This is a genomic window from Coprococcus sp. HCN-4056, assembly GCF_037892645.1.
Taxonomy (GTDB): domain Bacteria; phylum Bacillota; class Clostridia; order Lachnospirales; family Lachnospiraceae; genus Coprococcus; species Coprococcus ammoniilyticus.
Genome location: NZ_JBBKBL010000005.1, coordinates 57672 through 115342 on the forward strand (window position 1 = coordinate 57672; position 57671 = coordinate 115342).

The 57671-nt window shown below is 41.4% G+C and carries 51 protein-coding genes and 1 tRNA gene (2 of these 52 cut by a window edge); 5 read left to right on the forward strand and 47 right to left on the reverse strand.

The features are described 5' to 3' along the window. Window positions 1-284: the 3' end of an N-acetylmuramoyl-L-alanine amidase family protein gene (locus WKT03_RS08675; protein ID WP_340391592.1), read on the forward strand. The gene continues 451 nt to the left of window position 1, outside the view; only the last 284 of its 735 coding nucleotides appear in the window; its start codon lies off the left edge, out of view; the stop codon is at window positions 282-284. 226 nt (window positions 285-510) lie between these two features. Here WKT03_RS08675 and WKT03_RS08680 read toward each other — a convergent pair whose 3' ends face one another. The 3 genes from WKT03_RS08680 to WKT03_RS12645 form a co-directional block, all read right to left on the reverse strand. Continuing rightward, window positions 511-2781: a beta-glucosidase family protein gene (locus tag WKT03_RS08680; protein ID WP_340391593.1), complete on the reverse strand. Its 2271-nt coding sequence runs from the start codon at window positions 2779-2781 to the stop codon at window positions 511-513. Between the two features lie 187 nt (window positions 2782-2968). Continuing rightward, entirely contained in the window at window positions 2969-3910 is a 942-nt protein-coding gene (locus WKT03_RS08685) for an acyl-CoA thioester hydrolase/BAAT C-terminal domain-containing protein (protein ID WP_173783669.1), read from the reverse strand. Window positions 3911-4453: 543 nt separating this feature from the next. Further along, window positions 4454-4552 (reverse strand): zinc-ribbon domain-containing protein, encoded by a 99-nt coding sequence (locus WKT03_RS12645; protein ID WP_173783668.1) that lies wholly within the window; start codon window positions 4550-4552, stop codon window positions 4454-4456. Between the two features lie 167 nt (window positions 4553-4719). Between WKT03_RS12645 and WKT03_RS08690 the strand changes: the two genes are divergently transcribed. Beyond that, entirely contained in the window at window positions 4720-4911 is a 192-nt protein-coding gene (locus tag WKT03_RS08690) for a helix-turn-helix domain-containing protein (RefSeq protein WP_226801040.1), read from the forward strand. 67 nt (window positions 4912-4978) lie between these two features. Here the strand turns inward: WKT03_RS08690 and WKT03_RS08695 are convergent, their stop codons facing one another. The 21 genes from WKT03_RS08695 to WKT03_RS08795 all read right to left on the reverse strand — a co-directional run bounded on the left by WKT03_RS08695 (window position 4979) and on the right by WKT03_RS08795 (window position 25120). Beyond that, window positions 4979-5539, reverse strand: coding sequence for an NUDIX hydrolase (locus WKT03_RS08695; protein WP_117808696.1), 561 nt, complete (start codon window positions 5537-5539; stop codon window positions 4979-4981). A 94-nt stretch (window positions 5540-5633) separates the two neighbouring features. Then, on the reverse strand, window positions 5634-6368 hold the full coding sequence (locus WKT03_RS08700; protein ID WP_340391595.1) for a GntR family transcriptional regulator: 735 nt from the start codon (window positions 6366-6368) through the stop codon (window positions 5634-5636). Then, window positions 6358-7119, reverse strand: coding sequence for a GntR family transcriptional regulator (locus tag WKT03_RS08705; protein WP_117808698.1), 762 nt, complete (start codon window positions 7117-7119; stop codon window positions 6358-6360). Before WKT03_RS08705 ends, WKT03_RS08700 begins: the two co-directional genes overlap by 11 nt. Before the next feature lie 123 nt (window positions 7120-7242). Then, entirely contained in the window at window positions 7243-8862 is a 1620-nt protein-coding gene (gene ptsP, locus WKT03_RS08710) for a phosphoenolpyruvate--protein phosphotransferase (protein ID WP_340391597.1), read from the reverse strand. A 28-nt stretch (window positions 8863-8890) separates the two neighbouring features. Beyond that, window positions 8891-9148 (reverse strand): HPr family phosphocarrier protein, encoded by a 258-nt coding sequence (locus WKT03_RS08715; RefSeq protein ID WP_117785315.1) that lies wholly within the window; start codon window positions 9146-9148, stop codon window positions 8891-8893. 18 nt (window positions 9149-9166) lie between these two features. Beyond that, a complete protein-coding gene (locus WKT03_RS08720; protein ID WP_340391599.1) occupies window positions 9167-10180 on the reverse strand; it encodes an SIS domain-containing protein in 1014 nt (337 codons plus the stop codon). Window positions 10181-10202: 22 nt separating this feature from the next. Next, complete coding sequence (locus WKT03_RS08725) at window positions 10203-10631, reverse strand: secondary thiamine-phosphate synthase enzyme YjbQ (protein ID WP_181983906.1); 429 nt, start codon at window positions 10629-10631, stop codon at window positions 10203-10205. Continuing rightward, window positions 10631-11491 carry an amidohydrolase family protein gene (locus WKT03_RS08730; RefSeq protein ID WP_340391601.1) on the reverse strand — a complete coding sequence of 287 codons (861 nt, stop codon included), beginning with the start codon at window positions 11489-11491 and terminating at the stop codon, window positions 10631-10633. The genes WKT03_RS08725 and WKT03_RS08730 overlap by 1 nt, the downstream gene beginning before the upstream one ends. An 18-nt stretch (window positions 11492-11509) precedes the next feature. Further along, window positions 11510-12340 carry a PTS system mannose/fructose/sorbose family transporter subunit IID gene (locus tag WKT03_RS08735; protein ID WP_008401134.1) on the reverse strand — a complete coding sequence of 277 codons (831 nt, stop codon included), beginning with the start codon at window positions 12338-12340 and terminating at the stop codon, window positions 11510-11512. Then, on the reverse strand, window positions 12330-13124 hold the full coding sequence (locus WKT03_RS08740) for a PTS mannose/fructose/sorbose/N-acetylgalactosamine transporter subunit IIC (protein ID WP_021943611.1): 795 nt from the start codon (window positions 13122-13124) through the stop codon (window positions 12330-12332). Before WKT03_RS08740 ends, WKT03_RS08735 begins: the two co-directional genes overlap by 11 nt. A gap of 22 nt (window positions 13125-13146) precedes the next feature. Continuing rightward, window positions 13147-13614 carry a PTS sugar transporter subunit IIB gene (locus WKT03_RS08745; RefSeq protein ID WP_340391603.1) on the reverse strand — a complete coding sequence of 156 codons (468 nt, stop codon included), beginning with the start codon at window positions 13612-13614 and terminating at the stop codon, window positions 13147-13149. 36 nt (window positions 13615-13650) lie between these two features. Continuing rightward, window positions 13651-14061 carry a PTS sugar transporter subunit IIA gene (locus WKT03_RS08750; RefSeq protein WP_008401129.1) on the reverse strand — a complete coding sequence of 137 codons (411 nt, stop codon included), beginning with the start codon at window positions 14059-14061 and terminating at the stop codon, window positions 13651-13653. Continuing rightward, window positions 14058-15185, reverse strand: a complete 1128-nt coding sequence (locus WKT03_RS08755; RefSeq protein ID WP_340391605.1) for an SIS domain-containing protein — start codon at window positions 15183-15185, stop codon at window positions 14058-14060. Before WKT03_RS08755 ends, WKT03_RS08750 begins: the two co-directional genes overlap by 4 nt. Window positions 15186-15394: 209 nt before the next feature. Then, complete coding sequence (locus tag WKT03_RS08760; protein WP_340391606.1) at window positions 15395-16486, reverse strand: GGDEF domain-containing protein; 1092 nt, start codon at window positions 16484-16486, stop codon at window positions 15395-15397. Window positions 16487-16751: 265 nt separating this feature from the next. Then, the gene (locus tag WKT03_RS08765; RefSeq protein ID WP_008401121.1) at window positions 16752-17321 is read right to left on the reverse strand and encodes an indolepyruvate oxidoreductase subunit beta; all 570 of its coding nucleotides are present in this window, start codon (window positions 17319-17321) and stop codon (window positions 16752-16754) included. Continuing rightward, window positions 17321-19060 carry an indolepyruvate ferredoxin oxidoreductase subunit alpha gene (gene iorA, locus WKT03_RS08770; protein WP_340391608.1) on the reverse strand — a complete coding sequence of 580 codons (1740 nt, stop codon included), beginning with the start codon at window positions 19058-19060 and terminating at the stop codon, window positions 17321-17323. Before iorA ends, WKT03_RS08765 begins: the two co-directional genes overlap by 1 nt. Window positions 19061-19158: 98 nt before the next feature. After that, a complete protein-coding gene (locus tag WKT03_RS08775; protein WP_340391610.1) occupies window positions 19159-20640 on the reverse strand; it encodes a zinc ribbon domain-containing protein in 1482 nt (493 codons plus the stop codon). A gap of 158 nt (window positions 20641-20798) precedes the next feature. Continuing rightward, entirely contained in the window at window positions 20799-22634 is a 1836-nt protein-coding gene (locus tag WKT03_RS08780; RefSeq protein ID WP_340391612.1) for a vWA domain-containing protein, read from the reverse strand. A gap of 176 nt (window positions 22635-22810) precedes the next feature. Beyond that, window positions 22811-23626 carry a hypothetical protein gene (locus tag WKT03_RS08785; RefSeq protein ID WP_021943604.1) on the reverse strand — a complete coding sequence of 272 codons (816 nt, stop codon included), beginning with the start codon at window positions 23624-23626 and terminating at the stop codon, window positions 22811-22813. After that, window positions 23623-24141, reverse strand: a complete 519-nt coding sequence (locus WKT03_RS08790; protein WP_008401115.1) for an RNA polymerase sigma factor — start codon at window positions 24139-24141, stop codon at window positions 23623-23625. The genes WKT03_RS08785 and WKT03_RS08790 overlap by 4 nt, the downstream gene beginning before the upstream one ends. A 130-nt stretch (window positions 24142-24271) precedes the next feature. After that, window positions 24272-25120, reverse strand: a complete 849-nt coding sequence (locus WKT03_RS08795) for a hypothetical protein (RefSeq protein ID WP_021943602.1) — start codon at window positions 25118-25120, stop codon at window positions 24272-24274. 183 nt (window positions 25121-25303) lie between these two features. On the opposite strand from WKT03_RS08795, the gene WKT03_RS08800 reads away from it, so the two are divergent. Further along, complete coding sequence (locus WKT03_RS08800) at window positions 25304-26050, forward strand: GTP pyrophosphokinase (RefSeq protein WP_117785307.1); 747 nt, start codon at window positions 25304-25306, stop codon at window positions 26048-26050. A 69-nt stretch (window positions 26051-26119) separates the two neighbouring features. After that, a tRNA-Arg gene (locus WKT03_RS08805) sits at window positions 26120-26193 on the forward strand. A 196-nt stretch (window positions 26194-26389) separates the two neighbouring features. Here the strand turns inward: WKT03_RS08805 and WKT03_RS08810 are convergent. The 18 genes from WKT03_RS08810 to WKT03_RS08895 form a co-directional block, all read right to left on the reverse strand. Next, the gene (locus WKT03_RS08810) at window positions 26390-30202 is read right to left on the reverse strand and encodes an EAL domain-containing protein (RefSeq protein WP_340391615.1); all 3813 of its coding nucleotides are present in this window, start codon (window positions 30200-30202) and stop codon (window positions 26390-26392) included. Between the two features lie 292 nt (window positions 30203-30494). After that, the gene (locus WKT03_RS08815; RefSeq protein ID WP_117785305.1) at window positions 30495-32333 is read right to left on the reverse strand and encodes an ABC transporter ATP-binding protein; all 1839 of its coding nucleotides are present in this window, start codon (window positions 32331-32333) and stop codon (window positions 30495-30497) included. A gap of 26 nt (window positions 32334-32359) precedes the next feature. After that, a complete protein-coding gene (locus tag WKT03_RS08820) occupies window positions 32360-34531 on the reverse strand; it encodes an ABC transporter ATP-binding protein (protein ID WP_117785304.1) in 2172 nt (723 codons plus the stop codon). A gap of 158 nt (window positions 34532-34689) precedes the next feature. Beyond that, on the reverse strand, window positions 34690-39261 hold the full coding sequence (locus WKT03_RS08825) for a chitobiase/beta-hexosaminidase C-terminal domain-containing protein (RefSeq protein WP_340391616.1): 4572 nt from the start codon (window positions 39259-39261) through the stop codon (window positions 34690-34692). A gap of 436 nt (window positions 39262-39697) precedes the next feature. After that, window positions 39698-40729, reverse strand: a complete 1032-nt coding sequence (locus WKT03_RS08830; protein ID WP_021943596.1) for a branched-chain amino acid aminotransferase — start codon at window positions 40727-40729, stop codon at window positions 39698-39700. A gap of 100 nt (window positions 40730-40829) precedes the next feature. Beyond that, on the reverse strand, window positions 40830-42623 hold the full coding sequence (locus WKT03_RS08835; protein WP_340391618.1) for a glycerophosphodiester phosphodiesterase: 1794 nt from the start codon (window positions 42621-42623) through the stop codon (window positions 40830-40832). Between the two features lie 835 nt (window positions 42624-43458). Then, window positions 43459-44784 (reverse strand): phenylacetate--CoA ligase family protein, encoded by a 1326-nt coding sequence (locus WKT03_RS08840; RefSeq protein ID WP_021943594.1) that lies wholly within the window; start codon window positions 44782-44784, stop codon window positions 43459-43461. A 216-nt stretch (window positions 44785-45000) separates the two neighbouring features. Beyond that, window positions 45001-45693, reverse strand: coding sequence for a 50S ribosomal protein L1 (gene rplA, locus WKT03_RS08845; RefSeq protein WP_021943593.1), 693 nt, complete (start codon window positions 45691-45693; stop codon window positions 45001-45003). 60 nt (window positions 45694-45753) lie between these two features. After that, window positions 45754-46179, reverse strand: coding sequence for a 50S ribosomal protein L11 (gene rplK / locus WKT03_RS08850; RefSeq protein WP_008401096.1), 426 nt, complete (start codon window positions 46177-46179; stop codon window positions 45754-45756). A gap of 57 nt (window positions 46180-46236) precedes the next feature. Continuing rightward, window positions 46237-46761, reverse strand: coding sequence for a transcription termination/antitermination protein NusG (nusG, locus tag WKT03_RS08855; protein ID WP_008401095.1), 525 nt, complete (start codon window positions 46759-46761; stop codon window positions 46237-46239). A 22-nt stretch (window positions 46762-46783) separates the two neighbouring features. Next, window positions 46784-46987 (reverse strand): preprotein translocase subunit SecE, encoded by a 204-nt coding sequence (secE, locus tag WKT03_RS08860; protein ID WP_008401094.1) that lies wholly within the window; start codon window positions 46985-46987, stop codon window positions 46784-46786. A gap of 29 nt (window positions 46988-47016) precedes the next feature. Beyond that, a complete protein-coding gene (gene rpmG, locus WKT03_RS08865; protein ID WP_008401093.1) occupies window positions 47017-47166 on the reverse strand; it encodes a 50S ribosomal protein L33 in 150 nt (49 codons plus the stop codon). A 175-nt stretch (window positions 47167-47341) separates the two neighbouring features. Beyond that, window positions 47342-47572, reverse strand: coding sequence for a hypothetical protein (locus WKT03_RS08870; protein ID WP_021943590.1), 231 nt, complete (start codon window positions 47570-47572; stop codon window positions 47342-47344). Window positions 47573-47661: 89 nt separating this feature from the next. After that, window positions 47662-48138 (reverse strand): COG2426 family protein, encoded by a 477-nt coding sequence (locus tag WKT03_RS08875; protein ID WP_340391620.1) that lies wholly within the window; start codon window positions 48136-48138, stop codon window positions 47662-47664. Then, on the reverse strand, window positions 48131-48946 hold the full coding sequence (locus tag WKT03_RS08880) for an enhanced serine sensitivity protein SseB (protein ID WP_021943588.1): 816 nt from the start codon (window positions 48944-48946) through the stop codon (window positions 48131-48133). The genes WKT03_RS08875 and WKT03_RS08880 overlap by 8 nt, the downstream gene beginning before the upstream one ends. Before the next feature lie 2 nt (window positions 48947-48948). Continuing rightward, window positions 48949-49770 (reverse strand): zinc ribbon domain-containing protein, encoded by an 822-nt coding sequence (locus tag WKT03_RS08885; RefSeq protein WP_021943587.1) that lies wholly within the window; start codon window positions 49768-49770, stop codon window positions 48949-48951. Between the two features lie 95 nt (window positions 49771-49865). Continuing rightward, window positions 49866-51149, reverse strand: a complete 1284-nt coding sequence (locus WKT03_RS08890) for an O-acetylhomoserine aminocarboxypropyltransferase/cysteine synthase family protein (protein WP_021943586.1) — start codon at window positions 51147-51149, stop codon at window positions 49866-49868. A 201-nt stretch (window positions 51150-51350) separates the two neighbouring features. Further along, window positions 51351-51815 (reverse strand): HD domain-containing protein, encoded by a 465-nt coding sequence (locus WKT03_RS08895; RefSeq protein ID WP_117785384.1) that lies wholly within the window; start codon window positions 51813-51815, stop codon window positions 51351-51353. Window positions 51816-52207: 392 nt separating this feature from the next. Here WKT03_RS08895 and murI point away from each other — a divergent pair, with 392 nt between their 5' ends. Then, window positions 52208-52987: a glutamate racemase gene (gene murI / locus WKT03_RS08900; RefSeq protein WP_340391621.1), complete on the forward strand. Its 780-nt coding sequence runs from the start codon at window positions 52208-52210 to the stop codon at window positions 52985-52987. Between the two features lie 271 nt (window positions 52988-53258). On the opposite strand, the gene WKT03_RS08905 is transcribed toward murI, so the two are convergent. From WKT03_RS08905 to WKT03_RS08925, 5 genes are all read right to left on the reverse strand, one after another. After that, complete coding sequence (locus tag WKT03_RS08905; protein ID WP_340391622.1) at window positions 53259-54425, reverse strand: DUF3810 domain-containing protein; 1167 nt, start codon at window positions 54423-54425, stop codon at window positions 53259-53261. Window positions 54426-54674: 249 nt separating this feature from the next. After that, the gene (locus tag WKT03_RS08910; protein WP_008401081.1) at window positions 54675-54896 is read right to left on the reverse strand and encodes a phosphopantetheine-binding protein; all 222 of its coding nucleotides are present in this window, start codon (window positions 54894-54896) and stop codon (window positions 54675-54677) included. 4 nt (window positions 54897-54900) lie between these two features. Then, window positions 54901-56376, reverse strand: coding sequence for a class I adenylate-forming enzyme family protein (locus WKT03_RS08915; RefSeq protein ID WP_173783661.1), 1476 nt, complete (start codon window positions 56374-56376; stop codon window positions 54901-54903). A 10-nt stretch (window positions 56377-56386) separates the two neighbouring features. Next, a complete protein-coding gene (locus tag WKT03_RS08920; RefSeq protein WP_117785294.1) occupies window positions 56387-57493 on the reverse strand; it encodes a hypothetical protein in 1107 nt (368 codons plus the stop codon). Between the two features lie 17 nt (window positions 57494-57510). Beyond that, on the reverse strand, window positions 57511-57671 hold the final stretch of the coding sequence (locus WKT03_RS08925; RefSeq protein ID WP_340391626.1) for an MBOAT family O-acyltransferase. Its footprint extends 1429 nt past the window's final position; the window shows 161 of its 1590 coding nt (coding positions 1430-1590); its start codon lies off the right edge, out of view; it ends in the stop codon at window positions 57511-57513.

Consider the following 57671-nt stretch of genomic DNA (forward strand, 5'->3'; position numbering starts at 1 on the left):
GGATCTATAGTTCCGGTTCCGAAAAGAACCATGCGATCGCAGAAACCATCCTGTCCAATCTGGAAAAGGTCGGAATCTCCGATAACCGTGGTGTCCGTACCGGAACACAGTTTGACAGTGACAACGATTACATCGTTATCAAACAGACAAATATGACAAGTCTGATCATCGAGATGGGCTTTATCAGCAACGAAAAAGACGTAGAACTTTACGATAATAACATGGACGATTACGCCGCCGCGATCGCAAACGGCATAATAGAATGGCTCAACGAATATCAATAAAACAATATGTATATAAATGCCGGTATAAACGGTCTGTCTGCTGGTACTATGAAACATCCATAGAGAAGCCGACTGATTTTCATACAATTTTGTGCTATGTCGGAGCTGCAAACGACTTTATCGCAGCGGAGACATGTGCATATAAAATTGTATGAAAGAAGGTAGGCAAACGTGATGTTCATAGTACCGGCAGACAGACCGTTCATACCGGCATTTTATCTATTAATTATTTTATTGTTATGGTTGTTACCGACCGAATATCAGAAACAGAACTTCCGATATAGATCGTATAACTTCCTGCTATGACCTTCCACGCATCCGTCTTCTCATCAAAATGACGGAATGCATCGGCTGTCAATTCAAATTCCGCATACTTTGTTTCTCCCGGTGCAAGTGATAACTTGCAGAAGCCCTTCAACTCCTTCACAGGATTCTCCGGACTTACTTCCGTTTCTCCGACATACAGCTCTACCGTCTCTTTTCCGGCAAGCTTTCCGGTATTTGTTACCGGGATCTGTACCTTGAATGTCTGACCATCCGGCTCTTTTACCTGCATATCTCCATAGGAAAATGTCGTATAAGATAATCCATGGCCAAATGGGAACTGTACCGGGATCTGATATTTGTCATAATACCGATATCCGACAAATACACCTTCTCTGTATGTTTCCGTCAATTTTGCATTCATTCTTTCATGTTCTTCTTCCGTTAAGGTTCTTCCGGGGAAATCTCCAAAAACCATCGCCGATACCTGATCAAGAGATTTCGGCATGGTCATCACAAGTTTACCGGATGGATTTACTTCACCAAACAGGATTTCACCAAGTGCTCTGCCGCCTTCCATTCCTGCATAACTCATCCATACAATTGACTTTGCATCATCGATCCATGCACTCATATCAACCGGATTCCCTGCCATCATAACAATGACCATATTCGGATTCACTTTTAAAAGCTCCGTAATCAATTCATCTTGATGATATGGAAGTGTAAGATCCGGTCTGTCGTATCCTTCTTCATCTGTATCATGATTTAAACCGCCAACAAAGAGCACATCATCATATTCAGAAGCAAGTGCAACTGCTTCTTCACGAAGTGCCTTCTGGATCTTCTGTCCTTCCGGATCATTTCCTTCATAAGCACCCTGCTCCGATGCCAGTTCATCCAGACTTACCTCCTGCCAGTTCAGTACCTGCTGTCTGTTCTTATCCGGTACATAATAACCTTCTGCATAGGTCACTTCGCAGTTACCGCCAAGCTCCATCTTAATGCCAAGCAGTGGATTGATCTCATAAAGTGCCGCAATCTCCGCACTTCCGCCACCATTTGAATGAAGCTTTGCTGCATTATGTCCGATCACCAGAAGCCGATGTGTCTTCTCAGGTGCAAGCGGCAGTCTCTGTTCTTCATTCTTTAACAGTACAATTGATTCTCTGGCTGTCTCTAACACTGCATCCTGATGTGCTGAAGTATCATAACTTCCTTTCTTCCGGCTCCAGTCACGAACCGCATAGACGGCCGGCTTCTGTTCCGTGCAGCCAGCATATGTAGCCGTCTGTTCATTGTACCCACTTTGGGCTTCTACAATATCGATCATCTTGACACGGAGCATGAATCGAAGAATACTCTTTACCTTTTCATCAACTCTTTCCTCTTCGATCTCGCCATTCCTTACCGCATTTAACAATGGATCTGCCATGCAGTATTCATCGAAATTTGCATAGATCGACATCTCTACATCGATCGGGCTTTCTGCGGCAGCCTTTGTATCGTGGATGCCGCCCCAATCAGAAACAATCAGACCGTCATAATTCCATTCTTTCCGCAGTATCTCACCGAGCAGTTCATTATTTTCACAACAATGGACTCCACGGAACAGATTATAAGCACCCATAATAGATCTTACATTTGCTTTCTTTACTGCAGCTTCAAACGCAGGCAGATAGATCTCACGGAGCGTCCGTTCATCGATCTCGACATTTACCCAGTTCCGTTCTGTTTCCTGATTATTAACAGCAAAATGTTTTACACAGGCACCCACGTCAGAACTCTCGATCCCCTTGATCACCGGAACTGCCATCTCCGATATCAGAAATGGATCTTCACTGAAATACTCAAAATTTCTCCCGCAAAGCGGCGTCCGCATAACATTAACACCCGGCGCAAGTATGATATCCTTGCCACGTCCTCTGGCTTCTTCACCAAGTACCGTTCCTGATTTTTCTGCCAGCTCCCGGTTCCATGTTGCTGCAATCGCACTGTTGCTCGGACAGTATGTAACGCCATCATCATTATGTCCAGCTCTGCCCCAATTATCATTAAAAAATTCGAACCGCACCCCGGTCGGACCATCCGACATCACGATTGGGGGGATTCCAAGTCTTTCTACTGCCCCGGTGCGGAACAGACCCGCACCATGGATCATCTTTATTTTTTCTTCTAATGTCAGTTCATTTACTAACTGATTGATCTTTCTTTCATAATCTTTGTGAAACATCGTATTTTTCCTTTCTGTCCAGATATTTACAACCCTTATCTGCAAACGATACGGTTGCTGCAGGCTGTATGAACCGTTGTGTCGGCTTTCACTTCAAGTTCCGTCCCTCTGCCTGCTCAAATGCTTTATTTATAGCATCTATTCTATTCTGATTTTAATCCCTCCCCGATGCAATCGTCAATGCAAATCATTCCACACTGAAACTTTCTTTAAAAAATGATACCATCTTATTCCAGCTTTTCGCTCTTGCCTTCCGGCAACCCTCCGGATATTTGGCTTCCATTGTCATAAAGTGTGCCAACATCCGGTTCATCTTCTCTTCTCCACCAATTCCCGACAACGCTTTCTCCGGCATCGTCAGACAATGACCTGCTTCCGGATAAATCACACATTCGTATCTGTAAGGGAAATGAACCTCTTCTAACTTTCTCATGATTCTTGGAAATGCTTCATCCGACGGCCATGTATCATCATATTCCGGTGCAAGCAACAACACATCGCCCTGTATATTTTCCACCTTGATCCGGCTGGCATCCGTACGGTCTTTAAAACATTCATTATAGTAAAAACGGTTCATCGCTTTCGATCCGTAATTCGGATTCTTTTTCCATGCCCGTAAGGTCGAACCTAAATGAGACAATGCCTCTGCTTGCTCATATGGTATATCTTTCCCATGATAACTGAAATATGATTTATGCTGTCTGACTACCATATGTTTGCAGCCCTCAACTACAAAATCAAATCCCGATACCGATACCACACAGGAAATATCCGGGAGCATAGACGCACACAATAACGTATATGCCGCCCCAAGAGATAAGCCTGTCATTCCGATGCCGGTAATCTCGACCGGACAGTTATTCTTTAACCAATGAACCGCCCGCTCTGCATAATCAACCGGAATAAATACCGTATCCTTTGAAAGCGGCGGCCACAGATAGAATCCAACCGATAACACACTAAATCCTTCCTCTGCGAGAAGCTTCGCGCGTGCTTCTACAAAATCCCGTTTCTCTGCACTTCCACCGACAAATATAACTGCTTTATCTGCATACTTTGTTCCCGGAAAAAAGGTTCCAAGAAATCCTTCCTTTTCTAATGTACACTGTAAATTCTGCTGTGCTTCCATGTATGTATCTCTCCCTTTCCTGTTAGTTTAAACTAACAAAAGTATATCACATTAACACTAAAATACTATAGTTTTTTATAAATCTAATTAATGTTTACATAAATAAAAGGACATTCCTTGATGTCCTTTTAAAATCATCTTATATACTATTTCCAAGCAACTTCTTTCCTAAAATTTCATACTATATATGTCTATATATTTTAATATTCTTTATTCCTTTCATACTCGCAATTAGTTACATATTTATATGTAAATCCTGATACTTCATTTACACTTTTTTCATATGTAACCTTTATATTATTTGAACTAATAGTCATGGTTATATAATCATCTATCTTTATAGTACCTAGATCCTTAACTTGCTTATTAAATGAAAATTTATATTTATCTGTATGTAACATACTGGTAATTGTTGAATAATTCGTATATATGTATATTGTTCCCTCGCCCTGCAATTTTACAGTTCCATCATTCTGTGGTACACATCTTATCTGAATTGATCCATTACTATAATGAATATTACCGAAATGATGGCTATAACCATTATCGTTGCTTTTTTATTATATTTTTTCTGTTTTCACCACATTTCGGACAATATACAGCATTATCCATTACTTCTGCACCACATTTTTTACATATCACTTTTATTTCACCTCCGAATCAATCTGCTCTGTATCGTCTTCCAATGTTATATCTTCAATTTTAATCTCATAGTTTTCAGCTAACGCTTTTATTATCTTGTCCAACTGATCTGTTAAACCAGCATAGTCTATATTTAACTGTGTATAGTCTGAGCTAAATGTATATCGATTAATACTACTGTTAATAAATTAGCAACTAGAAGTGGCTTAACCCAAAGTACTGTTGAAAATATAATGTCTGGCAAAACAAAAAATCCTAAACTAAAAACTCTCCATAGACTAGCGATAGGTCTTGATATGACTGTTTCTGAATTATTAGATTTTCCTGAAATGAATAACACAGCGTTTGAAGATGAATAAATATAATAGCGAGGCAGTACATTTTATATATAAAAACATACTGCCTCGCTATTATATTTTTTATCCTCTATTCTCTGCTCCACACATAGCAGTATGCCTGTGTTCTCGCTGCAAATTTCGCTTTCTTAAGAAGTTCTCTGACTTCTGCCTTTGTATACCAGCCGGCTTCGATCTCTTCTAATGTAGAGGTACTCTTATGGAACTCTCCCCGTGCCTTTCCAACAACGCAGACATTTGTTTCATTTGAAAAACCGACCGCACTGTAGCTGGTTCCGATGAAATCATCGATCTCATATAATTCCAGCCCTGTCTCCTCACGAAGCTCACGTTTCGCACTCTCCTGCGGTGTCTCACCCGGATCGATCAGACCTGCCGGGAAGTTATATACCCATTCTCCCGGAGCAAGACGGAATTCCTTATCGATCAGTATCTTCTCGCCGGTCTCATCCGTAGCAATGATCACAACTGCATCTGCCATTTTGCCATGCAGTCCTTCAAAATCCGTAATGTCACCATTCCGGCTGATCATCTCATATACCTTCTCCTGATGATCCACTGTCTCATATGTTATATCATAGCGGGTAATAAATTTACCTTCGCATTTCTTTTCTACTTTTTTGAATTGCATTTTCAAATAACACCTTTCGAGTACTAATATTATAAACCGAAGCCGGCATAACAAGATCCATATGATCCGTAACAGAAACGCTTATGTCTTTCCTTTAAGAAACCTCAACATCAAATCGGAATTTTGTATAAGCAGGATTCAGATAACTCATGGTAAACTCTACAATATTATAATCTGCATCCGCACCCTGATAATTGATCTTATAAATCGCAGTTCCACGTTCCACCTGCAGCAGCTCTGCGAGCCGTTCATTTGCCTCACATATGACCAGCTTCTGTACAAAATGGCATGGCATATGTCCTTTTGCTTCCATATAATCATATAAAGACACTTTGGCGAAATCAAATTCATCCAAATCATCAAAATATTTTTTCGGTACATATGTATACTCCACTGCAAATGGTATATCACCCTCTGATCGTACCCGGTAAATTCCATATATCATCTCATCATCCGAAATTCCAAGCTTATATCCCAGATATTTACTTCCTGTGATCTCACCGGTCCCGAGAAGGCGGTTTTTTACCTCCATTCCACCCTTACGAAGCGTCGCTGTGATGCCGGTATTTCCTGCTTCATTTGAATTATCCAGATCGATCTTTTTCTTATCTCTTTGTGCAACATACGTTCCAGAACCCGGTTTACAAACCAGATATCCTTCTTCTACAAGCTTACTGATCGCACGTTTTACGGTCATACGGTTCACACCATAGGCTTCCGCCATTTTTCTCTCACTTGGTATTGCTTCACCCGGCAGATATTTTTTTTCATCTATTTTCTTGATAATAGAATCCTGTAATTGAATATATAATGGCATTCTATAATCCATGGAGCACCTCCTCCATCTTTTGCTTAATGACAGGATCTTCTTTTTCAAATGCGACCCATTCTTTATTGATCACCGATTGCAGATATTCCATAACCTCACCTTTCTCGTCATATGTGATTCCCTCTTTTTTTACAAGAGCAGTCAGCTTGTCAACATTCAAGGCTTTGGCTTCATTTTCATCAGCATATACAATTCCGACTGTTAATTCCTGTTTTTTGGGAATATGATGATATTCCTGAATCAAAATATCAAATAACGAATTATCTTCCAGATCAAACCGCATCAGCTTAGGAGCCTTGCTTTCCGGTATATATGAATATTCTATGGTGATCGGAACAGCCCTGTCTTCTTCTACGACCATACGGATACGGGTAATTTTGAATAACGGAGTTCCTAACGGAAGCTTAATACTTTTATTCAGTTCCTTATCTACTTCCACACGCTCAAACGCCAACAGTCTGCTTCTTGTTTGTGCCCCCATCTTTTCCAGCTTTTCACTGAATGATCGAATTCGGTCAAGATTGGATATCATTCTTCTGTGGGCTATGTAGTTGCCGCTCCGTTCCCTGCATTCTATGATCCCTTCATCCTCTAATAATTTATATGCAGATCTGACGGTAGCTCTCTGTACCCCAAACTGTTCAGCCAGATCCCGTTCAGATGGGAGTTTATCTCCTTCTTTCAGTTTATTTTTCATAAAGTAAAATTTTAATTCATACGCAATAAACTCATCTTTATTCATCAATTTCATGGCAAACTCCCTCCTGTACTCTATTAAGTATAGCAACTTTTCCAAACGCAAACAAGCAGGAAATGTCAGTTTATAAGACCAAAAACAGACCCGTACATGTGCGGATCTGTCTCTGTATACTTTTTATAACTCTCTTATTTTTTTCCTTAACGGAAGTATCATACCCGGTGCAACTGATAACTCATCAATGTTCATCTGTAAAAACCTTTCTGTCAGACTTAGATCGGCTGCAAGTTCACCGCATATTCCAATCCACTTTCCTTCTGCATGAGCATTCTCTGCTGCCATTTGGATCATAGATAACACCGCCGGATGGTGTGAATCATAGAAGGAATCCAGATTCCGGTTCTGGCGATCAATTGCCAGAGTGTACTGCGTCAGATCATTTGTTCCGACACTAAAGAAATCCACTTCCTTTGCCAACTCTCTGCTGATCATAACCGCAGCCGGAGTCTCAATCATTATACCGGTTTCAATCTGATCGGAAAATGCTATTCCATCTGCACGAAGTCCGGTCTTCACCTCGTCCATTATCTCTTTAATACGACGAACCTCTGATACCGAAATGATCATCGGAAACATGATCGCAATTTGGCCATACGCGGATGCTCTGAAAATAGCTCTAAGCTGGGTCTTAAATAATTCGGGTCTGGTCAGACATATCCTGATCGCACGGAACCCCATTGCCGGATTATCCTCTTTTTCCAGATTAAAATATCCAACCTGTTTATCTGCTCCGATATCCAACGTACGGATGATCACCCTTTTTCCGGCCATCATTTCCGCTACCTGTCTATAAGCTGCAAACTGCTGTTCCTCTGTTGGATAAGTTTCATTTTCCAGATATAAGAATTCGCTTCTGAATAACCCGATACCACCGGCATCATTTCGGAGTGCCGCTCCTACATCTGATACATTGGCAATATTGGCATAAAGGTTAATCTTCTGCCCGGATCTGGTTACATTTTCTTTGCCCTTCAATGTCTCCAGAAGCTCACGCTGTTCCTGTTCGACAGCTTGCTTTTTTCTCATAGCAACAAGGATTTCTTCATCCGGATCAATATAGATCTTTCCTTCCTGACCGTCTACGATTGCAAGTTTTCCGTCATATTTCGGTGTTAATGTATCACCGATTCCTATAACAGCCGGAATATTCATGGTTCTGGCAAGAATCGCTGTATGGGAATTTGCCGAGCCTTCCACTGTAATAAATGCCAGCACCTTATCTTTATCAAGCTGAACAGTCTCGCTTGGTGCCAGATCATCTGCCGCGATGATTACCTGCTCCGTCATTTCAAATGAAGCATTCTGTTTTTTTGCAAACTGGGAAAGGAGCCTGTTCGATACATCCTTTACATCTGCTGCCCTTCCCTGCATATAGGCATCATCCATCGCTTCAAAGATTGCTGCATAATTATCAGATGTGACACCTATTGCATATTCAGCATTTACCTTTTGTGTATTTATAATATTCTCTACAGAATCATTATAATCCGGATCCTCAAGCATTAACTGATGTGCTTCAAAGATCATGGCATTTGCTTCTCCCACATCAGTAAGTGCCTTGTCATATAACTGCTGCAATTCAGAAAGTGCTTTTTCCTTTGCAGTCCGGAAGCGGCGTATTTCCGCCTCCGGATCATCGACATGACGTCGTTTTATCTGGATTTCGTCCCTTTTAAAGAATTGTATCTTCCCGATAGCAACTCCGCCAAATACACTTTTACCCTGTAATATTACCATATTGTCACCTCTTTAAAATCCGATCCTTTTACAGATGTTCCTGAACGAACGCTTTCAGGTTTGCTGCATCTTCTGCCTCGTTTTCACCTTCTACTTTTATCAGGATCTCCTGACCTTTTTTTGCTCCCAGACTCATAACTGCCATAACTCCTTTTGCGTTTACGGTTCTGGATCCAAATGTTACGGATACTGTGCTCTTACATTTTGCAGCAGCCATAACAAACTGTGAAGCCGGTCTGGCATGAAGTCCCTGCTCATCTGTAATTACATATGTGAATTCAACCATAATAACCGCCTGACCTTTTTAATATTCAAACTGACGATAGTAACGTCTGAATTCCAGACTATGTCCTGTATTCTGCTCATAATGAATAGCAAGTCGTTCTGTTAATATCGCGGTAATAATCATCGGAGAGCAGATTACACGGAACTCATCATCGATACCATCCAGAATGTAATCCTTGGTATCAATAATAACAGCTTTCTTTGTATGTTCTTTTACAAATCGTTCTACTCTTTCATCTAATGGTCGATATTCGTCCTCACCTTTTATTACAAATACCGGAACTCTGTCATCAACTAACTCCAATGGCCCATGGAAGAAATCAGCAGATGAAACAGTCTTTGTACGAACCCACTGCATCTCCTCTAAGATACACATTGTAAAGAGATAGGTCTCACCCCAAAGGACACCGGAGCCTGTAAACATTGTATATGGTTCATGTGCATATGTCTTTGCAATCTCGATCGCTCTTGGCTCAAATTTTTCTCTTGCCGCAAGGAGATCCTTAAACAGATTTTCCATCTGATCTGCCCATCTGTCATAATGTGGAAATTCTCCTCTGTTCTTTAAGATACGGAGCATTACAAAATAGTATAATAAGTAAGAATGCTCACAGTCACCACATGCATTATAAATCGGGTCTGTCAACAGATTTGCTAAAGGAGTTGTCTCATCCTTTGTAAATCCATATACATTGATTCCCTGATCCTTACAATATTTTACTGCCTTCAAGATCTCCATAGTATTGCCTGATGCAGAAGAGGTAAATACAAGAGTCTTATCTGTAATATGTTTTTTATTTTTTACCAGAAATTCACCTGCATTTTCAAGATAGATCGGAAGATCTGTATATTTCTTGGCTACTTCTACAACCGGATACCATTCTGCCCATGTTCCACCGATACCAAGCATACATACGCTGTCATATTCCTTTGCCGTGATCCGGTCAACTAATGCCTCAACCTCTCCTCTTAATGAGTATGTCTTTGCTCCGTCCTTTAAATATTTTTCTGCGTCAAATTTTTTTAATGCCATAGTTCTTTCCTCCTATTATTTTTTATTCTCCTATGATTGTTATATAAATTGTTCTATATTGCGGTCCATCATATTCACACAGATATATGTCCTGTGCACTTCCGCTTTTCAGCTTTCCATCTATAACCGGGAATACACAATGATTTCCGGTCAGATGGGCCTTTAAATGTCCGGTCGGATTGCCTGCCATCGCACCGTAGGAATCTAATAACCTCCCATGTGCATATTCTCCATCCTCAGGAACAAGTCTTTCCATCAGATGCCCAATATCATATTCCAGGCACTCCAGTCCTTCATTAACTGCAATTCCTGTTGTCGTATGTGCTGTTATAACATATACAACACCATTTCTGATTTTGCTTTTTTCTACAACCTGCCTGATATCATCTGTAATTTTCACCAGACAGTTATATTCTTTTGTCAGCACCTCTATACTGCCATGTGTTACCATCATACCTCCAATCCCAGAAACTCAATCGCGTTCTGTCCAAATATCAGATCCTTGGTAGATTCTCTTATATCCATAGCTTCTATAGCCTTTTTCATTCTCCGCATCTCTAACCGCGGATCATCAGAGCCAAACATGATCTGATGTCTGAAGCTTCGATCGATCCAGTGCGGTCCCATATCCACTTCGAATACCTTGTGATAAAACTCCGGGGCTGTATCAAAATACAGGAATGCTGTATCCGCATAAACATTTCTGTATTTGAGCATCAGCATACAAGTTTCCTGCACCCATGGCCATCCGCAATGTGCAAGACAGATTCGAAGCTTTGGATGTCTGTATGCTGTTTCTTCAAACTCAACCGGCCTCGCATATTTAGATAAGGTATCCGGCTCTACCGACATTCCGCAATGAAACACGATCGGTTTATTATACTTCTCGCATATCTGATATATCGGCTCCATGTATTCATCTCCCGGATAGAACTTCTGCTTTGACGGATGAAGCTTCAGGCCTGCCAGATGATGCTCTGCAAATGCTGTTTCAAGTATCTCTGTCGCATCCGGCCTGTGAGGATCTACACTGGCAAATCCGATAAAACGATCCGGATATGTTGCTGTCAATTCCTTTACCTGGTCATTTGTTCCAAGTATGCCTCCATATTCCGTAGTCAGATCCAGTGGAAGCAAAACCGCTTTATCCACTCCGGAACAATCCATCAAGGTTAACAGTGCATCAACCGGGATCTGATCCGTCTTGTATAAGCCATACATCTTTTTTGCAAATTCATTCTGATATTCCGTTTTGCATACCGGCTCTAAAAATGCAGGATGTACATGCATATCAATTACTATTTTTTTCACCTTACTACTACCTCCTTTTTAACCAAGGAAGCCAAAGAATGCTCCTGCTATTCCAAGTACAAGCATGATCAACATAATAAGCAACGGATTAACTTTCTTCTTCAATAACCAGTAAGTAACTCCAAATAGCAACAGCACCGGAAGGCCCGGGACAATGCCATTTAACAGATCCTGAATTGTACTTGCTTCTTCGCCGCTTCCGATCTGCGTTACAAAATTAATCGACGTCATATCCATCGTCATGCCGCCAACTACCATAATACCCATGATAGAGGCTACTTCCATAACTACTTTCATCAAACCGGATTCAACAATCTTTGCCATGGATTCACGACCCATTTTATATCCAAGGAATACTCCAAACCATCTGCAGAGATATGCCGGAATGTTAAAGATCAAAAGGAAGAGAATAGGTCCGAGAATGTTCCCCTGCAAGGCAAGTGAACATCCGATTCCTGTTGCGATTACCTTGATCGTGCCCCAGAACAGAGAATCGCCGATTCCTGCTATAGGTCCCATTAATGCTGTTTTTACTGCGCCAATCGAATCTGTATCAAAATCTGCATCCTGTGCATTTTCCTCTTCCATTGCGGCTGTGATACCCATCTGAAATGTTGCAAGATAATGGCTGGTCTGATATAACGTCAGATGACGCTTCATAGCAGCTGCCAGATCCTTCTTATCCGGATACAGTTTCTTTAAAACCGGATACATGGAAAAACAAAATCCTACATTTCCCATTCGTTCATAATTCCATGTATGTTCATATGTGATCTCTCTTAAAAACACCTTTGTGAGATCTTTTTTCGTAACTACCTTATCGTAGTCTGCATGTATCTTAGAACTCATCAAAATCACCTCCGTTATCTGCGGTTTCAACTACCGGTGCTGCCCCCTGTTGCTTGTCTCCGAATATGCCGAATGTTACTCCGATTATCACAATAAGTACGGCAAAAATCGCAACTCCTGTTGTGGATATTCCAAGGTATGATACCAGGAAAAAGCCAAGGAAGAAAAATGGTGCAACCTTGCGATTCATCATCTGCTGTGCAAGCATTGCAAAACCAAGTGCAGGAAGCAGTGCTGCTGTTATATCCATACCGGACTGAACAAATTCAGGTATTTTACCAAGAAGTGCTGTTACTGCATCACTGCCAAAATAAAATGCAAGTGGGATGCAGACAATACCAAAAAGATTCTGAAGATATCCTGCGATCAGATAATCTCTGTTAAATGCCCGTATATTACCTTTTTCAGCATCACGGTCACATTTGTGGATCATAACAAGCATCAACGGCTGGCAGATACCGGTATTTGCCGCAAGCATTACGGTTGCGATCGGAATACCAAGTACTAAAGCTGTTTCCGCTCCGGCTCCTGACTGAATCGCAAGTGAAACACCGAGCACAGTGCCTGCGATCAGATCCGGCGGATTATATGCACCGATCGATACGGCTCCTACAAGTGCAAGTTCCATAGTTGCACCCATAATAATACCGGCCGGAAGATTTCCCATTACCAGACCTACTAACGGTCCAAGAACGATCGGTCGCTGCAGGCAGCTTGTACCAAGCAGCCATTCTGAATAACCAAGCAGGCCGATCAGAAAAATAAGTATTGTTTTTAATATCATAATCTGTCCCTCCATTCATCCGTTAAAACAGCGATTTGCATTTAATTACTTTATCAGCCGGGATCATCTGAATAAATACATCAACGCTATCATCAACCATCTCTTTTACCAGAGCCAGCTCGGCTGCATCCATATATGCGCTTCTACCATATAATTTTGCATTTTCATGGTATGCAATGTTGCCGATATTTAATGTCTTTTCTCCTGTAGCTTCAATGATTGCTTTGGCTATTTCTACCGTTTCACAGATGATAAATAATTTATATTTATCAGTTATCCCGCTTTTCAATGCCTCTACAGCTTCCGCTGTATTTTTTACTACAACCTTTGTTCCGGATGGTTTCGCCATCTTTAGTGCATTTAATCTCAGTGGATCATTTTTAACCGTGTCACTGACCAGCAGCAGGCAATCTGCCCCTAATGATGCTGTCCATGACACTGCTACCTGTCCATGTAAGAGACGATAATCAACACGAATTGATTTAATCATATAAACCTTCTCCTTTCTTTTCTGTTAATACACAGATTAAAAATCATCATCATCATACGTTGCATTTACTGTATTACAATAAACCATCATATCTTTAGCCTCTGCAACCGCACTTTCAATTACAGATGCTGTATCCTGATCCTCTGCACTCAACAGGATACCGATCACTGCAGCCAGATTCACACCGGCAACAACATGTATCCTTGGATCAGACAATAATGCGGATGCATTATTATTCACACTTCCGCCTAAAAGATCTGTCATTATCACAATCTCTGCCTCTGAATTCGCTTCAACAATTCTCTTTAATTCCGGAAGCGGATCCGGGCATTCATCTGTATAAGCATTGATACAGGTCAGATTTTCCTGTGTACCTGCCAGCATTTCAATCGTTGTCAACATTCCTTCGGCCATCTTTCCGTGTGTTGCTAAGACATATTTTCTCATCCGTTTTCCTCCCTTCTGCTCCTTTCAAGCTTTTCTTTCATAATCCTGTCATAGTCTTCTGTTTTTGGCGAAACAGCCTGTTCCATCCGGGAAAACAGCGGATGACAAGTAAAATTATTTTTTTCTTTTGTTACATGAGCCGCTATATATTGAAACAATGCAGCTGTATATAACGGCGTGATCTCTGCCGGAAGCCGGCATGGCATCCGAATCTGTCCATCTCGTTTATCGTGAACCTGATCCGTAATCATATAGCAACGTTCCGTGATCAACGATGTTGCTTTATAAATATCATACAGTCGATCAGAGGCTTTACCACAGTCTATAAAGAAAACCGAATAATCCGGAGTTAGCTGCATATCCGGTCCATGTATAAATTCTTCGCTCTCATAATATACCGTCGGGACTTTTAGAGTTTCCTGAAATTTCAACGCTCCCTCTCTGACCGTTGCCAGATTGGCTCCATCGCCGACCAGTATTGCTTTTTCCATACACAACAGATCCTGATATCGTTTTTGTACCAATTCTTTCGCCTGTATCAGGCAAAGCTCCTGCATTTCACAAGCTTTCCGGATCTGGCTTACTACAGTTTCATATTCCTGATCACTGATTTCTTTTTTTTGAAAACCTATCTCCAGTATCATAAGCATCAGAAACTCGATCAAAGTAGAATATCCAAGAGTTACATAATCAATCGTTTCATTCCCAACTCCATACTCCACAAGACGATCCGTGTATCTGCTTGCACTGCCATTCTCATTCCCTGTTAACAAAACAAATGGTTGATGCTCTTTATCCAGCTCCTTCATAATTTCAATTATGTTTGTACTGCATCCACTCTGGGATATTAAAATCGTAAACCGGTTCTTTTCTCTCTCCCGGTAAACATCCAGATATTCCACTGTACTTAATACACTGATATCAAATTTACTGTATTTTAAAAGAAATGGTCGAGCTGCATATGCTGCATTCAGGGACGATCCGGATGCGATCAGACATATATCTTCTTTGTCCTGATCCAGATACCAGTCGCATATCTTTTGGGTAAGAGACTTTCTTTTATCAAGATTATCTTTCATGATACGACCGGAAACCTGAATATAATATTCCATATCCTTCTCCATTTTCATCTCCTTTTGTGGTTCTTTTTGTGAACCACTTTGTAAACATAATATACCACCTATCAACTGGTTTTGCAATACCAGTTTTATATTTTTTTATACCAATTTGAAAATATATAAAAAACAGAGAAATTGGCATACTTGTAGTACCAATTTCTCTGTTTTTTAGATATCACTGTTTTTAAATTACTGATTTCTTTTTTTTAATTATCTTATTCGCTCACAACGGTTCGGTTACGTCCGGCTTCCTTCGCCTGATACAGCGAATTATCTGCCCGATTGAACCATGCCTTTGCACTCTCTCCTTTGGAATATTCCGCAACACCACAGCTACAGGTGATTCCACTGTTATTCATGAACTGGAAGTAGTAGCATCGGAATTCTGTTCTTACATCCTCTACTACATTGATAACCTTCGGCAGTTCAATATTATTGAACAGTATAACAAATTCCTCTCCACCGTAACGGAATGCAAGACCATAGTCTTTGGATTTCTCCTTTAGCATCTTACAAAGTGCCTTGATAACCACATCACCATTGCTATGTCCGTATGTATCATTTACATTCTTGAAATGATCGATATCAAAAATCGCAATATATGCTTTCTCTCCGTTTTCTTCTGTACGCCGGATTTCTTTCTCCAGGCTCTCCTCAAAGGAACGTCTGTTATATAATCCCGTCAGCGGATCTTTACGAAGCTCTGTCATAAGATTCATCTGACGAACTGTGAAGTTACCGATGGATTCCATCAGCTCTTTCGTATGCATATTCAACAGGAAGGTTACCACGCTCAAAACTAAAACCAGCCCAAATGAAGCTGTTACATACGCCCCAAAGCTAATCTCCTTCCACTCAAACAGGCTATACAGACGGATATCATTAATGATCAGACTGCAGAATGTCAGAAGCGTCATCACCAGTGTAATATTCTGATTCGCAAATACGGCTGTGATCACGATTGAAACCATAGGCAACAGCGCCAGTACGATCGCATCATAATGTTCAAATGCCGGAACAATAAAGATCACAAACATCATCATGGATACCAGCCAGTCAGCTCCGTTCTCGGTCAGTTTGTTTTTTTTCAAAACATATAAGGTTCCGGACAACACCCCTGCATATATGACAAGTGGAATTGCTACATATAACCCCATATACGCTCCCCGCGCCATTCCCAAATCTTTTTTTACCAGACATATGATTACTTCCACAACCATGAACATGATCGCAACCGACAGAAATACCTTCCACAACAACAACTGCCATTTTTTACTGATATCAACATTTATTGTATCATTATTCATTACGAATTCTCCTTATACGTTTCCACCAATTTTCTTTTCGCATGAACGCACCCACTTTTTTGATTTTACACTATATAAGCCATATCGTCCACAATTTTTTGTCAAAAGTACCTAAAAATCGACATTTTTTGTTCCAATTATTATACATAATGTAAAAATACCTCCTGTACATATCTGCATGAACTGTTTCTTATGTACAAAAGGTATTTTCCCTGACGGTTTTCACAGATGCTTCTGTAATAAACCATTTATTTAATTTTAATCTTTATAATGCATATCCGACTTCAAATGCCTTCAGGTTCATCTCAACTGTCTTTGGAGGAACCGTTGCTTTGATAACCTCTACCCATTTGTCATGGTCAAAATCCATATGTTTTGCAGCAACACCGATAATGATCGTATTAAATACTTTTGGATTGCCAAGCTTCTTCGCCTCTGCCATCGCATCGATGGAGATCACCTTATGCTTCTCTGACAATGTCTCTAAGATGTGTTCCGGATATTCTGCCTGACCGGTTACAACTGTGATCGGATCGATTCTCTGATCATTTGCAATAATTACGCCGTCCTTCTTCAGAAAATGAGCATAACGCATAGCTTCCAGCTTCTCAAATGCGATCAGAACATCTGCATGACCTTCTTCTACGATTGGTTCCGCAACCTTCTCACCATATCTTACATATGTAACAACACTACCGCCTCTCTGGCTCATACCATGAACCTCGGAGAGCTTTACATCATAACCTGCTGCTGTCGTGATACCACCGAGGATACGGCTTGTAAGAAGAGTTCCCTGTCCACCGACACCAACTATCATAATATTCTTTACAGCCATTAGAATTCCTCCTTTTCGATTGCATCAAACTTACAACGCTTCATACACAGTCCGCAACCATTACACATGGTCTCATCGATCTGGATCGTTCCATCCGGCTGCTTGATAACTGCCGGACATCCCGGCTTTAAGCACATACCACACTTCTTACATTTCTCCGGGATAGCTCTGCATACACCTGTTGCCTTGGTTGTCTTTAAAAGAACACAAGGAGACTTGGTGATAATAACAGAGATCTCATCCTTTGCAACTTCCTCTTTGATCAGCTTCTTTAAACCGTCAATGTCAAATGCATTGATCTCATGTACACTGTCAATACCGATCGCCTTGCACAATTTATAAATGTTGATCGCATATGTAGGTTCACCCTGCAAGGTCTTACCGGTCGCTGCATGATCCTGATGACCTGTCATACCGGTTGTTGAATTATCAAGGATGATAACGGTTCCTGTGCCCTTGTTGTAAACCATATTCATCAGAGAGTTTACACCTGTATGCATGAATGTGGAATCACCGATAACCGCAACCCAATTCTTAATATAATCTTTTCCTTTTGCCTTTTCCATACCATGTAAGGTGGAAATGGAAGATCCCATACATACGGTTGTATCAATTACGCTAAGCGGCGCAACTGCTCCCAGTGTATAGCATCCGATATCTCCTGCTGCGTGGATCTTCAGTTCGTTTAATACTGAAAATACACTTCTATGCGGGCATCCCGGACAAAGGATAGGTGGTCTAGGTGCAACCTTGGCAGGTTCTTCCTGCTCAACCTTCTCGCCGAGGATCTTCTCTCTTAACATATTTGCACTGTATTCACCCTGAACGGTCAAAAGCTCCTTACCTACTGCATCGATGCCCCAGGCTCTTACCTGTGTCTCGATATGAGGCTCTAACTCCTCAATAACATACAGCTTATCAACCTTTGCCGCAAAGTCTTCGATCAACTTTCTAGGAAGCGGATTTACCATACCAAGCTTTAATACGGAGGCATTTGGCATTGCTTCCTTTACGTACTGATATGGAATACCACTGGTGATAACACCAACGCTGGTATCATTCATCTCTACACGATTGATCGGCATATCCGCACCGTCTGCTGCCATGTCCTTTAATCTCTGTTCTACAAATACATGACGAGGGATCGCATTACCCGGCATCATAACCATCTTCTTAATGTCTCTCTCGTATGGCTTGTCTTCTACTTCTACTCTGTCATTTAATTCAACAACGCCCTGTGAATGTGCCAGTCTGGTTGTTGTACGGAGCATGATCGGAGTATCGTACTTCTCGCTGCATTCAAATGCATACTTTGTGAACTCCTTTGCTTCCATACTGTCAGATGGTTCAAACACCGGAATCATCGCTGTCCTTGCTACCAGTCTGGAATCCTGTTCATTCTGCGATGAATACATACCCGGATCATCGGCTGCTACTAAAACCATACCACCCTTTACACCGGTATATGCTGCTGTAAATAATGGATCTGAAGCTACATTCACACCTACATGCTTCATTGATACGATTGAACGGACACCGGCAAATGATGCTCCGATCGCAACCTCTGTTGCTACTTTTTCATTTGGAGACCATTCTGCATATATCTCAGGATATTTTACAATATTCTCACTGATCTCTGTACTTGGAGTACCCGGATATGCTGCTGATACCTTTACACCGGCTTCATACGCGCCTCTGGCGATCGCTGCATTACCGAGCATTATCTTTTTTTCACCCATTAATTTATCCTTCCTGTCATTTCTCATATTTGCCTTTTGGCAACTCTAATGCTTTATTATACAAGAATTATCAATAAAAGGGAAGTGCTTCTATACGCTTAAAAATAAAAATCGTAATCTATATCCGGAGAAATCTCCACAAAATCAGAACCATTTGTAACATAAACCGTGCATGTGTTACTTTCAACATCCAATTTAAATGCAAATTTATCATAACCGTCTTTTATATATTTCACTTCCGGATACTCGCCGAGCACAGCGTCAAACTCTTTACGGAAAGCTGCAGGAACCTTTGCCATACCGGTTTCGGATAATATGACATATTCATTATCAACATCACTCTTATAAAAGCTTTCATAAGCATCTATATCAGATAATGCTGTCTGTAATGCGGTACGAATGCTATCCGCATTTGAAATATCTCTGGATCTATTTACCTTTTCCATATATTTCTTAAATGATGGTATCAATGCATCCTCAACACCGGGAATCAGATAATACTCTCCTTCATATTCATATGCATAAAGATGATCACACATATCATTTACATTAATTCCTTCACCCTTTAATGCGTCTTTTACATCCTTCCAGTCAAAATAATCTCCTCTTACAGACAGATCATAAGAAATATCTACTCTGTAAATCTTTTTCAGATCCAGATTGTAATCTTCTGCTTTTTCTTTTACGAGAGCGTAAACCTTGTCAACATCATATCCTTCTATCTCTTTTTCGCCCAGTTCATCATATACATACTGAATCACATCTTTAACGTCAACCTTCTTAACCTTTTCAACCTTGAAATCATCCAGACTGATCTTAACTCCTGCATCGTCTGCCTCATCATAGGCATCATCGATCATATCATCGTACTCATCGTCAAAATCATCTCTGAACTCCTTAAGGTCATCGAAATCTGCTCCATCCGCTCTCATAGCATCGACAGCGATATCTTCGATCAGCCCCTTTGGCGCTGTAGCTTTCACAAGTTCTTTGACCTTCAGTTTTTCAATATACCCTGCATAATCCTTAGCCGCACTTTTAATTTTGCTCTTGGCGATCATTCCTCTTCCAAAAAACAGGAAAAATAAAACTGCTGCCAATACGACCGCCGCTGCTATACCGACAATCAACATTATAGATTTTTTCGATTTCTTCTCTCTGGATTTCCCGGATTTCGGCATTTTGGAAACAGGCTGCTCTACTCCCGGATTCATACTATTTTGGTCATAGTAACCCTGGGGCATACCATTTGGATCATAATAGCCCTGTGCTGTGCCATTTGGATCATAGTAACCCTGTGCCATGTCATTTGGAGCATAATACCCCTGTGCTGTGCCATTTGGGTCATAGTAGCCCTGTGCCATGTCATTTGGAGCATAGTAGCCCTGTGCCATGTCATTTGGAGCATAATACCCCTGTGCTGTGCCATTTGGGTCATAGTAATCCTGAGACATTCCGTTTGGCGCATAATAGCCCTGTGCTATTGCTTCTGCGCTGTCAACCTTCTGTGAACTTCCACAATATCTGCAAAAATTTGCATCATCATCCAGTTCAGCTCCGCATTTCAGACATTTTTTCATTTTCTTTTCCTCCTGTATGCTCTCCTACTCATAATAGTAAACAGTAAATCGATTATATACTGCAATGATCTTATATATGTTAGCATATATCAGAGAAAAAAACACCTTTTACGGCTTATATTTATTATGAATTTCGAGTATAAACAACCGGCCGTCCGTTAATCGCACTGCCACATCTGTGCTGCCGGTTCACGTTGAGGTATTTTCTCCGTCTTCCGCACCAGTTCAAGAAACTGACTCCGGTATAACTGGTCGTTGCTTGCCTGAGCCATGTTTCTTTCATCCGTCTGAACCGTGATTCCTGCTTCCGCAAGTTCTTCCACCATCTTATACGTCGCTATTCCTTTATATGCGCTGTCCGTAAGCAGCATTCCATATACCGCAACCGCCGATGCAAAGCTCAGGTCATGAGACATTCCCTTTTGACCGCTTTCTTCCTTTATAACGGCTGTTTCCAGTGTGCTCTTATCTCTATCCGGTTCTTTGTAACGGATATTCACGGTTGCCAGTTCGCCGGAATAATTTGTACTCTGCTTTTTCGATGTATATTTTGTCTCTGCCTCCGGCACGTCAAATTCCGAATCGACCGGAACCACCTCATAGAGTGCAGTCACCACATGACCGGCTCCGATCTCGCCGCCATCCACCGTATCATCTGCAAAATCTTCTGCAGAAAGCGTACGGTTCTCATATCCGATCTGCCGATAACCTTTCACCTGCTCCGGATTGAATTCAATCTGCATTTTGACATCCTTTGCAACCGTATATAAGGTTCCACCCATTTCGTCAACCAGATCCTTCTTTGCTTCATAGACAGAATCCAGATACGAGTAATTACCGTTTCCGTGATCTGCCAGTGCTTCTAATTTGTTATCCTTCAGATTATCAGAGCCAAATCCCAGAACGCTCAAGAATATACCGCTGTCCTTCTCCTCAGTGATCAATCCTACCAGATCACTCTCGCTTGTCAGCCCGACATTCAGATCCCCATCCGTCGCAAGGATCACCCGATTATTTCCGTCTTTTATAAACTGCTGCTCTGCGATCTCATATGCCGTGATCAGTCCCGCACTTCCATTTGTGCTGCCGGATGCTTCCAGCGAATCCAGTGCCTCGCATATCGTATAGGCCTCCGAACCTGCCACGCCATTTAGAACAACCGTATCCGAACCCGCATATGTAACAATACTGATCCTGTCGTTCTCATCCAGATTCTCTGCCAGCATTTTAAATGCTTTCTGTGCCAGCGGCAGTTTATTTTCCTCATACATAGAACCGGATGTATCGATCAGGAATACCAGATTGGATGCTTTCTTCTCACTCATATCGATCGCGGCCGTATTCAGTCCTACCATCATCAGCTTTGTATCTTTATTCCATGGACAATCCGCATATTCCGTATATACTGCAAACTTCTTCCCAGCCTCCGGGCCTGATACATAGTCATAATCAAAATAATTAATCATTTCTTCGACCCGGACTGCTCCTGCAGGCGGCAGCATTCCTTCTTCGATATAACTTCTGATATTGCTGTAGGAAGCTGTATCACAGTCTGCCGCAAATGTTGAAAGCGGGGAATCTTTCGTAGACACAAAACGGTGTTCTTCCTGATAGTCATACTCTCTGGTATCATAACCGGATTCTCCATATCCGATTTTTGCATATTCAGAATTTGATGCACTGTCCGTTACGGAATTATATGTATCGGCAGCCGAAACTGCACTATCATAAGCCCCTTCTTCTATACCTTCCGACACAGCCATATTTTGCTGTGACTGTCCGGATTCCGCTATATTTTCTTCAAATTCCTCTTTTATGGCTTTCTGTCTGTATCTTTCTGCGATGCTCTCCCGCTCCGTACCTGACCGGCTTTCCGTTCCCTGTCGTTCTCCATGCGTGCCTCCTGTTTCTTTCCCGCTTCCGCAGCCTGCAAGACAGCCCGCCATCATGCAGGAGATCATAACCACACTTACCATCCGCCTGATTTTTCTCATAAAAAATACCCTCCTTATCTTAGTCACTATCCGATATCTGCATAATTTCTGCTCTGACCACCTCCGCCGTTATCAATCGTCGAATGTGAAAACAAAATTTTACAGCTATCTATTCTCTTTATGACTAAGATACGGATGGGTATCCTCTTTTTATGGAATTTTTTCTTACAGATCAACTACTGTCTGCTTAAGATCCATGCCTGTCGTTCAGAATCATATCGGAGAAGTGTACCTGTTACTTCTTCCCCTACCGAAAATGTCTCTGCTTCTTTCGGCTGCAATACGATGTCCTGACCGGTTATTAATTCCCCGGATGCATCAGATACCTGCAAGAGTTTTGCGACATATTTTTGTACCGCATCCGGCTCTGCTGTTACAATCTCTGTGATCTGAAGTGTAACTGCTATATTACTCATTTCCTGCCATGCATCCATATCAGCTGATTCCGTCACCTGAAGATCTGTACATCCAGCATTTTGCAGTGCATCTGTCTGACTCGTTGTATGGCCTGCTTCCGCCTGAACACCGGACGAATCTCCACCGGCTCCATTCATCTGTATATCTTCTGTTGTATTCTGTGTCGGTCTGTTGGCAGTTTCATTCTGTACTGTCTCCGGTATGGAATCCGCTGTTTCATCCACATAATCTTCCGCCTGATCGGATATATTTGAATTCTCAGCTGCATCCAGCCCATCATTTGAAACATCTGTTGTCCTACCCGCATTTATTTCTTTCGAATGTCGCTTAGAATCAGACAGCAACGGTGTCACGATCACTGCTGCCAGAAGAACCGCTGCGATTGCAAGAACCGGAATTACATATTTTACCTTTGAGGTTTTCTTTTGTTTTTCTTCTACATCCTTTGCTTCACGGTCAAGTCCTGCTTCGATCCGATCCCACAGATCCGGTGCTTCTGCATCGATTCGGTTCAGATAAGCTTCTATGAATCTGTCTTCTTCCGTCTGTCTGTTCTTATTCTGTTCATCTCTCACAGCCTGCACCTCCTTAATTTTTGTATTGCCTGATTATAGATCCATGTGATCGTTCCGATCGGTCGCCCTTTCATTTCCGCGATCTCTTTAAATGTAAATCCTCCGACTACCTTCAGATCCAGAATCTCCTGCTCCTCCGGCTTTAACGTGGCAACTGCCTGCTTCAATGTCAGATTCTCCACTACCTGACTCTCCATCGTCTTTCCTTCGTCTCGCTCCGGCATTTCATCCACCAGCATTTCACGATCGATCTTTCGTATCCGGTCGATCGCCATATTCTTTGCGATCGTCACAAGCCATCTCTTATGACCGGTTCCCTTCTTATAACTGTCTGCGATCCGATAAAGCTTGATGAAGAACTCCGATGTCACATCCTCCGCTTCCTCTCTCTGCCGGATCGTATCATAGACCACCGCAAAGATCAGCTTCAAATATTCGTCATACACTGCCCGAAGGCTCTCCCTGTCTCCCTGTGCGATCGCAGACATATATTTTCCAAATTCTCTGTCTGTCATTTGTCTCTCCCTATAACCGCTATACGTTTTTACCCCTGTTTTTTATGGAATTTTTCCGATTTTCTATTACTGTTCATCCCACTTCAATTTGCTAATATTCTGTCCGGCTTCATATATACCCAATTCTCTATTATTCAAGAGGCTGTACTGCCAGCAGTTCCATCACGTACCCCTTCTTTCGTTCCTTCCATGCAAAAGGCCAGAACAACCGCCGCTCCGCTTCGATCCGGATATCAAAATCCTTATGCATTCCGATGTCATGACGAAGCTGCAACGCACCTTCAATATCCTCCGGAACAAACTTCTCCCACTGATCCATAGCGGATTCATTTACAACTGCCCATTCTAACCCGAACACCATTAATTTCTCCGTCAGCATATAGATTACATCATTTGTCCGGGTAACCGCGGCTTCGTTTAATGCCCGGATCGCATTCTCGATCATCTGCAATTCTTCCTCGTCATAATTCTCCCGATACATATATAACAGGCCTGCAAATCTCGCATTCAACTGGCTGTGAAGTCCTACGCAGACGCTGTAGTCAAACCTTCGTCCAATATCCGGCAATACCCTGTGGCTGTTGTCAAATGCAACCTGTTTCAAATGCTCGATCACGATCTCTGCCTCTTCACCCTCTGCAAGCAATGCTTCAAACATTTCATAAGTCTCAAGCTCTACATTCCAGAAAGGAAGATCCACACAAATAACATCTGTTCCCTCCAATCCATAGGTCTTACACGCCTGTACAAGTCCCTCTGCATCCCGATCGATCAAAACCAGCTTAAATCTCTCTGCAAGTCTTGCCAGATCGATGTCATTTGACCGTCCTGCTCCCCATATAGCAAGAACAGGCTTACCCCCTCCTTCGGCCACACAATTTTCTTCTATAAAGTCTGTCAGCTTCTGTCGGTATCCCCGCCACTCTTTATAAGCATTCGGAAGAACCTCTGATGCAATCAGCCGATCCAAATATCTCATATAATTCACTTCTTTCTCGCATTATGCCGGCTTGTGCAAGCACATTCCGTCGCAATGCTCATTTTATCACGTTTTTATAGTATACTCTACCTTTAAAATGTAGTAGAATAATATGGATGATATTATTTTGTCTATTCATGCAAATTGATTAAATAAAGATTGCCTAAAACAGAAACGGAGATTATGAATATGTCTGCTAAAGATAATAATACAAATACAAATATATACAGAAGCTATATCGATGCACTTCTATATCCGGAGCAGAATCCTTTTATAGAAGACATGAAACGATTCGAGGAGCTTATGATGATGTACTCCTGTGCGATCAAGGAAGTTCAGACCAAGCTGGATGTATTAAATACAGATTTCAGCGTTCGCTACAACCGAAATCCGATTGAATTTATCCAATCGCGCATCAAGAAACCGGTCAGTATCGCAACAAAACTGTCTTCAAAAGGATGTCAGGTATCTGTAGAAAATATCGTATATAATTTGAATGATGTTGCGGGACTCCGTGTTATCTGTTCCTTTATCGATGACATCTACGCCGTTGCAGAGAAGCTCATCAGTCAGAATGACATTACTCTGATTGAGGCAAAAGACTATATCAGCCATCCAAAGCCAAATGGTTACCGTAGTCTTCATCTGATCATAGAAGTTCCTGTCTTCTTTGCCGACCATACGAGAAATATGCGGGTAGAAGTTCAGATCCGTACCATCGCGATGGACTTCTGGGCAAGTCTTGACCACCAGCTCCGTTATAAAAAGGATGTCGCCGATCCCGAACTTATCTCCGGTCGCTTAAAACATTGTGCTGATGTTATCTCTCAAACAGACCTCGAAATGCAGGAGATTAAAAATATGATCTATGGAGATGGTGCTCAGCCACAGATCAAATTGTGTCTTGAAAAAAATACAGAAAATTTTTAAGAAAATCTTAGATTTTGTTTGACAAATTTATAGAACTGGTATAGAATACTATCTGTTGTTGAACAACATGTGTATGTAGCTCAGCTGGATAGAGCACTTGGCTACGGACCAAGGTGTCGGGGGTTCGAATCCTCTCATGCACGTAAACTGAAACAGGTTTGCTTCAAAAAAGCAAACCTGTTTTTTTATTCCAACACCGTCACCTACGAACAGCCTTTTTATAATTCAAAAAGCCCCGGCAATCTTTCCCTGACAGATGAAACTGCTCACAACGAAATCTTAATTCGTCATTTGTCGTGGGGCAATTCCATCTGTCAGAAATAGTCTGCCGGGAATTATTTATAATCTTGCTGCGAGAATCTGACGTTTGACCTCCTGTCCATTCAGGATAAACTCTGCACGACCGTTCTCCAGTTGTATATTCTTTTCAAGTGCTCCGATATCTGAATTGAACTCTGTAACGGCATTCGTTCCAACATCAGCATTGGAACAGTACAGCTTGGCAGACATGACCGAATTACCAAAGGCAACCGCTGACTTGCCCTGTACCACGCTTTTAACTGCTGCATATCCGATATAGATATCCGTTTTTCCTGCACGGCATCCAATGCCATAACATTCCTTTGCACGGATATTCGACGAGATATTTACATTTTCCAGACGAACCATACAGCTGTTACCGGCAATCGTTCCGATACCGGTTATAACATTACCTGCCCCCTGAAGCTTTGCCGATATATTCTCAAGCTTAATATCTGCATCACCATTTACAGATCCAATGATCGTACCGTTTGATATACCGGAATAAATATCCATGTCGCAGTATTCTATAAACAATTCGGAATCACCGTTTACAGATCCGATACAGGCTCCTTCCTGACCTTTCATATCAAACTCATAATGTCCGCGTTTGATATTGATAACACCGCCAAGTCCGGAACCAATACCAATGCCCTTCATACCATTTGCATTGATGATGATTCCACCATCCTGATAGAAGTTGAGTTCGCCATGATATTCATCCAATGAATTACCAATACCAAAGTATCTTCCCGAATTCAGATTGATCGTCAGATTACCGTCTCCTACAACCGTAAGCACTGAACTGTCCGGAACTCTGATACCTCCTGTACGTAGTTCGTTTTCTCCAGTAATCTGAAGATTTACATTACACTTCTTACCGATATCAATACACGGAATTCCGCGTTCTCCCGCAAGACTGACATTCTCAAGTATGATGGTGCCACGGAATCCATCTTCTACAGACATCAGTATATTTGGCTGGAAACCAACAGAACCTTTGATTATGATCTTTTTATTAATTCCCCGCGCTTTTTTAACCTTAATGCTTGTATATTTATTAGCGGCAAGCTGTACCATGGAAACCGTATCATTATAATCCGTCTCATATTTTTTCTTATACAGTCTGGCATTCAGGCTCTGATTATATTGAACAATTTCATTCATCACACGCTCATCGATTGAACGCACAACATACGGCTGCGGCCTTGATGTATAATAACCCTGAATCAGATCAACGCCCAACTTAATAACCTCCCGCAGCTCCTGTGTCAATTCAATTCCCTCTGCCAGCGTCAGAATATCATTATCATGCGCAAATTCTATAATATCCTTTACAAAATGCTGTTTCTGGATATCTTTGTGTATATCTGTCATAAGCATACGATCGATTTTTACAAACCGAGGCATATACCGAAGCAGATTATTTACATTGGAATAACCGGAACCATAATCATCAATAGCTGTCTCAATGTTCATCTTTGCAAAGGAGTTCTTCAGTTCCTTTAACTGATCATCCCCCATCTCAGTTTCTTCTGTAAATTCAACAACAAGCTCTCCTGCATGCTGTTCCATAATCTCAGTTAATTTCTTCTTATCCTTACCTGTCAGCTGATACCCCGGAATACTGTTAATAAATACTTTCTTACCCTCAAAATCCTGAGAGTGTTCCTCTATGTAATCAACCACATTAAAAAATGTCGCTTTTTCTATATCATATAAACGATTCAGACGATCTGCACTTTCCAGCATATCAAGCGGCGAAATCTTACGCTCTGTGTCCGCACGCATTAGAGCCTCATATGCATAAACATCTCCTGTTCTGGCATTGATAATTGGCTGGAAATGATAAACAAACCGGTTATTATCCAGAATAAATTCCATCAAATGATCATCCGCTTTCTGTTTATCCGTCAGAACACCTGCCCTTTCCTCTTTTCCTTGCTCTATGGCTTTCTTATTGTTCTTCACATTGATAGTTTCATTGATCAGATGATCCAGGGCTTCCGAACCGGAGATCATATCACAACGGATACCCGTGCAGATTTCAAGCTCATAGGCCTCTTTACGCAATTCATTATACTGCTTTATCTTATCCGACAGACTTTTGATAAATCCCTCTCCGCATGTTTCATCAGATGCTTCAACCGGGAATGCAACAACGAATTCATCATTACTGATACGGGCACATATAGCATCATCATCCTGACTTTCCGATATCAACTGTGCCAATTTCAAAATAGCAGCATCCCCTGCTTTTCTTCCATAGCTTGCATTGATATCCTTTAATTTATTAATATCAATCGCGATCACTGCTATTGATTTACCATCAAATGTCGCATTTTCGCAAAGCTCATTTCCCTTCTGTAAGAAGCCCTTATAATTATACAAGCCGGTCATTGCATCACGAATCTGTGTTGCTTCCATCTGACGCAACAACTCCCGCAGACCATTCTGACGATAAAACGCTTCCATACTCTGCATAATACTCTTTAACCAGTTTATGTAAACCTCTGTAAACTGTGCTTCTGTATCTGTAAAACCAATAACTGCATAACCAAAGCTTCGGTTATCAAAATACAATGGTGTAAAGAAAAATGTCTCCGGACACTCTCTTTGCTCAGATAGTTCCGGTATCATCTCTTTCATTTCAAATATGTCATCAAAGCTGATACGATTGTCTGTGTGTTCACTCGGTCCACATTTTATGATACGATATATCTTGTCCGTATATCCGTTAGAACGCATTGCATCCTCACTGATCATAACCTCCGATGAATTCCAGTAATCATTCATGCATATACTAAGCGAATGGAATGGCCGCACCTGATATACATGCTGAAATATCGTATTGAAAAAACTTCTGTGATCCCGTTCAGATAACAAATCCTCCATAAACTTGTTATAATAAGATGAGTATCCCATCTTCGCATGATCCGTATTCCAGAAATTCTCTTTTTCATCAAAATATTTTTCCGGCTGCATTTTCCCTTCGCATCCGCAGCTTGTCCCCTGAAAGATCACGGATTCTGATTCAAATTCCGGTATCGGTTCTTTCTCAAAGGATGCATGGATATATTTCGCACAATATCTGCCGCATTCTCTGGCCGGAATATCAGCGGATGTTAACTTGCATTTCAGGTTTTTCCCTTCTTCGGTAGAATCGTAACCAATCACTGCTACCTGCTCCGGTACATGAATATGATTACTGAATAATTCCGCCGCTACCCCGATTGCCATACAGTCATTTGCACATGCGATCGCCTCCGGAAGTTTCTCTCTGGAATCCAGAATCAGCTTCACAACCTCTTTGCCGGAATCATACCAGTAATTGCCATAATAAATATTATTCGGATCAACCGGAATTCCATGCTCCGTCAGACTGTCTCTATATGCCTGTTCTCTCTGTATGGAATGAATATGATTCTTCCACCCGTCTAAAAACATAATATCGGAATAGTGATGAACCTCGATCAAATGATCGATCAATTTCTTATATGGTTTATAATGATTTATCTTTACAGTCGGGAAATAACGACTGTCCTTATCTACGAAAAGAACAACTCCTGAGAATGCCTCGTGAATTTTGTCTTCTAACCGGGTTGCTATATCGGTTGCCTGAATGGTATCCGGAAGAACAATGATCGCATCAAATGCATCCCATTGAATCAGATTATAAATATTCGAATCCCCAATCTGTCTATACAGCGTATCCTGAAATCTTAAGTACATGGAAAATACACATATATCGTATCCATAGACATATGCCTCCTCCATTAATCCTTTCATAAACAGGCTCTGTGAATTCTCTTCTGCCTGCGCGATAATAACTCCAATTTTTCTGCGCTCCATATATGCTCCCCTCTAAAATACAAAATCCTTTTTCAGTTTAGCATAATTAAGCAGAAAAGTATATAAAAATGACTAAAAAAAGTTTATATCGCGTTATTTTCTGTACATTTTATACAATTTCGACATAGTATCACATAAAAAAATATTATTTGTCATATTATAAATAACAGTCCTGTAAAGAAAAAACAGTCCTGTTCTTATTCGAATAAGAGAAGTTCTTGTAATCAAATAAGAAAAGCAGGACTGTTCTGTACTTGTTCATATTTTGTTTTTTTATATCTTATATACTGCGCTAAGATACCTGTTCAAACTGTGAATTATATAGCTCTGCATAAAATCCGTTCTGTGCCATCAGTTCCTCATGGTTACCCTGTTCAATGATATCGCCATCCTTCATGACCAGAATGATATCTGCATTTTTGATCGTCGATAACCGGTGAGCAATAACAAAGCTTGTTCTGCCCTTCATCAGATTATCCATTGCACGCTGAATGCTGTGTTCTGTTCTGGTATCAACGGAAGATGTCGCTTCATCCAGGATCAGAACCGGATTATTTGCAAGAATTGCTCTTGCAATCGTAAGAAGCTGTTTCTGTCCCTGTGAAATATTCGTCACTTCCTCATTCAGTTCCATCTGATAACCACCCGGAAGTGCCGAGATAAATCGATGTGCATGAGCTGCCTTTGCTGCCGCAATTACTTCCTCATCCGTCGCATCCAGTCTTCCATAACGGATATTCTCCATGATCGTCCCCTTAAACAGCCATGTTTCCTGAAGAACCATACCGAGAGCATCACGAAGCTCTCTTCGATTATATTCTTTAACATTGTGACCATCTAACAGGATGGCTCCTTCATTTACATCATAGAACCGCATCAGAAGCTTAACCATAGTGGTCTTACCTGCTCCGGTCGGACCAACGATCGCTACCTGTTTGCCCGGATCAACATGAACACTGAAATCATGAATAATGATCTTCTCAGGATCGTATCCGAACTTCACATGACGGAAATCCACTTCACCCTTTATATCCTCGACAGAAGCAGGATGCTCAACAACCTGAACCTCCTCTTCTTCCTCTAACAGTTCAAATACACGTTCCGCCGCTGCTGCCATCTGCTGCATCATATTTGTAACCTGTGCTACCTGCTGGATCGGCTGTGTAAAATTCTTCACATACTGGATAAATGCCTGAATATCACCGATCGTGATCGTACCACGAATGGCAAGAGCCGCACCAGAAATAGCTACGCCTACATATCCGAGATTACCGACAAACATCATAACCGGCTGCATCAGACCGGAAAAGAACTGGGCTTTCCATGCGGATTTGTATAAGACTTCATTTGTCTCATGGAATTCCTTTAAGGTTGTTTCCTCTTTGTTAAATGCTTTGATTACCGTATGTCCGCCATAAACTTCTTCAACCTGTCCGTTGATATGTCCGACATACTCCTGCTGCTGTTTGAAGAAACGCTGTGACTTCTTAATGATGATACCCATTAATGCCACACTGATCGGCAGGATGATAATTGCGATCATCGTCATAAGCGGGCTGATCGTAAGCATCATGATAAATACACCGATAACAGTCGATACCGAAGTAATAAGCTGTGTGATACTCTGATTTAATCCGTTTCCCATCGTATCAATATCATTTGTAATACGGGATAATACCTCACCATAGGTTCTGGATTCAAAATACTTAAGTGGCATACGGTTGATCTTCTCAGATACATCCTTACGCATCTTGTAACATAGCTTCTGGGTTACACCTGTCATGATGATACCCTGTGTAAAGTTAAATAATACACTTAACAGATACAATCCCATACAGAACAGGAGAATCTTACCGATATAGGTGAAATCGATTCCGCCGATTCCATTTATCTTCCGCATAATGCCTTCTGATAATGCTGTCGTTGCCTTACCGAGTACCTTCGGGCAGACAACATTGAATACTGTACTGAACACCGCAATGACCATGACCACGATCACTGCCGGCAGATATTTTCTTGAATAACGAACCAGCTTCGATATGGTTCCTTTAAAATCCTTTGCTTTCTCGCCGCCTCCCATTCCAGGAGGTCCCATATGTCGTCCACCACGTCTTGGTCTGTTTTCTTCCATGTCTGTTACCTTCCTTTCCTGAGTTCTTACGCTATGCTCGCCGCAATCTCTTTTTCAGATAACTGCGAACGGGCAATCTGCTCATATACCGGACAATTCTCCATCAGCTCTTTGTGTGTACCCTTGCCTACGATCTTTCCTTCATCCAGTACCAGAATCTGGTCTGCATGTAAGATCGTGCTGACACGCTGGGCAACGATGAATACCGTACTGTCTGTCATGTCTTCACGTAGTGCTTTTCTGACTGCTACATCCGTCTTGAAATCAAGAGCGGAGAAGCTGTCGTCAAATATATAGATCTTTGCATTCCGGGCTACTGCTCTGGCAATCGCAAGTCTCTGCTTCTGACCGCCGGAAACATTTGTACCACCCTGTGAAATGCTGCTGTCATACTGTTTATCCTTTTCCTCGATGAAATCTGTTGCCTGTGCGATCGCTGCCGCTTTCTTCATCTGTTCATCGCTTGCATCCTCTGCACCAAACCGGATATTAGATGCGATCGTGCCGGAGAACAGCACACCCTTCTGCGGCACATAACCGATATTCTCCCGAAGGCTCTCAATTGATACATCCCGGATATCCGTTCCGTCGATCGTGATCTTACCACCTGTGACATCATAGAATCTTGGCATAAGCTGCACCAGGGAAGATTTACCGCAGCCGGTACTTCCTATAATCGCTGTCGTCTCGCCTGGTCTTGCTTCAAAATCAAGATCTGTCAGAACATCTTCATCCGCTCCCGGATATGCGAAGCTTACATGTTCGTAACGGACAACACCCTTTACAGCTTCTAACTTCTTACAATCCGGCTTGTCACAGATCGTACTCTCTGTATCAATAACTTCCTTGATTCGGTCTGCTGCCACGCCTGCCCTTGGAAGCATAACGGATAACATACCGATCATTAAGAAGGACATAATGATCATCATCGTATAAGTAATAAACGCTGTCATGGATCCAACCTGAAGCTCACCCGAATCGATTCTGTGAGCCGCAACCCACTCGATCAGGATCGTAACCGCATACATAATAAACATCAGAACCGGCATCATAAATGTCATTACACGGTTTACAAATAATGATGTCTTTGTCAGATCCTTATTCGCCTTATCAAAACGTTCTTCTTCGAACTTCTCTCTGCCAAATGCCCGGATAACCGGAATACCGGTCAGGATCTCTCTGGACACAAGATTAACACGGTCAACCAGATCCTGCATGATCTTGAACTTTGGAAGTGCAATCGCCATTAACACTCCGAGAACAACCAGGATGCCTGCTACCGCAACTACGATCACCCATCCCATGCTGGCGCCGCTCTCTACAACCTTTATGATACCGCCAACTGCCAGAACCGGTGCATATAAAACCATGCGGAGCAACATAACCGTAACCATCTGGATCTGTTGAACGTCATTTGTCGAACGCGTGATCAGGGATGCAGTCGAGAACCGATTGATCTCTGCATCTGAGAATGAAATAACCCGTTTGAAAATGCTTTCTCGCAGATCACAGCCCACACCTGCAGCTACTCTTGCGGCTACCAGACCGGTAAGTACCGCCGATGCAACCATTAACAATGTCATAAGGATCATCTCTACACCGACACGTTTCAGATAGGACATCTGGATATCCTTATAATTATAATCCATACTGTCATAACAGGTTCTTGTACAGGTAATGGCAGATGACATCATCATATCATCCCCCATACTGTCACGCATGGAATCGATCATCTGCTTCATCTGCGTTCCCATCTGACTCCACATCTCAGGCGGCAGCTCGTCCAATGTCATACCGCTTGCTGCAAGCATCTGCTTTAACTGATTATCTTCATCCGAATCCACCATCGTATATGGATAATAATACATCATCATCGGCTCCATACACGCCTGATCGATCTCATCTATATGATCCTTGCCGTCATCTGTCATACGGTATATGCCATCATCCGACTGCTCATAATACTTTTCCCACACCGTCACATCATCTTCATCCATAAACCCTTTAATAATGGTATACGCTTTTTCCGGGATCTGCAACGGACTACAATGATCAATGCCGTAATTCTGGATACCGGTATCGATCAGCTTCGACGTATAATCCGGCAATGCCAGATCACAATATGCCTGAACGATCAATAACAGAACAATGATCAGAACCGATTTCCAATATGGCTTCAAATTCTTAATTATCTGCATAGTTTCACCTCTCTATAATTTTCGCATGTAGAGGTATTTTATCACTACCTATATAAAAGTCAATTAAATTCCCATAAAAAATGAATGAAAAAAGACCCGCCTGCCAACTAGGACAGACGAGTCTCCTTGTATATTTAATACGTAATATATTGGGGGCTTTATTTTACTGTAATCTTCAGTTTCTTACGGGCACCATTCTGAGCAAGTGCATATACATAACATTTACCTTTCTTCTTACCCTTGATTCTGCCTCCCTGTGAAACAGTTGCGATCTTGCTATTTGTTGAGATCCAACGAACCTTCTCACAGTGAACTTTCAGTTTCTTATTCTTAGCCATCTTGACTGTTGCATCAAGATAAACGGATTTGCGCTTTTTAACTGTAACCTTTGAAACCGTCTTACCCTTTGTGTTCTTTACAGTAACACCGATCGGGTTGTTGTACTTGTATTTCTTTGTTGCAGTTATTGTATGTAACTGGAAGGACTTGCCGATCATTCTCTTTTCTATCTTTCCAGTCTTGGAATTTCTTACATTCTTATAAGCAATAACCTTAAATTTATAGAATGTATTCTTCTTGAACTTCTTACCGCCTGCAAGCTTTGTAAGTGTATAGCTAATGTTCTTCTTACCCTTTAACTTACTTGCAGAAACAGTCTTGATCTTCTTATATTTGTAAATCTTATTCTTCTTATTGCAATAGTTACCGTAGATGATATATCCATCAGCCTCTTTCAGACGTTCCCAACGTAAGGTCACCTTGCTTGTTGTAGCAGAAGCTCTGCCTGTAAGCTGTCCCTTGGTATACTTGTCTACCTTATCGCTTGAAACCCACTTATCGGCTTCTTTTGTACCTGGCTTTGGTCCCGGCTGTGTTACTTCTTCTTTCTTAACGGTTACTTTTCCATCTGAAAGACGGATTACAACAAACTGTACTGCATCACTGTCTTCCATACCATTCTTAACTGCGATCGCTGTGATCGTAGTTGTGGAATTCTTCTTAATTGTAAGTGGCTTTGTATACTTTGTACCATACTTGGTTGTTGGGTAACTTCCATTTGTTGTATAGTAGATCGTTGCACCTGCTGTCTTTGTTGCAAGGGTAAATGCATTGTTATCCTTAGAACGTGTTCCGGTTGGTGCTGCAACCTGTCCCTTAACAGGATTTACAGGTGTAGACGGAATCAGTTTGCTTACTTCTGCCGATACCACATCACTGTTTAACTTACCCGGAAGAGTTGCAATTGCCTTAATTGTCTTACCGGCAACAGAAGCCGCATCAATCGGTCCTGTATACTTCTTGCCATTCTTCTTGGTCGGTGTGCTTCCATCTGTTGTGTAGTAGATCGTTGCACCCTTTACTGCTGAAACAGTAATTGTCTTTTTGTCACCGCTTGCTGCGATCGTTGGCTTCTGGGTCTTCAGATCTGCTACCTTGACAGTTGCAATATCACTGTCCTTCATGTTATCTTTTACACCAATAACCTTGATCGTATCAATCGTCTTTCCATTCTTATCTGTTGCAGGAATTGGTCCTGTATATTTGGTTCCGTTCTTCTTGCTTGGTGTTGATCCGTTTGTTGTGTAGTAAATATCTGCATCCTTCGGATCTGCTGTGATGATCAGTGATGTACCATCATCGGAAGCCTTAACGGATGGCTTTCCAACCTGAGCTTTATCACCTTTATCTTCTGTTCCAGGCTTTAATGCACTTACATCAAACTCCATAACGTCACTGTCTTTCATATTTGACTTAACAGCAACCGCCTTGATCGTCTTACCGTCTGTACCGGTGATCTGGATTGGTCCGGTATATTTCTTTCCATTTGTCTTACCTGGCGTAGTTCCATCTGTTGTATAGTAGATATCTGCGCCCTCTGTCTTTGTTGAAAGGAGAACAGACTTTTTATCCTCAGTCAGACTTGCAGTTGGCTTATCAACCTGTGCGATCTTACCCTTGTTATCATCAGAAGTTATATTCTTAACATCAAAGTCGATCACATTACTGTCTTTCATTCCATCTTTCACTGCGATAACTTTGATCTTATCAACTGGCTTACCATCTTTTGTTGTTGGGATAGGGCCTGTATACTTTGTTCCATTGCTTCTACTTGGTGTTGTTCCATCTGTTGTATAATAAATATCCGCACCCTTGGTCTCTGTAGAAACAATAACCGTATTTCCGTCGCTTGACTTCTTAGCTGTTGGGTCCTTGACACGCTCCAGTTTGGAGTCATCTGTATTAGTAATATCTGATTTCTCAATTTTCACCGGAGCACTTGCATAATCTGTAAACAATGCTTCATTAACATCTACTGTATCCAGATCATCTTTATTCTGAATTTCTGCTACAACATATATGTTGTATTTTTCTAATATGTTATCTGTTGTAATTCCACTCTTGCCGATCTTGTTAACTACTGCTGCAAGATCCAGATCTGCAGCGCCTGTTAATTTCGTTGAGTCAACAGCATCTAACTTACCATATGCAAGGATTTTTGATCCATTTGCATCGTAAGCCTTATCTGTAACCACATATGTGATCGCATTAACATTATTCTTTTTCTCACCTGTTACACTATAAGGAATTCTTACTACATTTCCCGTCCGTGTCATAGCACCAAGTGTTGTCTTAATGTCTCTGTCTAATAATGTCAGTTTATACTCCGCATTATATCCATCAGCATCAGCCTTCTTTACCTGTGATGTAAAAAGGATTGCTGATTTCTTAACATTAAGTACCGGCGACATTGCATAAGGTGAATCATATGCACTCTCAATCTTTCCTGTTGCCTCTACAGCTGCTCCTATAGTAATTCTTCCTGTTTTATATAAATCTCTGAGCATCCAGCCTGAACCTTTTTCTCTCTGTCCTGCTTCTTCAATAGAATCCGGATAACCATATGTCGTATTTGTTGCTTCTCCACTGGTTAATACAAATACTTTCTGATTCGTCATAACCTTGCTATTCTCAACAACTGAACCCTGATATGTTGCTACTACTCCTTTTCCATCTTCCTTGGATGCTGTACTCTTTGAACTTTTAGCAATAGATGTAACCTCATCTTCTGAAAATTCCTCTAAAAATCCAGTCTGGCTATTTAACCATGTTTCATAATTATTATAACCTACTGGAACATTGAGCTCATCTAATGCATCATCGCAATCTAACAGAATACTTCCATCTGTACCAAAATCTGATGCAGAATCATTATCCAGCATACGGAACTTGATTGGCTGTCCATTATATTTACCATAATATACATAGTTTCCTGTCCAGACATCTTCTGTATTTAATGTTTCTCCATCATGTGAACCATATGGATTTTTGATTCCATTCTCTCCGTTACCGGTACCAGTCGGCTTCTTGCCATTGTTGTTGCCTGAATTACTGCTGTCATTATCAAATTTATATTCTGCAACATTGACCGGTGTACTTGCATAGTCAGAAAACAGTCCTTCGTTTACATTTGCAGTCTTTGCGTCATCTGTCTGAATATCTTCTGCAAATACATACACCTGATAATCCTTTAAGATATTATCAACGGTACATCTGCCTCCTACTTTTCTTGCCAAAGATGCAAGATTAATCGTTACACTGCCTTTTTGCTTTGCATTGGCAAGTTTTCCATATGCAAGGACTTTTGCATCATCAGCCGTATAACCTTTATTGGTAACCATATAAGAAACCTGAGTTGCTTTGGCTCTGTCAGTTCCGCTCAATACATATGGTACAGCAATCGAATCTCCACTCTTCGTTAATTCATTGGTTGTAATATCCAATCTCATGTTCTTGTCTAACAGAGTCAGTTTATATTCCGCATTATTCTTTCCCCGTGTACCGGATACCAGTGAAGTAAACAGTATTTTGGAGACATCCACGTTAAATGCCGGTGAGATTTCTCCACCATACTGCATGGTATCAACAGCTCCTTTGCTGTTGATCATTGCCTCACCCCATCCCTGATTGGTGGTTGAATAATGTCCGGATCTTGTCCAATAGTAATTACTGACAACTGTTTTTCCGATTTTTAATCTCTGAGTTACTGCAGTTGCTTTATCCGGATATCCATATGATTTATTTCTCAGCTCACAAGAATCCAGAACAAATACCTTAGTATCTGTAAGAGGTGTAAATATCAGACTATAACCTGCCGCCGTCTTTAAACCACCATCTCTGACATTTTTTGACTTTTTTGTACTGGAAGCAATTGCTTCCCTGTCTGCATTCGTAAACTGGGTCAGAAAACCGGTCGTTTCTCTTCCCATACCATTATTAATCTTTTCGCCTTCTGCTCCACTGTTCAGCCATTGATAAATATTAGATTGATTCCAGTCTGTTCGGTCGGTTGTTTGAAAATATATACTTTTTGATGGATCTGATTCATCTGCTGTTAAAATAGTCGCACAGTCTAACAACATACTGCCATTGTCAATACCAAATGTCTTACCGGAATTGTTGTCCAATACCCGGAATCTAATTGGTTTATCGTTATATTCACCGTAGTAAACATAGCTTCCTGTCCATTTTTCCGTGTCACTTAATGTTTCGCCATTGGAACCTCTTGGATTCGTGATCCCTGCTATTCTGAGACCGGTGATCGTCTTTGTACTTTCTGAGGTAGTCGCAGCATCAACCTTTTCAATTGGGTTGAGTGTTGGCAACATACTGACAGCCATCGCTGCACTTATCGCAAGTGCTGTTCCCTTCTTGAAAAATCCCTTTTTCATCGTTTTCCTCCATTTCTTTGCAGATTGCCCATTCTCTGACGGCAATCTCATGTTGGTTCCCGGTTTTATCGGCCGGTTTTTGTTATGTACAATATTACTTTTAGCAATTTTCAAGTATATATTGTCACTTTATAAATATCAAGTGTTATACTGCAATATATTTTATTTTCGTACAAATGCACATAAAGCAAACGCATTTCACAAAAAAACATACATTTTTGCATTTTTACCTGTTATCCAATTTGAGTTTTAGAAATGCATTCTCAAAACAGATTTTTTACTTTCAATTAGATATGATGTCATATTTTTAATATCATATGTTATTTTATATCTAATTTATATTTTATGGGAATATACATAAAATATATGGCGCAAATCCCACCAAGGGAATTTACGCCATATATTTTTTCTTTCTTTATAGAAACTATTTTAATAATTAGTCTACTTTGATCTCTTTGATCCATCCTTCCGGAGCTTCGATCCTACCCATCTGGATACCTGTTAATGTATCATAGAGCTTCTGGATAACCGGTCCCATCTTCTCCATTCCACTTGGGAAGCAGATCTCTTTGCCATGATCAACAATCTTACCTACCGGTGAGATAACGGCTGCTGTACCACACAGACCACACTCTGCAAAATCTTTTACCTCATCGAAGTATACTTCTCTGTGCTCTACTTTCAGTCCGAGGTACTTCTCAGCAACTACCATAAGTGAACGTCTCGTGATTGATGGAAGGATACTGTTTGACTTAGGGGTTACAACTGTTCCATCCTTTGTTACGAAGATGAAGTTTGCTCCACCTGTCTCTTCTACCTTTGTTCTGGTTGCTGCATCTAAGTACATGTTCTCATCATAACCTTCCTGATGAGCTGTAACAATTGCATGAAGGCTCATTGCATAGTTCAAACCAGCCTTGATATGACCCGTTCCATGAGGTGCTGCACGGTCAAAATCTGAAACCTTGATCGTAATTGGCTTTGCACCGCCCTTAAAGTAAGGACCTACTGGTGTACAGAACATTCTGAACTGATACTCATCTGCCGGCTTAACACCGATTACAGGATTTGAACCAAACATATATGGTCTGATGTAAAGAGTTGCACCTGAACCATAAGGTGGAACATAAGCAGCATTTGCTCTTACTGTCTCTTCTACTGCCTTTACAAATCTATCTTCCGGGAATGCAGGCATCTCAAGTCTCTTTGCTGAATCTGCCATTCTGCTTGCGTTCAGATCAGGACGGAAACATACGATTCTGCCATCTTCTGTTGTATATGCCTTTAATCCTTCAAATACTGTCTGGGCATACTGAAGAACACCTGCGCACTCACTTAATACAACGTTCGCATCATCTGTTAATGTTCCTTCATCCCATGCACCATTCTTATAATTTGATACATATCTTTTATCCGTTTTGATATAACCAAAACCGATACTTGACCAGTCAATATTTTTCTTCTCCATAACTATTCATCCTTTCAGTTTCTATTTCGCAAAAAAATAATATTCATAGTTTCTGTTATAGCACATTCTTTTCTCAATTTCCATAGTATTGATAATTTTTTTACTGTTCAAATATATATTTTACCATATCTGATACGGCATTACTGTCCTTATGCTTTAAGGTTCTCTTCGCAAGCGGCACGCGGTCCGTGATGATATTATCCACGCCAATTGCCATCATACGACGCATCTCGCTGCTGGTATTTACCGTCCATGCGCAGACCATAATACCTTTTTTATGTGCTCCGGTTACCACCTGCCTGGTCAGGTATCTGGCATCAATGCTTAACACATCCATTGCTTCATAATTTGTCCGGTTGCTGTATCCGAAGCTGTATATATAGCCCGTCACGATATCCGGATCATCTTTCTTGATCCGTACAAGAGACCGTTGCTTAAAGGATGTGACAATACATTGCTCTTCCATGTTATTCTCTTTGAGCTCCTGCGCAACCTTTGCTTCCAGTTCTCCGTCATTCCGGACCGTTTTCAGTTCTATGTTCATCATGACCTTGCCTTTACAGGTATCGATTGCTTCCTGTAAGGTCGGAATCTTTGTTCCGGCATATTCATCTGAAAATTCTGCTCCGGCATCCAATTGCTGTAGCTCCTCATAAGTAGTATCACATACCAGCTTATCAACGCCTGTCGTCCGCTCGGTTGATGGGTCATGCATCAGCACAAGTTCCCCATCTGAAGTCAGCCGGACATCCATTTCCACATAATCTGCCCCTTCTTCGATTGCCTTTTCAAATGCAGGGATCGTATTCTCCGGAGCTTCACTGCTAGAACCTCTGTGTGCGGTGATCAACGTTGCCCCAAGGGAAGCGTAAGTCGGTGTCGTACCTGCAGACAAAAATCTGACATTCAGATATATTGCCAATACACAGGCAACAGCAACCATACTGACCAGTACATAATGGGTCTGCTTGTTAAGATCAGCATTATCTACATAATACATAAGCATCTTTGGTCGTGCGAGCTGTAATGCTGCAGAAATGTTGAACATACCACAGATAAAAAGCAACAACCCTCCGACAACGATGTTTATACGATTATACACTTCATAAAACAGTATCAGAACATTGTCGCCATCAGATTTCGCCTTGATAACAAGAACACTTACCAGAATAAATACTGCATATAGTACCGCACAGAATAAAGCAATAAACAATTCCCATAACATCTGGAACATAAAATGATGAAATCTTTCCCGTGGTGTCAGCCGGGTCTGCTCTTTTGCTTTCGATGCATCGACATTTCCAAGGATCAGCAACCGGATATATGGAATCTTTATGGACATAACCCAGATACAGATCAGATAGATCACTGCAAATCCAATCCAAAATGCTTTCTTTCCGGTTCCCCGAATACACAATTTCAACAGGTATTTTGTGACCGTATTATTATTTAACGCCATCAGAAACGGTGGCATGTATACTGCAAACGCAAATGGAAGCATGTAGAAAATACGCACAATTTTCCTTTTTCCAAAGAAACGGAAGAAATGCTTCTCGACCTGTACCAGATATTCAATCAAGCCATGTCTGCTGTGCCGGAGTGATGCATCAAACAATACAATATACATCGTAAGGTTCAACAACATAAACACCATGAGCAGCACAATAAGAAGCAATATATAAATAATAGATCCCGGCTTGATCAGGACATCCAGAAAGTTCTCTTTCGTGATCGAACTGTATCCGGACAATTTGATCGCCAGATAGAATCCACGAAATACAACCGGAACCAGAATAAACGACGAAACCAGTAGAAAAGCAAGCTGACATAGTACCACCTTTATTTTATTATGTGCCAGAAAATATCTGATCCGGAGCATATATTCCGCTTTCATATCTGTCTGCCTCCTGGTTGTCTGTTCAAAACAGGCATTGCAGAATATTCTATGCTCTGTTTAAACATTTCTGACATTACCAACCAGAGGACGCTTCCGCTCGTTTCGTCCTGCAACGGTACTAAGATGCCGTTTACACGCCATCTAAGGACCGGCGGACTCAAATGCCTCTGAGTTGGTAAGTCAAAATGTTTAAACAAAATCTACAATATGCTTTCTGCAATTGCCTGTTTAATCTCATAGTCTATATTATAGGCACAACCGAAGCTATCTGCAAGCACTCTCTGTCACAATAATCTGACAACCGAACACATCCGGCTTCTGACGATATATAAAAACCGGGGAAATGTTCTACACAATTAATCGTACTTACCGTAACGCACTATACAAAAAGGCACCCACAATAAATTTTAATATCTCAGGATATTATTTGCGCTATAACATGACATTCGCAAGGATTTCGTTATGAGTTGCACATTGTACATTAGAGTAAGCTACACTAACCCCAGACTTCGCGCTAACGCTCGTCTTCACTAAGTGCTCCGCTCAGCCAAAGGCGAGTTGGCAAAGGAGCATTTACGAAACAGACATATGCGGAAATTAAAAAGCATGAGATTACTTCTTGCTATTAGCTCTGTCATCAAAAAATGACATAAGTGAGGCTTCCGTTATGAGCTGCATATTGTCAGTAAATGCGAGTGCCTGTCTGAGTCCGAAGGACGAGTTGGCACAGGAGCATTTACGAAACAGACATATGCAGCGAATAGGAACCGCAACGAGTCATTTATGATGACAGAACTATAGCAGGAAATAATCTCATGCTACATCAACCATTTTAGAAGCCGGTGTTTCGGTTATCGGTGATACGCTTTGCCTTGCCCTCGGAACGAGCAATAGACTTCGGCGGAAGCAGTTCTACCTTGGCACTGATCAGTAGAGTCTGCTTGATCTGTGTCTTGATATATGCAGCCAGCTTCTCAAGCTTATCCGCATCGTTTATATCAACATCATCCTTTAATTCCACCTGAACAGTAAGCTTATCCTGTGAATTCACACGATCAACTACCAGCATATAATGTGCAGATGCTTCTTTCACACCCATCAGTACAGCTTCAATCTGACTTGGGAATACATTGACGCCACGAACAACAAGCATATCATCGGTACGTCCTGTGATACGGCTCATCTTAACTGTTGTTCTTCCACAAGCACATGTTCCGTGATGTAAAGTACAGATATCATGTGTTCTGTAACGGATCATAGGCGCACCTGTCTTGGTCAGTGTAGTAAATACCAGTTCACCCGGTGTATCATCCGGAAGCGGTTCTTCTGTTACCGGATCGATGATCTCTGCAAGCACATGATCTTCATTGATATGCATACCATGCTTTTCCATGCATTCAAATGCAACACCGGGACCACCGATCTCCGTAAGTCCATAGATATCGAGTGCATCAAAATCAAGCAGATCTTCCAGATGCTGTCTCATTTCCTCTGTCCATGGCTCTGCACCAAAACAACCGGATTTCAGTTTTAATTCTTCCGGCTTGATTCCCATTTCATGGATGGTTTCTGCCAGATATGTTGCATAAGATGGTGTACAGCAAAGCATCGTAGCACCAAGCTCTTTCATCATTATAATCTGTCTCTGTGTATTACCGGATGACATTGGAATTACTGTAGCCCCAATCTCTGTTGCACCCTGATGTGCCCCCAGTCCGCCGGTAAATAAACCATAACCATAAGCAATCTGAATGATATCATCCTTTGTACCGCCTGCAGCAGTCAGTGCTCTGGCAACCATCTCTGTCCATACCTTAATATCATTTTCCGTATATCCTGATACGATCGGCTTTCCGGTTGTTCCTGAAGAACCCTGAATACGTACAATATCTTTAAGATCTGCAGCAAATAGTCCATATGGGAAATTATCTCTCAAATCGGTTTTCTGCGTAAATGGAAGCTTTACGATATCTTCAATTCCATTAATATCTTCCGGTTTTACTCCGGCTTCATCCATTCTCTTTCTGTAAGCCGGAACATTATTATATTCCAACTCTACGGTAGCTCTCAGTCTCTCTCCCTGAAGCTTTTTTCTTTCATCAAAATCCATACATTCCATTGCATCGTTATAGATGTAATGAATCTTCTTCTGTCTCATATGTGACTATCCTCCATGTCTGATCTTGGCTTTACTTTTTCGCTTTTATGTTTTTCCACACTAAAGCGTTTACCCATAAAAATTTTAGCTGAGCAGCCTGTATATGTCAAGGAAGTTTTTACCTTCCCTTAAAGTTTTTCCATATAGTACAAAACGACCACCACACAGGCGCGTCCTGCATGATGGTCGTTCTGTCAATATATTGGTATATAAGATTTACGCAAATCTTGTTGTGTTAATCTTTACACCAGGACCCATTGTTGAAGCAATTACAACGCTCTTAAGGTACTGTCCCTTAGCAGCTGATGGCTTTGCTTTTACAATAGCATCCATTAAGGTCTGGAAGTTTTCGTCTAACTGTTCCTCTGTAAAGGAAGCTTTTCCCACTGGCACATGGATAATATTGGCTTTATCAAGTCTGTACTCTATCTTACCAGCTTTGATATCATTAACTGCTTTTGTTACGTCCATTGTAACTGTACCAGCCTTAGGGTTTGGCATTAAGCCCTTAGGTCCAAGTACACGACCAAGACGTCCAACAACACCCATCATATCAGGTGTAGCTACAACAACATCGAAATCTAACCATCCGTCTTTCTGGATCTTTGGAACTAATTCCTCACCACCTGCGTAATCAGCACCGGCAGCAAGAGCTTCGTCTACCTTATCTCCCTTAGCGAATACGAGAACCTTAACTGTCTTACCTGTTCCATGAGGTAATACAACTGCACCACGTACCTGCTGATCTGCGTGACGTCCATCAACGCCCAGTCTTAAGTGAGCTTCGATTGTCTCATCAAATTTAGCTGTAGCCATCTTCTTTACCAAAGCAACTGCCTCTTCGAATTCGTAAACGGCTGTTTTGTCATAGAGCTTGCTTGCATCTATATATTTCTTACTCTTCTTCATTATAAACCTCCTGTGGTCTTATCGGGAGCGACCCTCCCACCAAAATGTTTTTATTCTTAATTACTCTTCAACTGTAACGCCCATTGAACGAGCTGTTCCAGCGATCATGCTCATAGCAGTTTCAAGGCTTGCAGCATTTAAATCTTTCATCTTAAGTTCGGCAATTTCCTGAACCTTAGCCTTTGAGATAGTTGCAACCTTTGTCTTCTTTGAGTTAGCTGAACCGGATTTGATATTACAAGCCTTCTTGATCAGAAGTGCTGCAGGAGGAGTCTTAGTGATAAAGCTAAAGCTCTTATCCTGATAAACTGTAATAACAACAGGAATGATCATATCTCCTTCGTTAGCAGTTCTAGCATTGAATTCTTTTGTAAATGCAACGATATTAACACCATGCTGACCAAGAGCCGGTCCAACAGGTGGTGCAGGTGTTGCCTTTCCTGCAGGGATCTGTAATTTGATATATCCTTCTACTTTCTTCGCCATCTTAGCGCACCTCCAAAAATATTGTGGTAATAACGGGGGATACCCTTCCACTCACTCTTACAATTTCTTGATATCAGCGAATGCAATCTCTACAGATGTTGCACGGCCAAATATTTCTACATCGATGGTAATGGTCTGTTTACTTGGGTTAATTGCCTTAATACTACCCACGGTACCTTCCCAGGCACCTGCTGTAACCTCAACCATATCGCCTACTTCCGCATCGATCACGATTGTCTCCTTGTTGATTCCAAGGTACTTCATCTCATCATCTGATAACGGAACCGGTTTTGATCCCGGTCCTACGAATCCTGTAACACCTCTTGTATTACGAACTACATACCATGTAGCATCGTTCATAATCATATTGAGCAGGACATAGCCGGGAAACAGTTTTCTGGTAACAGCTTTCTGTACGCCGTTCTTAACCTCAATGGATTCTTCTACGGGTACAGACACTTCTAATATCTGGTCCTGTAATTTTCTGTTTTCAATTGTTTTCTCAATATCAGCTTTAACCTTATTTTCATAACCTGAGTAGGTATGGACTACATACCATTTTGCGCTTTCTGCATCTGCCATATAATTCACCAACCTTTACTCATTATATTATGAAATTCAAGCCTATTTGTATAAGCCAGTCAACGACTGCAATAATAGCTCCGAGGATTACCGTTGAAACGATTACTACGGCTGACTGCTTAAACAGGGTTGTTCTGTCAAGCCATGTGATTTTCTTGAATTCACCCTTTAGTTCCTGGGTCCAGCTTTTCTTGAGAGCTGTTGATTTTTCTTCACTTTTTGCCATTAAACCAATCCTCCTTCACTGGTCCGGAACTATTTTGTTTCCTTGTGTACTGTATGCTTCTTGCAGAATCTGCAGTACTTCTTTGTTTCCATTCTGTCTGGATGCGTTTTCTTATCCTTTGTCATATTGTAATTACGCTGTTTACAATCCTGACATGCCAATGTTATTTTAACGCGCACTTCCATCTACCTCCATTACTTATTTTAAGGCATAAAAAAAAGACCTCTTTCATCGCACGATTAACAATAACACAAGTATACAGTGCAAGTCAAGAAATCTTTTTCTGTTTTTAGACATATTCTCTATTTTTTAATTTTATAAAGAAATATGCCGCATTTATTGGATTGTCTGTATTTACCCTTTCAGATCCTTTAAGGTATGGAATAATTCCATATCCGATTCTGTCAGTTTTACATTTGTACAGATCTGCTTTCCCTCCGGATCCGTGATCTTTACTTCTATAATATAGTCTTCTTTGATCCCGCTTGCCATCGCAGCCTGTAAAAACATCGGAAACTTCGGATGATTGGATGCAAATTTCTCCCATGCGGATTTTATCTTAAAAATTGATGCCGGATTTACCATATCTATCTCCTTATACGCCTGCAAGTTTTGCAGCTTCTCTCGTCCTGCAGACATATCTCTTATTAAAATATTATTCCATATTTATGATATCAGAATAATGCTGCAATCGCGCCAAGCAGTCCGTAGCTTACAACTCCCACGATCAGTCCTGCAAGTACAACACCACCTATAACGGCAAGTGCACTCTTCTTCCAGTCAAGATCTAAGAAGCTGGCTGCCAGAGTACCCGTCCAGGCTCCTGTACCCGGAAGTGGAACCCCGACAAACAACATCAGTGCGATATAGACTCCGCCGCCTGTTTTCTCAAGCAGCTTCTGTCCGCCTTTTTCGCCCTTCTGAATACACCATGTAAAAAATTTCCCTATATATTTCTTATCTTTTCCCCACATCAGAACCCGTCTGGCGAACCAGTAAATCGCCGGAACCGGAAGCATGTTGCCGATTATACAGATGATCAGTGCACGAAATGTCGGTATTCCGAATACCGCTGCATATGGAATCGCACCTCGTAGTTCCACGATCGGAACCATAGATATCAGAAACATGATCAGATATTTTTTAAACATTATTATCTCCTACAATTTCTTTTTTATAGAATGGTTCTGTATTCTCTGTAACCTTTTTCCCAAGTCCGTTATCTGTTCCTGTAAGTGCGATTGGAATACCAAACGCAAGCGGTTTTATCTTTGGAAGAAGAGAATCAAATAAATCTTCTTCATCACCTTCAAAATCAATTGTGATCAGATACTCTTCATCTGAATTTTCTTTTTCCATCATCTGGATATAAGCTGCCTTTACATTTGGACGTTCAGCCAGGAATTTTTTTGCTTCATCCAACATATCAACCGGCATATATTTCGGACTTCTTAAACGGATCTTTGTATTTGCCGGAATTGTATGCTTCTTGATATTCGTATTCTTATGCTCCTCAAGCACACTCTTTCTGCTCTCATCCACTGTCTTTATAAGTGCATCTGGAACCTGCATACCAACTGTGTAGGGATCGATCACGATTCCCTGAATCTGACCATTGGAATTCAGAACCAGCGGGGCAACCTCTTTATAAGTAAGTGCCATCTTCTCAACTTCTACTTCCTTGATCGCATGCTCGAATTCTTCGTCATTTGTAAAACATGGGAAGAAGTTCTTTCCTGTATTATCTGTGATAACACGGAAATTTACTCTGAATTTTCCATCTCCCATGATCCTTCCCTGATCATCTTTTACCGGTTTGGGATCCAGTGTCGCCGGCAGGATAAATCTTGCCTGTAATAACTTCTCAATAAAATTCTTTAGATTCTGCTGATTATTTTCGGCCTTAAAAACCTCAATTGCCTCCAACAATGCTTCATTCTTTATCTTGCCGCTTTCCATACTTAATTTTCACCTTTCTCTTTTATACTGTCCTTATAGGCTCTGTATTCAACTTCTGCCTTCTTGCCTTCTTCGCTTCTCTTGGATGCCACCATCTCAGGCATAATATCCACCATCGGCTCGTTAATATATTCTGTCAGCTTCTGAAGGAATTCCTTTCCACCTTTATAAGTAGCTACCGGAATGGTCACGACACCCTGATTGGTCATCATAACATACCCTCTTACCACATGGTAAAACGGCTTATGCAGCTTTGCCTGTTCCTTTATATCAGAAATATCATAACATTTCCATCTTCCGGGGATCTTACTGTAATACAGATGTTCTTTATCAAGCTTCGCAGCTGACCCTACGATACATCTGCACATCATACCGATCAAAAATCCAAGCGCCAGTGCCGCAAGAATCAGGATCCGTCCGGTTCCTTTAAATACACTGTCAAATCCCAGAAGTGCTACAACGATAAATAATACGATTGCTGTACCAACAATAAATGCCAGATACCCAACTGTAGTATATGCCTGATACTGTCCATTCTTATTTTTTTTGCATTTTGAATAATAACTGAACGGTGAATCAATAAGACCAAGGTCAGCCCCGCATAACGGACAATATTTCTGATTCAGTGTCGCATTTGCAGGAATTGACTTTCCACAGTGCGGGCAACGGAAAAATAACTGATTGATAATACCCGATAATAACAGCATGATAACAAACAGTCCCCATCCGTATATGATCTTTCCGACAAATGTAAATATAAACAGTCCCAGTGTACCGATCACAGGCATAATTACAATACAGCCCTTGGCAATTCTTAACTTCATCTCTTCCTCCATCCGCAACAGAGTATCCCATCTGTTATTCTGTATAACAGCTCTGCTGTGGCTTTCTTCTTTCTATTTTCAGACCGGATCAGATCCTAGATCTGTGCAAATGCCTGTTCCAGATCCGCGATCAGATCTTCCGCATCTTCCAGTCCACATGAATAACGGACAAGATCAGGATATACACCGCATGCTGTCAATTCTTCATCATTCATCTGCCTGTGTGTTGCACTTGCCGGATGCAGACAACAGGTTCTCGCATCCGCTACATGTGTCTCAATCGAACCGAGTTTTAAATGCTTCATGAATTCTTCCGCTGCTTTTCTTCCGCCCTTTACACCGAAGCTTACAACGCCACAGGAGCCGTTTGGCAGATATTTTTCTGCAAGTGCATGATATTTGTCATTTTCCAGCCCGCAGTAATTCACATAAGTAACCTTATCATTCTGTTCCAGATATTTTGCAACTGCGAGTGCATTCTCGCAGTGACGTTTTACTCTGACATGCAGACTTTCCAGTCCGAGATTCAGGATAAATGCACTCTGCGGAGACTGTACAGAACCAAAATCACGCATCAGCTGTGCAGTTGCCTTTGTGATAAATGCGCCTTCTTTTCCGAACTTCTCTGCATATGTAATTCCATGATAGCTGTCATCCGGTGTGGTGAGTCCCGGGAATTTGTCTGCATATTTCATCCAGTCAAACTTTCCGGCATCTACGATGCATCCACCGATAGCTGCTCCATGTCCGTCCATGTATTTGGTTGTGGAATGGGTTACGATATCTGCTCCCCATTCGATCGGGCGACAGTTGATCGGAGTCGGGAATGTATTATCTACAATAAGCGGTACTCCCTGCTCATGCGCTACCTTTGCAAACTTCTCAATATCTAATACGGTCAGAGCCGGATTTGCAATGATCTCACCAAATAATGCCTTGGTATTCGGACGGAACGCTGCACGGATCTCATCTTCAGATGCGTCCGGATCAACAAATGTGAAATCGATTCCCATCTTCTTCATCGTTACCGCAAATAAGTTATAGGTTCCACCATAGATGGAATTTGATGCTACAACATGGTCACCACAATTTGCAATATTAAATACTGCATAGAAGTTTGCTGACTGACCGGAACCGGTAAGCATCGCCGCTGCACCGCCCTCTAACTGACAGATCTTCTTTGCAACCAGATCATTTGTCGGATTCTGAAGTCTGGAATAAAAATATCCATCTGCCTCCAGATCGAATAATTTACCCATATCTTCACTTGTTGCATATTTGAATGTTGTACTCTGATAGATCGGAACCTGACGTGGTTCTCCGTTTCCCGGTTCATAACCTCCCTGTACACATGTTGTATTAATCTTGTATTTACTCATTACATCCTCCTGATAACTATATCTTCTGTGTTTTATGATCTATTCCAAGTTTCTGTATTCATATCCATTATTATTTCCAGTATAAATACCTGTCTTTTCATGTACCATTTAGCACATCAATTCATTATATAAAATTTATCCCGTTCCTGCAAGCACATGTACTCCTACAAAAATTAAAAATCCGTTAAGATTTCCTTATTTTTACGAAAGTGCAAAAATCTCCTTACATAGCTTTCTTCCCGACTGTGTCCGGAAGATCTTCTCATAAGCAGACCGGACTGCTTTGATATGCTCTTTATCCTCATACAGGTTCACAAGGAAATCTGCCTCTACCAGTATCTGATAATCCATTCCGTCAATATTGGAATAGGTATGGTGATGTCCGACCAGATAACACACCCGCTCAATAAAGGCGGCATCATCTGTCAATGGAATAAGCAGTTTTTCTGCTTCCGGCGGGCCTTCCTTTTCCTGTGTCTTTCCTGTATTATATCCATATTTCTTTTCTGAGTTCTTTATGCCTATATCATGCACAAGTGCAGCGACTTCCAGAATCTCCAGTTCTTCTCCTGTGACTCCTTCCATCTCCCCGATCAGCTTGGCAAAAGAATGAACCTTCAGAAAATGATGGATCCGTCTGGCATCTCCCGCATAATATTCGATCATCTTCTCTTTTACCCGAGATTTCAGCTCCCGGCTTGCAGGAATCGTATCTTCTACATTCTGCTGCAATCTCTCACTCTGCTCTGCTTCTGTACTCTGTTTCTGCTCGGTTTCCATTTCTTTCCTCCTGACTGTCTGCCGACCGTTTTAGTATATTTATTTAACCTGATCTATTTCTGTCTTATTTTCTTTTGTTTTTATCTGTACTCACATCCCCGATTATATATGGTTGCTACAGAATACGCAACTTTTTTTCCTATACGCCCTGTTTATCCAATATTTATGTCTTATCGTCTTCTGCAGATTGTTTTGTATTGTTTTCACTTATAGGTTGTCTTTTCTTTTCATATAGTAGTATAATTTTCAAGTGCAGGTTTTTTTAGGAGGTTTTACAAATGAAAGATAATTCCCGTCCAATCGGCGTATTTGATTCCGGTATTGGCGGTATCAGTGTTTTAAAAGAAATCGTTTCACTGATGCCGGAGGAAAATTATATATATTATGGTGATTCCGCGAATGCTCCATATGGCACACGCCAGATCACTGACATTCAGCATCTAAGCCGGAACTGTGTGAAATTCCTGCTTGAACATGGCGCGAAAGCGATTGTGATCGCATGCAATACTGCAACCAGTGCTGCTGCTGCCATGCTTCGTGCAGACTATCCGGACATCCCTGTGATCGGCATTGAGCCGGCATTAAAACCAGCCGTTCTCTGGAAGGAACATGACCGGATCGCAGTTATGGCTACCCCTATGACATTAAAACAGGATAAGTTTCTATCGCTTATGCATACATACGAAGACCGATCCGTAATCTACCGTGTACCATGTCCAAAGCTGGTTGGCTTTGTGGAAAACGGAGATCTGGACAGTCCGGAGCTTCATGATTATCTGCAGGAGATTCTCTCGCCTTATCTGGAAAAGGGAATCGATGCGATCGTGCTTGGCTGTACGCACTATCCGTTTGTGGAAAAAATGATCCGAACCGTTGTCGGTCCGGATATCAAGATTTTTGTCGGGAGCCACGGAACTGCCGTAGAACTGCGTCGCCGCCTGATTGCCGCAGGCTTAAAGTCAGAATCTGCTGAACAGGGTACAGTCGAGATTTATAACAGTTGTACGACCGATGGAAACGCACATGTTGCCCTCTGCAGGAAGCTGCTGGCATTATAATGTACCGTACGGAAGAAGCTGGAGGCTAGCAAATCACTCTCGTTCTATTTCGCAAAAAGATTAACAGGTATCCGGTCTTATATACCCTTTATTTCACAGAACGCTCGCGCTCTATTTTTCACGTAACGGTACTAACCTCACTGCCTTTAGCAGTTCGCTAAGGACCGACGTGAAAAAAGGTCTGTTACATAAAGGTATATAAAACCGGATACCTGTTAATCTTTTTCTATGATCCTGTTAGAGATTGCTGAATTTTTATGAGCATACACATTTAATACAAGTCTCCATCGTAGTATCGTAATAACAGTCCGGTCACGCGGTCATAGGCTGCGAAACCGTCTGAGACACCGTTCAGGTTCAGGCTTGTTTCAGTGAAGGTATTGGATGCCTGATTGACGGTATCCGTTGATAGAATGGCCTTATCCTCTACCTTTTCCCAAGTCTCCGGGAGCAGAAAGATGTCGTCGGAAAGCACCTGTTCGGAAATCCTCTCATTTGCCAGATATAGCTCCGCATCCTCCCCGATAGCCTCATAATAGGCATTATCTACATAGGACAATACACTCAGATACCCGGAATAAATAAAGAATGGATCTTCGCTGTCGATACAGGCAAGATAAGATATAAAGTTTGCCTCATCCTCATAGATATACCCATGCAGATGCGCCAGCTCATGGCAATAGGTTGCAGGATAATTTGTGATATACATATTTGCATTACAGTTTGCTTCCATCGAAAACGGGAAATAATATCCCGCCATATAACTCTGGCTCATAAGCCCGGAGAACATCATATGCTTGACATCCGGATAGTAGCCGGACAACCGTGGATACCGGCCGGACAGTTTCCGAAGAGCATTTCGTGCCTGTTCCTGCATATCTCCATCATATGTTATGTATCCGTTTTCATCCCGCTCTACTTTAGTGCTGTATTCGTTACACTGCTTTACGATATAATTGCGAAGTGCCTGCAATTCTTCTACCTTATACTGCCGTTCCTCTGTTTCCTCATTTACAGGAAGCGAGGAACAGTGATAATAGATCGTACAGTTTCCGGTCATAATAAGACAGATCGCAACCGTTATATATGCAATAACAAGGTCATAGATCCTGCAAAATCTCCGATATCCCTTATGCTTTCTTAAAAAGATCAACAGAATATTCAGAATCAGACATGCAAGGATCAGCAGGATTGCCGTAACGATCATAAGTTCCCCGATTGAAAAGGAAAACAGATTGCCAAATCTTGCAAATACTGCAACGATAACCGGATTCACATGTTCGGCATACCAGTCGCACCAGTTTTCCCATCCCATCTTTCCACTGATCCACGGAGCAGCCCACGCTGCTGCATTTATCACTATGACCAGAATTATCCCTGTAAAAAGAAGGGGTCTGTGAATATGCCTTTTTTTCTTCTTTTTCTCTATTACATTCATAATTTTATTCTTCCTGCCAGATAGTGTATTTTCTGATATGCATCCTGTCAGATTCTCATACATACAACATCCTTTTCTACCTGTTCAGTATATCATCCTGCTCTGCTTTTTACGACACACTTCACAGATTTATAACAAAAACGCCCTCAAAGTTTGACATCTTCTCTGTCTGACGGCAGACCTGTCATTCTTTGAGGGCATTCTATTTCCTGTTATACTTTTTACTATTGGCACATATTTACGATAAAATTATTTCAGGTCTTCTACCAGTTCGTACAAAGCTTCTGCGGAATTGAAATTATCAGATGTGATCTCATCACTTGGAATGATAACATCGTATTTGTCTGCAATCTCTGCAATGATCGTTATGATATCCAGAGATTCCAGTATTCCATCATCTACCAGTGCATCTTCATTTTCAAAATCAACATTCGGTTTGATCTTCTTTAACATTGCAATAAAATCATTCATAGTTTTATTCTCCTTTATTCTTTAATTCTGCTATCTTTTTTATTTCTTTTCGAAGAAGCGAGCCTTTAAATGTCTTCGGAACTTTCTCGATATAGAATATCTTCTGCGGTAACTTATAGCTTTCAACCTGTTGCTGCATATAGCTCTGGAATGCAGTTTCGTCAAATCCATCCTCTTGCACGATCAGCATAACCGGCAATTCTCCGGTGATCGGATCCTGAACGGAACTGTAAGCACAATCTACCACACCCGGATACCGGATCGCAACAGTCTCTACCTCTGCCGGCGAGATCTTGCTTCCACCATAGTTGATAACATCATCTGCCCGTCCAACCAGAATAATACTGCCATCTTCATCCATATAGCCAAGATCATTTGTCATAACATATCCATCCACTACCGTTTTCGCAGTAAGCTCCGGATCATTGTAATAGCCCTCCATAACAATCGGACCACCCCAGGCCAGTAAAGCAGGCTGTTTCTCAGATCCATTCTCTATAATATTCCCTTCTTCATCTATAAACCGCACTAGAGAATTGACGGTCGGATATCCGATACAACCATTCTTATTCTGACGGCTGAATTCCAGAATACAGGAGCAGCCAGCTTCCGACGATCCATAAAAATTATAAAGTCTTGTACGTGGAAGATACCGGAGCAGCTTTTCCTTGTCCGTTTCCGGAAGCGGGGCTGATCCCACCTGTATATAATCGATCTGATCGGCATATCCTGCAATCCTGTCATCTGACAAATGAAAGATCATTCCAAGTGTTGCAGGAGAAATTGCCATCGATGTTGCATGGTACTGCTCAAGCATCTTCCAGAGATTGCCTATCATAGCCATACCATTCATCAGACAGACAGTTCCGCCACTTATCATATCCGACTGATACCGTCTTATACCAAAGGAATGATTGAGTGGCATCGGTATGATCTCCACATTTCCTGGTTTCATCTGTGTTCCCTTCATAACATTCCCAGCAATTGCCACATCATTCTTATGATGCATGACAACACCCTTTGAGCTGCCGGTCGTACCCGTTGTGAACAACAGCATCGAACGTGAATCTGCATTTGGAAGCGGAACATCCAGTTCTTCTGTATTCTCCATCTGTTCCATCAGCTTCTTCGGGGATAACCAGCGCAGTCCATCTGACTCTTTGTTTGAGATCAGCCATTCTGCATCCACCTTATCCCTGATTTCCTGCATGCGCTCAGGTGAAGTAGATCGCTCAACAGGAATCACAAGCGCCTGCATATACTGCAAGGCTGAAAACAAAACCATATATTCAATGTTCTGTGTGCATCGTAAAATAACATGTGCGTTCTTTTTTATACCATTCTGAAGCAGGACATTTGCCATCTTTCTGATTGCCGTCCAATACTCCGCATATGTCAGATGTTTTTTTAACTCACAGACAGCCAGCGTATCCGGTTGTGTCTCTGCATATTTTTTTATATAATGAAGCACGGTTTCCATATTGATCCTGTTATTTCTCCTTTTTCTTTGTAATCTTTTTTACATTTTTCTTCCATTTTTTCATAAATTTCCGGTCTTCCTCATCCCATACCTTACAGGCATCTTCCCAGCTTACCTTCTGATCCTCAGTCAGAGTTTCCTGCAACTGATACTTTTCCTTCAGATATGCTCCAAGAAAGCTTGTCACCTTTTTTGCTCCTGCTATATTCGTATGCTTTGGATTATAGAAATCCGTTTTAAAATCAATATCCATCTCATCAACATACTGATTTAGATCCAGGCAGTCATAGCCCTGTTTCTCACAATAGGCATCCACAGCCAGATGCTCCCGGATCTGACTCTCATCCGGTACATACGGTGTCGCTATAAACAGCACCTTTTTTCCCAGTTCATTTGCCTTTTTCTCGATTGCATCCAGAGTATCCTTAGATGCCTGTGACAGTTCAAGACTCTGATTCGTTGTATAATCCGGTTTCTTGTTTTTGAGATTTGTGATCGTTGATTTTGGTCTTGCAAATTTATCATCACTGGACGGATTGTTCAGACGATTGATCATAAATTCCCGGTCAAATTCCATCAGGTTATTATGATATTTTAATATCTGAACCATCATTTCTGCTTTCTTCACAAAGCTTCCACCATGTATAGACTGAATTGCCTGCAGCCTTGTTATGGATGGATTCATGCCGGATATAAGCAATTCAAACCAATAGTCCCGTTCTTCCTGGCTGTGATCATCATTTGTATTTCTGGCGATCATGGTTCTGACCTCGATAACAAACACGTCCACGTTCTGACTTTTTACCGCTTCTTCCATAATATATGGTGCCATATTCAGATCCTGGATCGAGCTAGCCAGCATAGCCGAGGTAAAATCCTGTTCCTCATATGCCTGTGGCGGATTCCAATAACGGAATATCGCACTGGATCCGATCATCAATGCATTGACCGTATCCTTTTCTTCCGCGTAATACTCTGCCCATGCCTCTGCGTCACTCTCATCCGGTCTGGCAAACTGTCCGACCTTCGATATAGAATATAACAATATGACAAAAAACAGTAGGATTGAAATTACTTTTTTTATTATTGCCAAAACCTTTTTCTTTCCTGTTTTCATGTTTTGTTCTCCTACCCTTAAAACTGTTCATAGATGAATGCGATCTGACTGCCGGAACCATATACACCAAACGTCAATACACATAAAATTCCAACGATCAGAACCAGCCAGCGCAGCCAGAGATTCTGACGTAGCAGCCAGCTTCTGATATCCTCTTTGATCCCCATCTGCTCCCGGA

What these genes read in the sequence shown, in the direction of transcription:
- WKT03_RS08680 (WP_340391593.1), bottom strand. Translation starts at nt 2,781, where the DNA reads ATGTTTCACAAAGATTATGAAAGAAAGATCAATCAGTTAGTAAATGAA.
- WKT03_RS08685 (WP_173783669.1), bottom strand. Translation starts at nt 3,910, where the DNA reads ATGGAAGCACAGCAGAATTTACAGTGTACATTAGAAAAGGAAGGATTT.
- WKT03_RS08695 (WP_117808696.1), bottom strand. Translation starts at nt 5,539, where the DNA reads ATGCAATTCAAAAAAGTAGAAAAGAAATGCGAAGGTAAATTTATTACC.
- WKT03_RS08700 (WP_340391595.1), bottom strand. Translation starts at nt 6,368, where the DNA reads ATGGATTATAGAATGCCATTATATATTCAATTACAGGATTCTATTATC.
- WKT03_RS08705 (WP_117808698.1), bottom strand. Translation starts at nt 7,119, where the DNA reads ATGAAATTGATGAATAAAGATGAGTTTATTGCGTATGAATTAAAATTT.
- ptsP (WP_340391597.1), bottom strand. Translation starts at nt 8,862, where the DNA reads ATGGTAATATTACAGGGTAAAAGTGTATTTGGCGGAGTTGCTATCGGG.
- WKT03_RS08715 (WP_117785315.1), bottom strand. Translation starts at nt 9,148, where the DNA reads ATGGTTGAATTCACATATGTAATTACAGATGAGCAGGGACTTCATGCC.
- WKT03_RS08720 (WP_340391599.1), bottom strand. Translation starts at nt 10,180, where the DNA reads ATGGCATTAAAAAAATTTGACGCAGAAAAATATTTAAAGGACGGAGCA.
- WKT03_RS08725 (WP_181983906.1), bottom strand. Translation starts at nt 10,631, where the DNA reads ATGGTAACACATGGCAGTATAGAGGTGCTGACAAAAGAATATAACTGT.
- WKT03_RS08735 (WP_008401134.1), bottom strand. Translation starts at nt 12,340, where the DNA reads ATGAGTTCTAAGATACATGCAGACTACGATAAGGTAGTTACGAAAAAA.
- WKT03_RS08740 (WP_021943611.1), bottom strand. Translation starts at nt 13,124, where the DNA reads ATGATATTAAAAACAATACTTATTTTTCTGATCGGCCTGCTTGGTTAT.
- WKT03_RS08745 (WP_340391603.1), bottom strand. Translation starts at nt 13,614, where the DNA reads ATGATTAAATCAATTCGTGTTGATTATCGTCTCTTACATGGACAGGTA.
- WKT03_RS08750 (WP_008401129.1), bottom strand. Translation starts at nt 14,061, where the DNA reads ATGAGAAAATATGTCTTAGCAACACACGGAAAGATGGCCGAAGGAATG.
- WKT03_RS08755 (WP_340391605.1), bottom strand. Translation starts at nt 15,185, where the DNA reads ATGGAGAAGGATATGGAATATTATATTCAGGTTTCCGGTCGTATCATG.
- WKT03_RS08760 (WP_340391606.1), bottom strand. Translation starts at nt 16,486, where the DNA reads ATGAATAATGATACAATAAATGTTGATATCAGTAAAAAATGGCAGTTG.
- WKT03_RS08765 (WP_008401121.1), bottom strand. Translation starts at nt 17,321, where the DNA reads ATGGCTGTAAAGAATATTATGATAGTTGGTGTCGGTGGACAGGGAACT.
- iorA (WP_340391608.1), bottom strand. Translation starts at nt 19,060, where the DNA reads ATGGGTGAAAAAAAGATAATGCTCGGTAATGCAGCGATCGCCAGAGGC.
- WKT03_RS08775 (WP_340391610.1), bottom strand. Translation starts at nt 20,640, where the DNA reads ATGAAAAAATGTCTGAAATGCGGAGCTGAACTGGATGATGATGCAAAT.
- WKT03_RS08780 (WP_340391612.1), bottom strand. Translation starts at nt 22,634, where the DNA reads ATGAGAAAAATCAGGCGGATGGTAAGTGTGGTTATGATCTCCTGCATG.
- WKT03_RS08790 (WP_008401115.1), bottom strand. Translation starts at nt 24,141, where the DNA reads ATGACAGACAGAGAATTTGGAAAATATATGTCTGCGATCGCACAGGGA.
- WKT03_RS08795 (WP_021943602.1), bottom strand. Translation starts at nt 25,120, where the DNA reads ATGAGATATTTGGATCGGCTGATTGCATCAGAGGTTCTTCCGAATGCT.
- WKT03_RS08800 (WP_117785307.1), top strand. Translation starts at nt 25,304, where the DNA reads ATGAATATGTCTGCTAAAGATAATAATACAAATACAAATATATACAGA.
- WKT03_RS08810 (WP_340391615.1), bottom strand. Translation starts at nt 30,202, where the DNA reads ATGGAGCGCAGAAAAATTGGAGTTATTATCGCGCAGGCAGAAGAGAAT.
- WKT03_RS08815 (WP_117785305.1), bottom strand. Translation starts at nt 32,333, where the DNA reads ATGGAAGAAAACAGACCAAGACGTGGTGGACGACATATGGGACCTCCT.
- WKT03_RS08820 (WP_117785304.1), bottom strand. Translation starts at nt 34,531, where the DNA reads ATGCAGATAATTAAGAATTTGAAGCCATATTGGAAATCGGTTCTGATC.
- WKT03_RS08825 (WP_340391616.1), bottom strand. Translation starts at nt 39,261, where the DNA reads ATGAAAAAGGGATTTTTCAAGAAGGGAACAGCACTTGCGATAAGTGCA.
- WKT03_RS08830 (WP_021943596.1), bottom strand. Translation starts at nt 40,729, where the DNA reads ATGGAGAAGAAAAATATTGACTGGTCAAGTATCGGTTTTGGTTATATC.
- WKT03_RS08835 (WP_340391618.1), bottom strand. Translation starts at nt 42,623, where the DNA reads ATGAAAGCGGAATATATGCTCCGGATCAGATATTTTCTGGCACATAAT.
- WKT03_RS08840 (WP_021943594.1), bottom strand. Translation starts at nt 44,784, where the DNA reads ATGAGACAGAAGAAGATTCATTACATCTATAACGATGCAATGGAATGT.
- rplA (WP_021943593.1), bottom strand. Translation starts at nt 45,693, where the DNA reads ATGAAGAAGAGTAAGAAATATATAGATGCAAGCAAGCTCTATGACAAA.
- rplK (WP_008401096.1), bottom strand. Translation starts at nt 46,179, where the DNA reads ATGGCGAAGAAAGTAGAAGGATATATCAAATTACAGATCCCTGCAGGA.
- nusG (WP_008401095.1), bottom strand. Translation starts at nt 46,761, where the DNA reads ATGGCAGATGCAGAAAGCGCAAAATGGTATGTAGTCCATACCTACTCA.
- secE (WP_008401094.1), bottom strand. Translation starts at nt 46,987, where the DNA reads ATGGCAAAAAGTGAAGAAAAATCAACAGCTCTCAAGAAAAGCTGGACC.
- WKT03_RS08870 (WP_021943590.1), bottom strand. Translation starts at nt 47,572, where the DNA reads ATGGTAAATCCGGCATCAATTTTTAAGATAAAATCCGCATGGGAGAAA.
- WKT03_RS08875 (WP_340391620.1), bottom strand. Translation starts at nt 48,138, where the DNA reads ATGTTTAAAAAATATCTGATCATGTTTCTGATATCTATGGTTCCGATC.
- WKT03_RS08880 (WP_021943588.1), bottom strand. Translation starts at nt 48,946, where the DNA reads ATGGAAAGCGGCAAGATAAAGAATGAAGCATTGTTGGAGGCAATTGAG.
- WKT03_RS08885 (WP_021943587.1), bottom strand. Translation starts at nt 49,770, where the DNA reads ATGAAGTTAAGAATTGCCAAGGGCTGTATTGTAATTATGCCTGTGATC.
- WKT03_RS08890 (WP_021943586.1), bottom strand. Translation starts at nt 51,149, where the DNA reads ATGAGTAAATACAAGATTAATACAACATGTGTACAGGGAGGTTATGAA.
- WKT03_RS08895 (WP_117785384.1), bottom strand. Translation starts at nt 51,815, where the DNA reads ATGATCGAATATTATGCGGGAGATGCCAGACGGATCCATCATTTTCTG.
- murI (WP_340391621.1), top strand. Translation starts at nt 52,208, where the DNA reads ATGAAAGATAATTCCCGTCCAATCGGCGTATTTGATTCCGGTATTGGC.
- WKT03_RS08905 (WP_340391622.1), bottom strand. Translation starts at nt 54,425, where the DNA reads ATGAATGTAATAGAGAAAAAGAAGAAAAAAAGGCATATTCACAGACCC.
- WKT03_RS08910 (WP_008401081.1), bottom strand. Translation starts at nt 54,896, where the DNA reads ATGAATGATTTTATTGCAATGTTAAAGAAGATCAAACCGAATGTTGAT.
- WKT03_RS08915 (WP_173783661.1), bottom strand. Translation starts at nt 56,376, where the DNA reads ATGGAAACCGTGCTTCATTATATAAAAAAATATGCAGAGACACAACCG.
- WKT03_RS08920 (WP_117785294.1), bottom strand. Translation starts at nt 57,493, where the DNA reads ATGAAAACAGGAAAGAAAAAGGTTTTGGCAATAATAAAAAAAGTAATT.